Source organism: Hathewaya histolytica (assembly GCF_901482605.1).
GTDB lineage: Bacteria > Bacillota > Clostridia > Clostridiales > Clostridiaceae > Hathewaya > Hathewaya histolytica.
Genome location: NZ_LR590481.1, coordinates 1784213 through 1841883, shown reverse-complemented (window position 1 = coordinate 1841883; position 57671 = coordinate 1784213). Strand labels below are relative to the sequence as shown.

57 protein-coding genes, 2 pseudogenes and 1 other annotated feature (1 of these 60 cut by a window edge) are annotated in these 57671 nt (G+C 29.8%); of the genes and pseudogenes, 55 read left to right on the top strand and 4 right to left on the bottom strand.

Features of this window, described 5'->3' with window-relative positions; all coding sequences use genetic code 11:
• The 48 genes and pseudogenes from FGL08_RS08975 to FGL08_RS08745 form a co-directional block, all read left to right on the top strand.
• Positions 1-1878, top strand: the 3' portion of a protein-coding gene (locus FGL08_RS08975) for an LPXTG cell wall anchor domain-containing protein (protein WP_138210465.1). Its footprint begins 705 nt before the window's first position; the window shows 1878 of its 2583 coding nt (coding positions 706-2583); its start codon lies off the left edge, out of view; its stop codon occupies positions 1876-1878.
• A 69-nt stretch (positions 1879-1947) separates the two neighbouring features.
• Positions 1948-2910 carry a DUF4430 domain-containing protein gene (locus FGL08_RS08970; RefSeq protein WP_138210464.1) on the top strand — a complete coding sequence of 321 codons (963 nt, stop codon included), beginning with the start codon at positions 1948-1950 and terminating at the stop codon, positions 2908-2910.
• Between the two features lie 12 nt (positions 2911-2922).
• Entirely contained in the window at positions 2923-3810 is an 888-nt protein-coding gene (locus FGL08_RS08965; RefSeq protein ID WP_138210463.1) for an energy-coupling factor transporter transmembrane component T, read from the top strand.
• Positions 3783-5468 (top strand): ABC transporter ATP-binding protein, encoded by a 1686-nt coding sequence (locus FGL08_RS08960; protein WP_138210462.1) that lies wholly within the window; start codon positions 3783-3785, stop codon positions 5466-5468. The genes FGL08_RS08965 and FGL08_RS08960 overlap by 28 nt, the downstream gene beginning before the upstream one ends.
• Positions 5435-6163: an ECF transporter S component gene (locus FGL08_RS08955; RefSeq protein ID WP_138210461.1), complete on the top strand. Its 729-nt coding sequence runs from the start codon at positions 5435-5437 to the stop codon at positions 6161-6163. Before FGL08_RS08960 ends, FGL08_RS08955 begins: the two co-directional genes overlap by 34 nt.
• 270 nt (positions 6164-6433) lie before the next feature.
• On the top strand, positions 6434-7144 hold the full coding sequence (locus tag FGL08_RS08950) for a Crp/Fnr family transcriptional regulator (RefSeq protein WP_138210460.1): 711 nt from the start codon (positions 6434-6436) through the stop codon (positions 7142-7144).
• Positions 7145-7300: 156 nt separating this feature from the next.
• Positions 7301-8533, top strand: coding sequence for an FprA family A-type flavoprotein (locus FGL08_RS08945; protein ID WP_138210459.1), 1233 nt, complete (start codon positions 7301-7303; stop codon positions 8531-8533).
• A 67-nt stretch (positions 8534-8600) separates the two neighbouring features.
• Complete coding sequence (gene ric, locus FGL08_RS08940) at positions 8601-9299, top strand: iron-sulfur cluster repair di-iron protein (protein WP_138210458.1); 699 nt, start codon at positions 8601-8603, stop codon at positions 9297-9299.
• 56 nt (positions 9300-9355) lie between these two features.
• Positions 9356-10111 (top strand): DUF438 domain-containing protein, encoded by a 756-nt coding sequence (locus FGL08_RS08935; protein WP_138210457.1) that lies wholly within the window; start codon positions 9356-9358, stop codon positions 10109-10111.
• A 213-nt stretch (positions 10112-10324) separates the two neighbouring features.
• Complete coding sequence (locus tag FGL08_RS08930; protein ID WP_138210456.1) at positions 10325-11101, top strand: SDR family NAD(P)-dependent oxidoreductase; 777 nt, start codon at positions 10325-10327, stop codon at positions 11099-11101.
• Between the two features lie 225 nt (positions 11102-11326).
• Positions 11327-11491 (top strand): hypothetical protein, encoded by a 165-nt coding sequence (locus FGL08_RS13420; protein WP_171012031.1) that lies wholly within the window; start codon positions 11327-11329, stop codon positions 11489-11491.
• Between the two features lie 296 nt (positions 11492-11787).
• The gene (locus tag FGL08_RS08925; RefSeq protein ID WP_279232969.1) at positions 11788-12963 is read left to right on the top strand and encodes a class I SAM-dependent methyltransferase; all 1176 of its coding nucleotides are present in this window, start codon (positions 11788-11790) and stop codon (positions 12961-12963) included.
• A 302-nt stretch (positions 12964-13265) separates the two neighbouring features.
• Positions 13266-14417 carry a M50 family metallopeptidase gene (locus FGL08_RS08920; protein WP_138210454.1) on the top strand — a complete coding sequence of 384 codons (1152 nt, stop codon included), beginning with the start codon at positions 13266-13268 and terminating at the stop codon, positions 14415-14417.
• A gap of 210 nt (positions 14418-14627) precedes the next feature.
• Positions 14628-16004 (top strand): MATE family efflux transporter, encoded by a 1377-nt coding sequence (locus FGL08_RS08915; RefSeq protein WP_138210453.1) that lies wholly within the window; start codon positions 14628-14630, stop codon positions 16002-16004.
• Positions 16005-16197: 193 nt separating this feature from the next.
• Positions 16198-16896, top strand: a complete 699-nt coding sequence (locus tag FGL08_RS08910; RefSeq protein WP_138210452.1) for an ABC transporter ATP-binding protein — start codon at positions 16198-16200, stop codon at positions 16894-16896.
• 11 nt (positions 16897-16907) lie between these two features.
• On the top strand, positions 16908-19301 hold the full coding sequence (locus FGL08_RS08905) for an ABC transporter permease (protein ID WP_171012030.1): 2394 nt from the start codon (positions 16908-16910) through the stop codon (positions 19299-19301).
• Positions 19302-19407: 106 nt separating this feature from the next.
• Positions 19408-19902 (top strand): hypothetical protein, encoded by a 495-nt coding sequence (locus tag FGL08_RS08900; protein WP_138210450.1) that lies wholly within the window; start codon positions 19408-19410, stop codon positions 19900-19902.
• Between the two features lie 172 nt (positions 19903-20074).
• Positions 20075-21637 carry a thiol-activated cytolysin family protein gene (locus tag FGL08_RS08895; RefSeq protein WP_138210449.1) on the top strand — a complete coding sequence of 521 codons (1563 nt, stop codon included), beginning with the start codon at positions 20075-20077 and terminating at the stop codon, positions 21635-21637.
• Between the two features lie 211 nt (positions 21638-21848).
• Positions 21849-22286, top strand: a complete 438-nt coding sequence (locus tag FGL08_RS08890) for a GNAT family N-acetyltransferase (protein WP_171012029.1) — start codon at positions 21849-21851, stop codon at positions 22284-22286.
• Positions 22287-22347: 61 nt separating this feature from the next.
• Positions 22348-23682 carry a 23S rRNA (uracil(1939)-C(5))-methyltransferase RlmD gene (gene rlmD / locus FGL08_RS08885; RefSeq protein ID WP_243117970.1) on the top strand — a complete coding sequence of 445 codons (1335 nt, stop codon included), beginning with the start codon at positions 22348-22350 and terminating at the stop codon, positions 23680-23682.
• A gap of 266 nt (positions 23683-23948) precedes the next feature.
• Positions 23949-24707: a class I SAM-dependent methyltransferase gene (locus FGL08_RS08880; RefSeq protein ID WP_138210448.1), complete on the top strand. Its 759-nt coding sequence runs from the start codon at positions 23949-23951 to the stop codon at positions 24705-24707.
• 167 nt (positions 24708-24874) lie between these two features.
• The gene (gene trhO, locus FGL08_RS08875) at positions 24875-25813 is read left to right on the top strand and encodes an oxygen-dependent tRNA uridine(34) hydroxylase TrhO (RefSeq protein WP_138210447.1); all 939 of its coding nucleotides are present in this window, start codon (positions 24875-24877) and stop codon (positions 25811-25813) included.
• A gap of 256 nt (positions 25814-26069) precedes the next feature.
• Positions 26070-26423, top strand: a complete 354-nt coding sequence (locus tag FGL08_RS08870; RefSeq protein WP_138210446.1) for a zinc-ribbon domain-containing protein — start codon at positions 26070-26072, stop codon at positions 26421-26423.
• Between the two features lie 176 nt (positions 26424-26599).
• Positions 26600-27742, top strand: coding sequence for a 1-propanol dehydrogenase PduQ (locus FGL08_RS08865; protein WP_138210445.1), 1143 nt, complete (start codon positions 26600-26602; stop codon positions 27740-27742).
• 63 nt (positions 27743-27805) lie between these two features.
• Positions 27806-28513: pseudogene (pduB, locus tag FGL08_RS08860) on the top strand (propanediol utilization microcompartment protein PduB); the annotation flags it as partial.
• 152 nt (positions 28514-28665) lie between these two features.
• Entirely contained in the window at positions 28666-29496 is an 831-nt protein-coding gene (locus tag FGL08_RS08855; protein WP_138210443.1) for a MerR family transcriptional regulator, read from the top strand.
• Between the two features lie 582 nt (positions 29497-30078).
• Positions 30079-31173: a DMT family transporter gene (locus FGL08_RS08850; RefSeq protein WP_138210442.1), complete on the top strand. Its 1095-nt coding sequence runs from the start codon at positions 30079-30081 to the stop codon at positions 31171-31173.
• The gene (locus FGL08_RS08845) at positions 31174-31440 is read left to right on the top strand and encodes a hypothetical protein (protein ID WP_138210441.1); all 267 of its coding nucleotides are present in this window, start codon (positions 31174-31176) and stop codon (positions 31438-31440) included.
• Positions 31441-31612: 172 nt separating this feature from the next.
• Positions 31613-31909, top strand: a complete 297-nt coding sequence (locus FGL08_RS08840) for a BMC domain-containing protein (RefSeq protein WP_138210440.1) — start codon at positions 31613-31615, stop codon at positions 31907-31909.
• A gap of 23 nt (positions 31910-31932) precedes the next feature.
• Positions 31933-32241 (top strand): BMC domain-containing protein, encoded by a 309-nt coding sequence (locus FGL08_RS08835; RefSeq protein ID WP_138210439.1) that lies wholly within the window; start codon positions 31933-31935, stop codon positions 32239-32241.
• Positions 32242-32281: 40 nt separating this feature from the next.
• Positions 32282-33775 carry an aldehyde dehydrogenase family protein gene (locus FGL08_RS08830; RefSeq protein WP_138211311.1) on the top strand — a complete coding sequence of 498 codons (1494 nt, stop codon included), beginning with the start codon at positions 32282-32284 and terminating at the stop codon, positions 33773-33775.
• 51 nt (positions 33776-33826) lie between these two features.
• Complete coding sequence (gene cutC, locus FGL08_RS08825; protein WP_138210438.1) at positions 33827-36382, top strand: choline trimethylamine-lyase; 2556 nt, start codon at positions 33827-33829, stop codon at positions 36380-36382.
• A 147-nt stretch (positions 36383-36529) separates the two neighbouring features.
• Entirely contained in the window at positions 36530-37483 is a 954-nt protein-coding gene (gene cutD / locus FGL08_RS08820; protein ID WP_138210437.1) for a choline TMA-lyase-activating enzyme, read from the top strand.
• Between the two features lie 39 nt (positions 37484-37522).
• On the top strand, positions 37523-37876 hold the full coding sequence (locus FGL08_RS08815; protein WP_138210436.1) for a BMC domain-containing protein: 354 nt from the start codon (positions 37523-37525) through the stop codon (positions 37874-37876).
• Positions 37873-38319, top strand: coding sequence for a EutP/PduV family microcompartment system protein (locus FGL08_RS08810; RefSeq protein ID WP_138210435.1), 447 nt, complete (start codon positions 37873-37875; stop codon positions 38317-38319). Before FGL08_RS08815 ends, FGL08_RS08810 begins: the two co-directional genes overlap by 4 nt.
• A 6-nt stretch (positions 38320-38325) precedes the next feature.
• On the top strand, positions 38326-39018 hold the full coding sequence (locus FGL08_RS08805) for a cobalamin adenosyltransferase (RefSeq protein ID WP_138210434.1): 693 nt from the start codon (positions 38326-38328) through the stop codon (positions 39016-39018).
• Positions 39000-39845 (top strand): ethanolamine utilization protein EutJ, encoded by an 846-nt coding sequence (gene eutJ / locus FGL08_RS08800; protein WP_138210433.1) that lies wholly within the window; start codon positions 39000-39002, stop codon positions 39843-39845. Before FGL08_RS08805 ends, eutJ begins: the two co-directional genes overlap by 19 nt.
• A gap of 18 nt (positions 39846-39863) precedes the next feature.
• Positions 39864-40166 (top strand): BMC domain-containing protein, encoded by a 303-nt coding sequence (locus FGL08_RS08795; protein WP_138210432.1) that lies wholly within the window; start codon positions 39864-39866, stop codon positions 40164-40166.
• Entirely contained in the window at positions 40163-40426 is a 264-nt protein-coding gene (locus FGL08_RS08790; protein ID WP_138210431.1) for a EutN/CcmL family microcompartment protein, read from the top strand. The genes FGL08_RS08795 and FGL08_RS08790 overlap by 4 nt, the downstream gene beginning before the upstream one ends.
• Positions 40427-40618: 192 nt before the next feature.
• Positions 40619-41281 (top strand): EutQ-related cupin domain-containing protein, encoded by a 663-nt coding sequence (locus FGL08_RS08785; RefSeq protein ID WP_138210430.1) that lies wholly within the window; start codon positions 40619-40621, stop codon positions 41279-41281.
• A 20-nt stretch (positions 41282-41301) separates the two neighbouring features.
• Positions 41302-42012, top strand: a complete 711-nt coding sequence (locus FGL08_RS08780; RefSeq protein ID WP_138210429.1) for a BMC domain-containing protein — start codon at positions 41302-41304, stop codon at positions 42010-42012.
• 33 nt (positions 42013-42045) lie between these two features.
• The gene (locus FGL08_RS08775; protein ID WP_138210428.1) at positions 42046-43644 is read left to right on the top strand and encodes an acetaldehyde dehydrogenase (acetylating); all 1599 of its coding nucleotides are present in this window, start codon (positions 42046-42048) and stop codon (positions 43642-43644) included.
• Complete coding sequence (locus tag FGL08_RS08770; protein WP_138210427.1) at positions 43644-44294, top strand: phosphate propanoyltransferase; 651 nt, start codon at positions 43644-43646, stop codon at positions 44292-44294. The genes FGL08_RS08775 and FGL08_RS08770 overlap by 1 nt, the downstream gene beginning before the upstream one ends.
• A gap of 69 nt (positions 44295-44363) precedes the next feature.
• Positions 44364-44654 (top strand): ethanolamine utilization microcompartment protein EutM, encoded by a 291-nt coding sequence (gene eutM / locus FGL08_RS08765; protein ID WP_138210426.1) that lies wholly within the window; start codon positions 44364-44366, stop codon positions 44652-44654.
• A 364-nt stretch (positions 44655-45018) separates the two neighbouring features.
• On the top strand, positions 45019-45492 hold the full coding sequence (gene tnpA / locus FGL08_RS08760) for an IS200/IS605 family transposase (RefSeq protein ID WP_138209354.1): 474 nt from the start codon (positions 45019-45021) through the stop codon (positions 45490-45492).
• 177 nt (positions 45493-45669) lie between these two features.
• Complete coding sequence (locus FGL08_RS08755; protein WP_138210425.1) at positions 45670-45945, top strand: autorepressor SdpR family transcription factor; 276 nt, start codon at positions 45670-45672, stop codon at positions 45943-45945.
• Positions 45935-46615: an SdpI family protein gene (locus FGL08_RS08750; RefSeq protein WP_171012028.1), complete on the top strand. Its 681-nt coding sequence runs from the start codon at positions 45935-45937 to the stop codon at positions 46613-46615. Before FGL08_RS08755 ends, FGL08_RS08750 begins: the two co-directional genes overlap by 11 nt.
• A 94-nt stretch (positions 46616-46709) precedes the next feature.
• The gene (locus FGL08_RS08745) at positions 46710-47111 is read left to right on the top strand and encodes a GNAT family N-acetyltransferase (protein WP_138210423.1); all 402 of its coding nucleotides are present in this window, start codon (positions 46710-46712) and stop codon (positions 47109-47111) included.
• Between the two features lie 169 nt (positions 47112-47280).
• Here the strand turns inward: FGL08_RS08745 and FGL08_RS08740 are convergent, their stop codons facing one another.
• Positions 47281-48513, bottom strand: coding sequence for a DUF6688 domain-containing protein (locus tag FGL08_RS08740; protein ID WP_138210422.1), 1233 nt, complete (start codon positions 48511-48513; stop codon positions 47281-47283).
• Between the two features lie 504 nt (positions 48514-49017).
• Positions 49018-49563 carry an HD domain-containing protein gene (locus FGL08_RS08735; RefSeq protein WP_243117969.1) on the bottom strand — a complete coding sequence of 182 codons (546 nt, stop codon included), beginning with the start codon at positions 49561-49563 and terminating at the stop codon, positions 49018-49020.
• Positions 49564-50203: 640 nt separating this feature from the next.
• On the opposite strand from FGL08_RS08735, the gene FGL08_RS08730 reads away from it, so the two are divergent.
• The 3 genes from FGL08_RS08730 (at position 50204) to FGL08_RS08725 (ending at position 51440) form a co-directional block, all read left to right on the top strand.
• On the top strand, positions 50204-50347 hold the full coding sequence (locus tag FGL08_RS08730; RefSeq protein ID WP_179951327.1) for a hypothetical protein: 144 nt from the start codon (positions 50204-50206) through the stop codon (positions 50345-50347).
• 360 nt (positions 50348-50707) lie between these two features.
• Positions 50708-50872 (top strand): hypothetical protein, encoded by a 165-nt coding sequence (locus tag FGL08_RS13415; protein WP_171012027.1) that lies wholly within the window; start codon positions 50708-50710, stop codon positions 50870-50872.
• Position 50873: 1 nt separating this feature from the next.
• Entirely contained in the window at positions 50874-51440 is a 567-nt protein-coding gene (locus FGL08_RS08725) for an ATPase (RefSeq protein WP_138210421.1), read from the top strand.
• Between the two features lie 223 nt (positions 51441-51663).
• Here the strand turns inward: FGL08_RS08725 and FGL08_RS08720 are convergent, their stop codons facing one another.
• Positions 51664-52356: a YjjG family noncanonical pyrimidine nucleotidase gene (locus FGL08_RS08720; protein WP_138210420.1), complete on the bottom strand. Its 693-nt coding sequence runs from the start codon at positions 52354-52356 to the stop codon at positions 51664-51666.
• Between the two features lie 30 nt (positions 52357-52386).
• Positions 52387-52752: a DMT family transporter gene (locus FGL08_RS08715; RefSeq protein WP_243117968.1), complete on the bottom strand. Its 366-nt coding sequence runs from the start codon at positions 52750-52752 to the stop codon at positions 52387-52389.
• An 87-nt stretch (positions 52753-52839) separates the two neighbouring features.
• Between FGL08_RS08715 and FGL08_RS08710 the strand changes: the two are divergent.
• The 4 genes and pseudogenes from FGL08_RS08710 to FGL08_RS08695 all read left to right on the top strand — a co-directional run.
• A pseudogene (locus FGL08_RS08710) lies at positions 52840-53349 on the top strand (cyclic nucleotide-binding domain-containing protein); the annotation flags it as partial.
• Positions 53350-53454: 105 nt separating this feature from the next.
• Positions 53455-53731, top strand: a binding site (T-box leader).
• A gap of 64 nt (positions 53732-53795) precedes the next feature.
• Positions 53796-55781 carry a class I tRNA ligase family protein gene (locus FGL08_RS08705; protein WP_138210419.1) on the top strand — a complete coding sequence of 662 codons (1986 nt, stop codon included), beginning with the start codon at positions 53796-53798 and terminating at the stop codon, positions 55779-55781.
• A gap of 163 nt (positions 55782-55944) precedes the next feature.
• On the top strand, positions 55945-56472 hold the full coding sequence (locus tag FGL08_RS08700; RefSeq protein ID WP_138210418.1) for a putative immunity protein: 528 nt from the start codon (positions 55945-55947) through the stop codon (positions 56470-56472).
• Positions 56473-56612: 140 nt separating this feature from the next.
• Positions 56613-57146, top strand: coding sequence for a histidine phosphatase family protein (locus FGL08_RS08695; protein WP_138210417.1), 534 nt, complete (start codon positions 56613-56615; stop codon positions 57144-57146).
• The last annotated feature ends 525 nt before the right edge of the window (positions 57147-57671 follow it).

The following is a 57671-nucleotide window of genomic DNA, read 5'->3' as shown; positions in this document are numbered from 1 at the left end:
TATAAATCAAAGAAACTTAAGGATCAACAAGGTAATTATATAGAGTGTAGTAAAACTATAAAAGAAGTTCTAGATCAGTGTATTGATTTGATGGGGAAAATGCAACATGCTGATGGAGATTATTTTAGTTGGGGAACTCAAAATGTAGAAAGTACAGTTCAAATCCTTACTGCATTAAGTTCTCTTGGTATTGATTGTGAGAAAGATTCTAGATTCATAAAAAATGGTAAAACCTTAATTGATGGAATAATGAAGTATAGAAATGAGAGGGATGGAGGGTTTTTACATTCATATACATATGACCCTGCAAATCCGTCTTCTAAACCTGATGCATCAAACAATATGGCAAGTGAACAAACACTGTATGGATTGATATCCTATTGGCGTTTAAGAAACAATATGAGAAATGTGTATGATTTTCGACCTGAAACAAATCAAGGGGAATTTGTTATTAGGGCTAATGGGAATAATTATAATATAGCTGTTAATAAAGATAAGCAAGTATATTCACTTGAGCTTCCATCTAATGTTAAAAGCTTTAGCTTTGTAAATATACCAATGGGGCCTTATGATACAAGCAATATATCATTGAATTCTGAAATAAATGTTGTGGACAAGAATAAGATACAAATTGAAATAAAGAATAGAAAAAATGAAACAAAAAAATATGAAGTTAATATTAAGGTAACAGATGAGGCAAGAGTAAATGATGTAATAAATGTTATTAACAATCTTTCAGAAACAATTACATTAGCCGATGAGAAAAAGATTACAGAAATAAGTGAGAAATTTAATAATTTAAGTGATAGTGATAAGGAAAAAGTAACAAACATTGAAAAGTTAAATAGTGCGAAGCAAAAACTTCAGAAGCTTAAGGATGAACTGGAAAAGGAGAATATTATTAAACAGAAAGCAATCTTAGATAAAATTGAGAAATTACCAAAGGCAATTTCTATCGATGACAAGGCTAAAGTGTCTGAATTATTAAATTCTTTAAATGCCTTAGCGGATTTTCCAAAGAAGAAGGATATGCGTGAAAAATTAGTATCCATAATGGAACAAATAGAAGAAATAGAATCAAAGGTAAAATCACTTGATGATAAAATTTTTGGTGATATAGATCCTATGAACATAACTTTAAAGGATAAAAGTGCTGTTTTAGATATAATAGCTAAATATGAAAAGCTTAACGATAAGGATAGAAAGCATGTTGGAAATTATAATGATGTCTTAGTTGCTAAAAGAGTAATTGAGGAACTTGAAAATAACAAGGTTATAATAAGCGATGTATTTAAAAACATCATGGGTTCTGATAAAGTTTATGTATTTGAGGATAAGACTGTAGAAGGAAAAAAATACACAATAACTTTTCATGGATCTAAAATTATAGATCCAACAATTGATTTTAATACAAAAGTTTCATTTACATCTAAAAATGCCGATAAAATTAAAGAAATTTCTAAAGATGCTACTATTATAAGTTTTGCTCATGAAGGTAAGCTACCTGGTAAAGCAAAAGTTACTATTGATGTGGACTTAAAGGATGGAAAATACTATTTATACTATTTTAATGAGAAAACAAACAATGGAGAGTTAGTTAGTGAAATAGTTGTACAAGATGGTAAAACAACTTTTGAAATTAGTCATTGCTCTGATTATTTTATTAGTGAAAATTCAAAGCTTCAAGTAATTAACAATCAAAAGCCAACAAATAGTGAAAAAGAGGATATGGAAACAGAAGATACAGAAATAGATAATTTGGATGAGAGCGTTCCTAAAACAGGGGATAACTCAAATATTACCCTTTTAATTATCTTATGTATTTTTAGTGGTGGGATAATGTTATTTTTAAAAGGAAGATCAAAGTATAAGGTATAAATCTAAAGATAAAAGGGATGTTTTCAGATTTTGAGAACATCCCTAATATATAAAAGGGGGGTATGTAATATGAGAAGAAGAATAAAGTCATTAGTTCTGATTCTTTTAATGATTTCAGTTATATTTACAGGATGTAAGATAGAAAAACCTGATGATGTTGCAAAAGGTGGAAAATATGCTACTAATATAGAAAATACTTCAAAAGATAATTCAGAAGCAAAAGACTCAACGGATACAAAAGATTCAAAGGACAAAAAGGATGAAAAAAAGGACTCTTCTAAAGACAGTAATAAAGATAAAAAGGAAAGTAATAACCAAGATAAAAAAGAAGATAATAAGCAGGAGAAAAAAGATTCATCTAAAGACGGTAAAACAAAGAATTTAAATACATCAGGAAAAAATGTACAAAAGGGAGAAACAAGTACGAATAAAGGTAAGGGCAAAAATAGTGGTAAAGGAACTACTAGCAAAAAAACAAGGGCAGAATTAGTTGCAGAAGCCAATAAACATAGGGAAAGTGGAACGAAGGATCAATATTTAACTGACCCAACTCCTGAGGGAATGCCAAAACCAGTAGAGTGGCAAGGTAAAAAAATAGATAAATCTAAGGTTAGATATTGTACTCTTTCAGTGGATTGTTTAACGATTTTGAATAATATGAAGGATTTTAATAAAGATAAAATGTCTGTTCTACCTAGGAGTGGTATTATATACAAGGCGCGTAAAGTTGCATTTTATGAGGGTGAATCTGTATTTGATATGCTTAATAGAGAAATGAAGAAAAATAGAATACACATGGAATTTTCTATGACACCAATTTACAATAGCAACTATATAGAGGGAATTCATAATTTGTATGAATTTGATTGTGGAAGATATAGTGGATGGATGTATAAGGTTAATGGGTGGTATCCTAATTATGGATGCAGTAGATATGTACTAAAAGATGGTGATGTTGTAAATTGGAGATATACCTGTGACTTAGGCAGAGACCTTGGCTGTACTTGGCTTGGTAAAACCAAAGATGATTAAGGAGGAAGATTTATGAAAGATTCATTTTCAACTTATCATCCTATAATAAATTTTATGTATTTTATAGTAGTTATTGGATTTAGTATGTTTTTCATGCATCCAATATTCTTAGTGATATCTCTTATATGTAGCATGATATATTCAATATATTTAAATAGAAGAAAGGCTTTAAAATTTAACTTTGTGTACATGCTTCCTTTATTAATAATATTGATGTTGATAAATCCAGCATTTAATCATTATGGAGTTACTATTTTACTTTATGTAAATGATAATCCAATTACCTTAGAATCTATTGTTTATGGGGTAGCATCCGCCACAATGTATATATCTGTTATTATGTGGTTCTCCTGCTATAATTCTATAATGACATCAGATAAGTTTATGTATGTTTTTGGGAAAATAATACCTGCCTTATCATTAATAATATCCATGGCTCTTAGATTCGTTCCAAAGTTTAAAGCGCAGATAAAAGTAATTTCTAATGCACAGAAATGTATTGGTAGAGATGCTTCACAAGGAAATATAATTAAAAGAGCCAAAAATGGTATGAAAATATTATCTATTATGGTAACTTGGGCTTTGGAAAATTCTATAGAGACGGCAGATTCTATGAAATCTCGTGGTTATGGATTAAAGGGAAGAACAAGTTTTTCTAACTTTCGTTTTGATAACAGAGATAAAGTTGCTTTTAGCATATTATCAGGCTTAACATTGATTGTATTAATTGGAGCCTGGCTTGGAGAGAATAATATTAAATATAATCCAGCAATTGTATATAAGAAAATTTCGATTATAAGTATAGTTGTATATGTAGCTTATTTTTTACTTTTAATTACGCCAGTTATATTGAATATAATGGAGGATATAAAATGGTATTATATAAAATTAGAGGCCTAACATTTTCATATCCAGAATGTGAAAAACATGCCCTGAAAAATATTAATTTAGAAATAAATGAAGGTGAATTTATTACAGTTTGTGGGAAATCTGGTTGTGGTAAAAGTACACTACTTAGGCATTTAAAAAGTGTATTAACTCCACATGGTAAACGCAGTGGAGAAATTTTATTTCAAGATACTATTCTTAATGAGGTTGATTTAAGAACACAATCATCTAAAATAGGGTATGTATTGCAGAGTCCTGATAATCAAATTGTTACGGATAAAGTTTGGCATGAACTTGCTTTTGGACTTGAAAGTTTAGGTTTTGACAATAAGACTATTCGCTTAAGAGTTGCTGAAATGGCAAGTTTTTTTGGAATTCAAGGTTGGTTTATGAAGAATGTTACTGAATTATCTGGAGGGCAAAAACAACTTCTTAATCTTGCAGCTATTATGGCAATGCAACCATCAGTACTTATTTTGGATGAGCCAACTTCACAGCTTGATCCTATAGCGGCAACTGAATTTTTAGAGACGGTTAGAAAAATTAATCAAGAAATAGGAACTACTATTATAATAACTGAACATAGGCTAGAGGAAGTATTTCCAATGTCTGATAGAGTTGTAGTCTTAGATAATGGTGAAATAATAGAAAATAACACGCCTAGAAATGTTGGAGAAAAGTTGAAGAAAAGTAATCATGATATGTTTGTCTCAATGCCAAGTCCAATGCAAATATATGCAGGTATAGAGTGTGATTTATCATGCCCCCTAACTGTTAGAGAGGGAAGAAGTTTTTTGAATGAATTATTAACCAATAAAGAAATCCATGAGATAGCCTACGAGGAAAGTTTTCAATATAAAAATTCTGAGGTGGTTGTTAGCCTTAAAGATATATGGTTTAAATATGAAAAAAATTCAAAAGATGTTGTTAAGGATTTATCTCTTGAAGTTAAAAGAGGTACAATTCATGCAATTGTAGGGGGAAATGGTACAGGCAAAACTACAACATTAAATCTTATAAGTGGTATAAATAAGCCATATAGAGGCAAGGTTGTTATAAATAATAAAGAAATTAGTAAGTATTCAAATAAAGAATTATTTAATTGTAATTTAGGGGTTTTACCACAAAATCCTCAAGCACTATTTGTAAAGAAGACAGTGGAGAGTGACCTTCTTGAAATATTAGGAGGAAGAAAAATTTCAAAAGATGAAAAAGTGGAAAAAGTTAAGGAGATAGCAGAGTTATTAGAAATAGATGATTTCTTACAAATGCACCCGTACGATTTAAGTGGTGGAGAACAGCAAAGAGCTGCTATAGCAAAGGTACTTTTATTAAATCCTCAAATTTTATTGCTAGATGAGCCAACTAAAGGAATGGATAGTTGTTTTAAAAATAAGCTTGCAAAAATATTAAAAAAACTTACTTCTAAGGGAGTAACTATTTTGATGGTTTCACATGATATAGAATTTTGTGCTAAATATGCAGATATGTGTTCCTTATTCTTTGATGGTAATATTGTTACAACTAACACACCACGTAAGTTTTTTAGTGGAAATAGCTTTTATACTACATCAGCAAATAGAATGTGTAGACATATATTTAAAAATGCAATAGTAAATGAGGATGTGATAGAATTATGCAAACAAAGCCTGAAAAAAGTAACTCTTTAAGCAAACGCACCATTGTAGCTTCATTTATGATTTTAATTATAATACCATTAACTATAGCATTTGGTGTTATAGTTTTAAATGATAGAAAAGAGTATTTTATTAGTTTACTCATAATTTTTTATACTATGATTCCTTTTTTTATGATATTTGAAAAAAGAAGACCTCAGGCTAGAGAATTGGTGATAATTTCTGTGTTATGTGCAATAGGAGTGGCAGGAAGAGCTGCATTCTTCATGTTACCACAGTTTAAGCCTGTAGTTGCTATTGTAATAATTTCTGGAGTTTGCTTTGGTGGAGAAAGTGGGTTTTTAGTTGGTGCAGTTACAGGTTTTGTATCAAACTTTTTCTTTGGACAAGGGCCTTGGACACCATGGCAAATGTTTTGCTTTGGAATAATAGGTTTTTTGGCAGGAATTCTGTTCAAGAAAGGAATGTTACCCAAAAAGAGAATTTCCTTATGCATATACGGTGGTATTGCAACTTTTATAATATATGGAGGAATAATAAATATTGGAGCTTTAGTTATGTTTACTGGAAAGCTAAATTGGAAAGCTCTTAAGGCTACATATATCTCAGGAATTCCTTTTGATTTAGTCCACGCAATAGCAACTGTTTTTTTCCTCTTCATTATGGCTAATCCCATGATCGAAAAATTAGATAGAATAAAAAAGAAGTATGGGCTTGTGGAACCTTAATATAGAAATTAGTATTTAATTTCAAAATTAATAGTTATTTAAATATATAAATTTCCATAGGTTTATTCTAGATAACATAACTAAAAACAATATATTTATTTTAGAGTAACTGAAATATTCTAATTTAAACAATATAAAAAATCTCCATTTAAAGTGGAGATTTTTTCAAATGACAGATAATTTTTGTAATTAAATATATATATTGATATAATTATGGTGTAAATTGCATAAGGAAGTTATGGTAGTTTTAAATAAGGAGGTTGGTTTTTTATGAAAGAATGCACCTGTGGTAAATGCAATCATAGTATTTGTGCAAGTAAAGTTCCTATATTTTCTTCTTTATCAGAAGAAGATTTAATAAAAATTGTAAACATGACAGGACATGAGGTTTATAGAAAGGGAGAACCTATTTGCAATGAAGGAGATAAATCAGAAACTTTAATTATTATAAATGAAGGAAAAGTAAAACTTTGCAAACTTACTAAAGAAGGAAAAGAACAAATAATACATATACTTTCCAATGGCGATTTTTTTGGAGAGTTAAATCTTTTTAATGATAATGAAAGTTATAATTTCTCCGCTTATGCCATATCTGATGTAAAAATATGTACCCTTACAAAAAAGAAGATGGACGAGATATTAAAACAAAATCCAGATATATCTTTAAAGATTTTAAAAGAAGTGACTAAAAAACTTGCAGAAACGGAAACTTTAGCTCAAACTTTAGCTACTAATGATGTAGACACTAGAATAGCTAATATGATATTAGACTTTAGTAAAAGATATGGAATAAATAAAGAAAAAGGTATGGAGATAAAGCTTCCTATAAATAGAGAGGAAATGGCAAATTATGTAGGGGTTACGAGGGAAACTATAAGTAGAAAGTTATCTAAATTCGAGGATTTAGGTATTATAAAACTTGTTGGTAATAAGAGAATTATAATTAAAAATGAAGATGAATTAAAAAAGTTTATAGAATAGATTATTTTAAAGAAAAGTGCCTTGCACTTTTCTTATTTTTTTAAATTTGATTTAAATCATATTTTTAACCTCTAATAGTTTATATACTAAAGCCATAACAAACAAGAAAATAAAGCAAACAAAATAGATATTAATAACAAATTGGGGGTAATTAATATGATGAAAAATATAAATATTAAAGAAAAAATTTATTTAGTAGGAAAAGTTGATGATAGAGATGTACCGTTTCATAGATTAACTTTAACAAAAGGAACAACTTATAATAGTTATCTTTTACTTACAGAGAAACCTACAATTATTGATACCGTGGATATAAGTTTTGGAAGAGAATATATTCAAAGTTTAAGAGCATTAATAGATCTAGAAAAAATTCAGTATATAATAATAAACCATACAGAACCAGATCATTCAGGAGCATTAGGAAGTTTAGCATATAATGCTAAAAATGCAATTATTGTTTGTACTGAAAAGGCAGTTGATCAATTGAAAGCTATGTATAAACTTCATAATAGAAACTTTTTAGCAGTTAAAGATGGAGATACTTTAGATATAGGTGGAAAAATTCTGGAGTTTATGGAAACACCTTATCTCCATACAGAAGAGACTATGTTGACTTTTGTTAAAGAGGATAAGATATTATTTCCATGCGATATATTTAGTACGCATATGGCGAATTATGAATATTTCAATGATAAGGCTAAAGAGGACATATTAGAAGATTTTAAAACATACTACAGTTTAATAATGCATCCTCACAGAAGATATGTACAAAATATGATAAATAAAATAAGAAATTTGGATATAGAAATTATAGCACCATCTCATGGGTTTATATTAAGAGACAATACTCAAAAGTTTATAGAGATTTATGATGATATGAGCAAAAATACAAATATAGATAAAAAAGTTTTAATTTTATATTCTACAATTACAAATAATACCAAAAAGGTTTCAGAATTAATCAAAGGATATTTTGAAAAAGATAATATAAATGTAGAATTAGTTGATGTAAATAAAACATCAGATAAAGATACTTTAGATAAGGTTAAAGAGGCAGATGCAATACTTGTTGGGACATCTACAAAATATGCAGATATGATTGGAAGATTAGAAAACATTCTAAAAAGTTTAAAGAATATAGACTTACAAAATAAAATAGCAGCGGCCTTTGGGTCTTATGGATGGAGTGGAGAAGGTATTGAAGTTGTACAAGATTATTTAAACGAAACAAACATGAAAGTTTTAAGCACTTCATACATTATAAAATCTACAGGAATGACAGATGTTAAATTCCCAATAAGAATTAAATTTTCACCAGAACAAAATGACAAAGAAGAAATAAAGAGAGCGACTATATTTATAGCAGATTTATTATTAAATTCAATATAAGAATTATGTTAAGTAAGAGTTACACTAATTAATTCTAAAAAATAGTTTTGAAATTGGAGGAATTATTATGAAAAATATTATTAATGCAAATCAAAAACTTGGAGAGGTTGTTTCCATATTCCCAGGATCAAGTAGAATATTTAATAACGTTAAAATAGATTATTGCTGTGGAGGACATGATACTTTAGGAGAAGCTTTAAAGGAAAAGGGAATAAATTCATATGAATTCATAGAGAAACTTAATGAAGAATATGAAAAATTTATAAGTTCTAATGAAGAGTATATAGATTGGAGAAAAGAAAAACCAATAGATCTTATAAAAAACATAGTAGATACTCATCATAATTATACAAAAAGAGAGCTTAAAGAAATAGATGCATTACTATCAAAAATATTAAAAGTTCACTTTAAACATCATGGAGAAGAATTATTAAAGGTTCATAGGTTATTTGGACTCTTGAAAATAGAACTAGAGGAACATTTAATAAAAGAAGAAGAAAATTTATTTCCATTAATAGAGGAATATGAATTGACTGAGGATGAAAATGTAAAAAGGGAAATAGATAAATTTATAAAACAAACAGAAAATGAGCATGATGAGGCTGGAGATATATTAAAAGAATTAGAAGAAATAACAAGGGATTTTAAAGCACCACAAGGGGTTTGCACTACGTTTAAGTTAACTTATGATAAAATTCATAACCTAGAAAAAGATTTATTTATCCATATATATAAAGAAAATAGTGTGTTATTTGAAATACTTTAAAGCTTAAAATATCTATTATTTGGAACACTTTTAGATTTAGGAAGGAGAGAATTTAAATGAACAACAAAAAAATTAAGGAATTAAAAGAAGTTTTAAGAAATTTAAATAACGTTGGAATTAATGAAAAAACAAGAAAAGAAGCCTTAGACCTAGTAAAAGATATTGACGCAATAGATTTATCCATAGCAGAGCAACAACTTATAGAAGAAGGAATGGAACCACAAGATTTAAGACATTTATGTGATGTGCACATGGAAGTTTTAAAGGGTGAACTAAGTAAAGTGAAGGCTAATATAAGTAAAGGACATGTAGTTTACACTTTAATAGATGAACATGATAAGCTTTTGAAATTTTTAGAGGGGCTAGAAAAAGTAAACTCAGATATTCAAAAGACTAAAAGTTATGATGAAGCTAAAGATGAAATTAATACTCTTCATAGACTAGCAGAAAGTATATTAGACGCAGAAAATCATCATCAAAGGGAAGAAAAAGTTTTATTTGTGGAAATGGAAAAAAGAGAAATAACAGGACCTACAAGAATAATGAAAATGGAACATGACGACCTAAGAATTAGAAAAAAAGAATTAAAAAGACTTTCTGAAAATGCTGGTAAAATGGAATTTAATGAATTTAAAAGTAAAGTAGATAAAGTTTCTAAATATATAATTTTTAATTTAAGAGATCATATTTTTAAAGAAAATTATATTTTATATCCATCATCCTTAGAAGCAATAAAGGGAAAAGATATATGGGATGATATGAAAAAAAGATGTGATGAAATAGGATATTGTAGCTTTACATTTGAAAACTAAAATTAGTTCAATGGATATCATATGAGTGGTAAGTTTATTTGGCATACTGCCTACGACCGTTATAATATGTGCTTTTAAAGCAATTTATATACTATAGACATTTTATAAGAAAAATATTATATTCATATAATATCTATGGTAATTATGAGGATATATTATATAATAGAGTTAGTATTAATAAATTTATATTATTATACAAAGGTGGGGTTATAAATGAACTTATTTGACTTTAAAAATAGAGTGGTAATAATAGCAGGTGCATCAAGTGGATTAGGGGCCGATGCAGCAAGAGCATTTGCAGAACATGGAGCAGATGTAGTAATTATGGCTCGTAGAAAAGAAAAATTAGATACATTAGCAGAGGAGATAAATGCAAAAGGAGTAGGGGAAGCATTTGCTGTGCAGTGTGATGTGTCTAATGAAGAAAGTGTAAAAAATGCAGTTAATATGGTAAAAGAACGTTATGGAAAGATAGATGTTTTATTTAATAATGCAGGAGTTGCAATGTTGGGTACTGTAGAAACATTAAGTGATGAAGATTGGGATAAGGCAATTAATGTAAACCTTAAAGGAATTATATATATGAGTAAACACGTTGTGCCTATTATGAAAGAAAAGAATTATGGAAGAATCATCAACACAGCATCTGTTAATGCATTTCTTGCAGATAAACCAATGTCATTATGGAGACATTCTTACAATATGACAAAAGCTGGTGTAATTGGTCTTACAAAAGGTATGGCAGCATCTTATACACAATTTGGAATTACCACAAATGCAGTATGCCCGGGATTATTTGAATCTGAAATGACAGTAGACACACTATTTAAGGCAGAACAATTTATGCAGATGTATAACGGATTATGCCCAGCTTCTAGACCAGGAGCTAGAGGAGAATTAAATTCAGCAATTCTATTTTTCGCTTCAGAAGGTTCAGGATATGTAAGTGGACAGCATCTATTAGTTGATGGAGGCTTTTCAATAGTATAATAAAAGTAAAGATAACATCGTCACAATAATTATGCATGTGATGGTGTTTTTCTATATCTATTATATATATTTTCAATAGATAAATTGAAATTATATATACAATAACGGTTATAGATATAGTTAATGAATAAAGAAAAGCTATAAGTATTATATAGAATCTATATTACGTATTTTTGTAAATAATATTTAAGTAAAAAATTAGGAAAGTTAGGAGAAGAATTAATAATGACTGAACATGATAAAGGCTTATTCCAAGAAGATAGTGAAAAGGTAATAAAAAAAGGAAGGAAGCAAGGATTCATAGGAGGATTTAAACGAGGGCTTAAAGATACACTAGAAGGATCAGATGACACGTTTATTCAGAAGTTAATAAAGAAGCTTAATATTTAAGGGATAATTACAGGGTTCTAATATTTAGACAAATAGAGTAATTAAAGTCTTGGAGGAGGTCCAAGGCTTTTTATTTATTAATATATAAAATAATTTTATATATTTTTATGTATTGAAATATTACATAAAGGATTATGTAATACTAATACATGTCTTATAACTTCAAATTTCCCTCTTAATCTATGTAGGATAAAATATAAAAACTTGGCAATAATTTAAAATAAAGATTTTTTATTATAGAAAGTTAAAAAATAATTTTATTTATATCCAAGATTAAAAGAAAGGGGATGTTTGAGATAGAAAAATTTTTTATAAAGAAATTTCTTAATGGAATTTCAACGGAGACTTTTAAAATTAAATTTTGGGATGGTACAGAAGAAATTATAGGTGACGGAGAAGTTGCTTTTACCATTATTTTTAATAAGCCTATAAATAAGGGAAAGATTTTAGAAGATGCCTCTTTAGCTTTTGGTGAAGCTTATATGGATGGAGATATAGACTTTGAAGGAGATTTACAGTTTATATTAGAATCCATATATAAAAATAAAGACAGTTTTTTACATAGTCATAAGTTACTTTCTAAGGTTATGAAACTAAAAGGGACTTCTCTAAAAAAACAAAAAGAAGATATATCTTATCATTATGATTTGGGGAATGACTTCTATAGTTTGTGGCTTGATAAGACTATGAGTTATTCCTGTGGGTATTTTAAAAATGAAGATGATACTTTATATGATGCTGAAATGAATAAAATACATTATATATTAAAGAAACTGAATTTAAAAGAGAATCAAACCCTTTTAGATATAGGCTGTGGCTGGGGATATTTAATTATAGAGGCCGCTAAGTTATATAAAGTAAAAGCTTTAGGAATAACCTTAAGTGAAGAGCAGTACGAAGAAGTTAAAGAAAGAATAAAGAGGGAACACTTAGAAGAATATGTAGACGTTAAACTTATGGATTATAGAGAACTTGAAAAATCCAAACTTAAATTTGATAGGATAGTAAGTGTAGGAATGTTAGAGCATGTAGGAAGTTCTAATATACCATTGTATTTTAAGAATATAGATAAAGTTTTAAATGATCATGGGATTTTTCTACTACATTTTATAACCGGTATGTTTGAAACAGAAGGAAATAGGTGGATTAAGAAATATATATTCCCTGGAGGATATATACCTACTATAAGGCAAGTAGCAGATGTGTTTACAGATTATGATTTTCACATAGTAGATATTGAAAGTCTAAGGCTTCATTATATGAAAACGCTAATGTGTTGGGAGAAGAATTTTGAAGATAATATAGATAAAATACGTGAAAAATTTGATGAAAGATTTATAAGAATGTGGAGAATGTATTTATGTTCTTGTGCAGCATCTTTCCATTATGGAGTGGTGGATGTACATCAGTTTTTACTTACAAAAGGATTAAATAATGAAATTCCAATAACTCGTGATTATTTATATAAGTAGGTTATTAAGTCAATTATATAAAGTTTTTAGATACAAAATAGTTAGGTAGTTGAAATAAGATTTTTAATAAGTGAATTTAACTATACATTATAAGAAAATATAAAAAGTACTAGGTATATATATCTAGTACTTTTTTATATAAAGAAAATTATATAAGCCTGCTTTTAAATATATAATTGGGCTATTTAAGTATATATAAAATACAATATATCTATAGCTTTTGTATGGAGAAATTTTCTTGAATTTGTTATTATATTCATAGTATATTGATATAATTATATGAATAAGATTGGGGATGTATTATGAAGAAACAATTAGAAGAAAATCAAACTAAAGATTTATTGTCAAGAATAGGCATAGTTGTAGTTGCTTCAATTATTGGGGGGATAATAGGATTAGGTAGTGCTATATTAATGGATAAAAGTGGGTATAACGTTTATAGCTTAGTTCAATTTGTACTGTATTTCATCCTTTTTATAGCAGCATTTATGTTACAGATAATTTTACATGAATTGGGACATTTGATTTTTGGATTATACTCTGGATATAGATTTACATCCTTTAGAATTGGTACCCTAACGTTTATAAAGGAAGATGAGAAAATAGTACTTAAAAAGTTTAATATCCCAGGGACTGCTGGGCAATGTCTTATGATGCCACTGGATGGAAATAGCTGTGATTGTCCATATGTTCTTTATAATTTAGGTGGCATACTTATGAATACTCTAGTATCGTGTTTATGTTTAGTTATTTATACATTATTCCCCATGCCTGAAATAATACGAGCTTTTTTATATTTTGTTGCTATTAGTGGATTATATGATTTAATTATGAATGGTGTACCCATGAAAATAGGTGGTATTTCAAATGATGGATATAATATTATTTCTATTAAAAAAGATAAAGTAGTAAGAAATTCATATTATACTCAGCTTATGGTAAATGGACTTCTTTATCAAGGAGTAAGGATGAAGGATATCCCCTTTAAATACTTTGAAATCCCCCAGGGGGCTAATTTAAATAATCCAATGATTGGTGTTATAAAATGTTTTGAAGGTAGCTATTATCATGATAGGAAAGAGTTTGATAAGGCAAAAGAATGCTTTGAGAATTTATTAAATGATGCACCTAAGTTAATAGGCTTATTAAAAAATGAAATCAAATGTGAGCTTTTATTTTATGAAATTATAGGTGAGTGTAGGAAAGAAGTAATTGATGAATTGTACACTAAAAAATTAAAAAAGTACATAAAAGCAACTAATTGTTTTATAGGGAGAAAAAGACTGATGTATGCCTATGCCCTTATAATTGAAGAGGATAAAGCAAAAGCAGATAAGATTTTAAAGGAAATGGATAAAGTTAAAAAAACCTATCCAGTTAAATCTGAAATTGAAAGTGAACTGGAGATAATAGAATTTATAAATGAAAAATATGTTCTTGATATGGAAAATTAAAGACTAATATATAGAACCATAGGTAATAGCAATTATTATCTATGGCTTTTTCTTTTTTGGAGCATAAATAATACTTTTTGGAGTTGATAATAATTATCATTAAAGGTAAGCTTTATATAAAGTTAAACTTAATTTAGGATAAATTCTTAAGATTGAACCTTAATTGGATATACTTAAGAGCTATAAAATAAAAAATAAGGAGGAGTTAATTTGAGTGAAACTATAATTAATGAAAAAGAAAAACAAAAACAATTTATTTTATCCAATAATATGTGGAAAGTTATGTTTGAATTATCATGGCCAGCTATTATTGCTATGGTTTTATATGGCTTAAATTCTGTAATCGATGCTATATTTGTTGGGAAGTTTATAGGTGAAACTGCCTTAGCGGGAGTTTCAGTAGCATATCCTCTTTCCCAAATTAGCGTAGGCATAGGTTCTTTAATTGGAGTTGGGGCTGGCTCGGTATTGAGCATTGCATTAGGTAGTAAAGATAAGAGAACACAAGAACGTTTGTTAGGGAATGTTAACTATATTTCTCTTATTACAACGGTTGTTTACATGGCATTGGGACTAATTTTTTCAACACAGTTAGTAAAAGTTATGGGGGGAGAAGGAGCAGCTTTAGTTTTAGGAGATAACTACTTTAGAATTACAATTTTAGGTTCACTTTTTTGGATATATGGATTAGCAGGAAATATGATTGTAAGGGCAGAGGGAAAAATGAAATCAGCAGCAATAATGATGGGCTTAGGTTTAATTGTTAACATTATTGCTAACTACATTTTTATTGTAAAATTTAACATGAGAGTAGAAGGGGCGGCATGGGGAACAAACATTGGGATGTTTGTTTATACACTTATTGGTTGGATTTATTTCGGAAAAGGATATTCTTCATTTAAATCAAAGGTTTTTTCATTACATCGAGATAAAGATATTATAAAATCAATTATAAATTTAGGTATTTCTTCTTTCATTATGAGTTTTATGAACTTAGTACAAGCAGTTGTTGTTTTTAATGCATTATCTAAATATGGCACAACGGCAGATGTGGCCTTTTATGGTGCAGTATACCGTGTGTTTACATTTTTGCTTACACCGATTTTTGGATTAATGCGTGCACTTCAGCCAGTAGCAGGTATTAATTATGGTGCAAAACAGTATGAACGTGTTATTAGTTCTTTTAAGGTGTTTATATTTACATCTACTATATTAACATTACCATTTTGGATTGTGTCCATGGCATCTCCGAATCTTATTTTAGGATTAATATTGCCAAATAAAACATTTATAGGTACTGAATTAACATATTTCCGAATTTATATGGGTATATTGCCATTGTTATCAACGATTTTTATGGCTATGACATTTTTTCCTGCTATTGATAAAGGTAAACCAGCAGCTATAATCGGAATTGTAAGGCAGTTAATTTTTTATATACCAGTAATGCTGATTTTGCCCAAGGTAGTTGGGGTTTCTGGTATTTATTATGGAACTTTTGCAATCGATTCAATTATTGTGTTATGGACTATTATACTGATTAAAAAAGAATTCAATATATTAAGATCAAAATTAAATAGTTTATAAAAGTAAGACAAAATATAATTTTATATGGACGTTAGAAATAATCTAGCGTCTTTTTCATAATTAATTTTCATTTTTAAAGTATAAATGTTGATGATTATACTTATAGTTAAGTATTTACTTTTATGGTTGCTAGTGATATAATTGAAATTGATTATCAGTGATAGAAAATAATATAAGTACGGGGGTATATGAAATGTTTTTAGATATATTGGATATTAAAAAAAGTTATGGATCTGGGGCAAGCCATGTACAGGTTTTGAAAGGAATTAGTTCTGGAATTGACAAAGGTCAAATGTGTACCATCTTAGGACCTAGTGGCTCAGGGAAATCCACTTTTTTGAATGCTATAGGTGGATTAGATAGTGTGGATGCTGGTCATATAATTGTAGATGGTTTAGAAATTACAAACTTTAAAAGTAAAGAATTGGCATTATATCGTAGAAAATATCTAGGATTTATATTTCAGTTCTATAACTTAGTTCCAAATCTTACGGTAAAGGAAAATATTCAGGTTTGTGAATATCTTTCTAAGGAACCATTAGATATAAACGAATTATTGGAAGTATTAAATATGAAAGAACATGAGAATAAGTTTCCATCTCAACTATCAGGTGGTCAACAGCAACGTTGTGCAATAGCTAGAGCTTTGGTTAAAAATCCTAAATTATTATTGTGTGATGAACCAACAGGTGCATTGGATTATAAGTCTTCTAAAGAAATACTTATGCTTTTAGAGATGATTAATAAGAAGTATGGCACAACGATTCTTATAGTTACGCATAATACGGCAATTAAAGATATGGTGCATAAAGTAATTAAGATTAAAGATGGACAAATTGTCAATGAATATATTAATCAGCAGAGAAAATCTGCAAAAGCTTTAGAATGGTAGGGAGAGTTACAATGATAGTTAATAAACGAATTAAGCGAGAATTAAAGACCAATTTCTTTAGATATAGTGCACTATTTCTTATGATGGTATTAGGTATGTCACTTGTTGTTGGCACAGCAGCAGGTGTTGATTCTACAATGTATACTGTTAAACAATCTAATGAAAAGCATAATATAGAAGATGGAGAATTCTCTGTTTTTGTTCCTTTATCCACCATTAACAAATCTGAGTTAGAGAAGAAGGGGGTACATCTTGAAGAAACATTTTATATGGATTTTGACTTAGAGGATAATTCCACACTTCGAATTTTTCAGAATAGAAAAGATATAAATAAAATTGTTATAAAAACTGGTGAACTTGCTAAAAAGAGCAATGAAATCGTACTTGAGCAGCATTATGCTAGAAAGCATAGCTATAAAATTAATGATACCATTAAAATTGGAGGAAGAAATTATATTGTAACAGGAATATGTACAGTTCCCGATTATAATTTCATTTCTGAAAATGCATATGACGTGGCTTCAAATACAGAAAAGTTTAGTATTTCTTTCGTAAATGAAAATGAGTATAAAGCTCTTAGAGATGGTAGAAAGGCAAAATCTAGCGAAGAATATGTTTATAGTTATATCTTAAAAGGAAAAGTAACCCATGAGGAATTAAAAAAGTATTTGAAGGATATGGATTTTGATAAGTCTAAGATCACAAACAAATACATGAAAGAGATTATTGATGACATAGAGAAAAACAAGAAAGCTCTTAAAGATGGAACAAATAAATTGATCGATGGTAGTAAAAAAACAGCACATGGAAGTTCAGATTTTAAAAATGGTATTAAAAACTTAGAGAATCTAACCTATCTATTGAAGGCAGATGATAATGCAAGGATTAATAATTATGAAGATGATGTAAAAATAAATAAAACTACAGCCATGTTTGCAGGGTTTATATTTATGATTCTTTTTGCTTATATAATTTCTGTATTTATTATTCACAATATTGAAAGAGAAAGTTCAATCATAGGGGCTTTATATTCCATGGGATACCTAAAACACGAATTACTATGTCATTTTTTAATTTTACCTACTGTTGTAGTATCTTTAGGTGGAGTGGTTGGAACCTGTATTGGTTTCGCCATTATTCCAATAATGGCTAATGATAGTGCTAGCTATTTTTCTTTTATAGATGTGGTAAGCATATATCCGACTTACCTAATAATATATGGAGTTTTATTACCAATCATTATAACCATTATAGTTAATATTACAATTCTTAGGAAGAAACTTTCTCAGGAACCTCTTAAGTTGCTTAGAAAAGAGAAAAAACAACATATGGTTAATCATATTGATTTAGGAAATATGAGTTTTATTAATAAATATAGAATTCGAGAACAATTAAGAGAAATCCGTGGCAATATTACTTTATTTGCAGGTATGTTTTTAGCAATTTTGCTTATGACCTTTGCATTTAGTATGCATGGTAGCATTACTCATCTTGTTAAGCATACAACTGATGATGTAAAATTTAAATATATGTATATGCTTAAATTTCCACCAAAAGAGATACCAAAAGGGGGGACAGCTTGTTATACAAAATCCTTAGAGACATATTTTGATTTAATAGATGCTGACATGAAAGTTTCACTACAGGGAATTGATAAAAATAATCCATACTATGACTTTAATGTTGAATGTGATAAAAATGAGATTTATATATCTGATTCTGCCGCTTTGAAATTTAATTATAAAGTGGGGGATAAGATTACACTTAGAGATGGTGTGGAGGATAAAAATTATACTTTTACTGTTAAAAAAATAGTGAACTATTGTAATGGACTTTATTTTTTTGCTGATATTAATCATATGCGAGAACTTTTTTCAAAACCTAAAGACTACTATAATACATTATTATCAGATAGTGAACTTAATATTGATAATGAAAGAGTTCTTACAGCTGTAACTGATAAGGAACTTGTGGAAGGTGTGTCTCTATTTATGGACAACATGAGGGATACCATTTTAATGTTATTAGTTGTTTCTGTAATTATATTTATTCTCGTTATGTATTTGTTAATTAAAATGATGATTGATAAGGCAACCTTTAGTATATCTCTTATTAAAATGTTTGGGTTTAATGATAGGGAAGTAAGAAAATTATATCTTGGTAGTTCTTTTTATACAGTACTATTTTCAACTATTGTATCCATTCCCTTAAGTAAATTTATGATTGATAAAGCTTATCCTCATATGGTATCAAATGTTTCAGTAGGAATGGGTGCATACTTGTCACCATACTCTTATGGTCTCATTACATGCATCATATTTGTTTCTTATGTAGTAGTTAGTGTTTTATTGAGCCGTCACCTGAAAAAAGTTTCTTTTGTAGAAATACTTAAGAATAGAGAATAAAATTTAATAAAACCACTTTATTTTAATATAAATAGCACTTTAATTTTTATTTTAATATTCGATAAAATATTTGTATTGAAATTTAAATAAGAAGGAGAGTTGCAGAATGAGAATACAAGGAAATACGAATTTTTGGCATATTTTTAATTTACACAATAAGAAAAATAAAAGTATGGAAGAACAAGAAGAAGTATATAAAGCTAGGAAAGAAAACCAACAACTGGATCAAGCACTTTATCAACACGATATAGCTAAGGTATATGAAGAGCAGGCGAAAATTGAAAATATAGCTAAAAAGATTGCAAGAGGAGAGAGTTTAACAAAAGAAGAAATGGAATTAATAAACCGTGTAGATCCTGAAATGTATAGAAAAGCAGAAATGGCAAAACAAGAGGGGGAAGAATTAAAAAATAATATAAAACGTGCTAAAAGTAAGCAAGAAGCACGTAATATGTTAGCACAAGCTTGTATGAAATCCCAACAAATGACGCAAGTTGATCCACAATACGGAAGTCTAGTTATGGAAGCGATTAAAAACTCTGCTGAAGATATATTAGATTCAAATAAAATTACACAATATGAAAAAAATCGAATAGATTAATTTATTATTTTGTATTTATAAGAATATTCAGAAAATTATATTGTTAAATAATAGAATATGTTGTATAATAATATAAAGTAATAAACTTCTTTAAAGAACTTATTATTTAAAAAAGTGTAATTTGAAATTTGTATCAATAAACTAATTAAGTACTAAGGGAGGACGACATAATATGAAGATTACAAAGAAAGGCTTAAGATCATTATCACGCTTAATGTTAATTACTATGATAACAGGATTAACATACAATTATCACCTAGGTAGTAGCGTTAATGGGAATCGAGTAGTACTTGCAAATCCAAATACAAAAACAGATAATTTAATTAAGAATAATAGTGATGAAATAGACGAAAAGATTTATGGATTGTCTTATGATCCATATAAAATATTATCTTATAATGGAGAAAAGGTTGAAAACTTTGTTCCAGCTGAATGTTCCGAGAATTCCGGAAAATTTACTGTAATAAAACGTGAAAAGAAAAATATTTCAGATTCAACTACAGATATCTCAATAATGGATTCAATAAATGATAGAACTTATCCTGGTGCTATACAACTAGCAAATAGGGATCTTATAGAAAATAAGCCTAATTTAATTTCATGCGAGAGAAAACCTATTACTATAAGTGTTGATTTACCTGGTATGGGTGAGGATGGGAAAAAGGTTGTTAATTCTCCAACATACTCTTCAGTTAATTCAGCAATAAATTCTTTGCTAGATACATGGAATTCAAAATATTCATCTAAATATACTATACCTACAAGGATGAATTATTCTGATACTATGGTGTATAGTAAATCACAGTTATCTACAATGTTTGGATGTAACTTTAAAACTTTAAGTAAATCCTTAAATATAGATTTTGATTCTATATTTAAAGGCGAAAAAAAGGCTATGATTCTATCATATAAACAAATTTTCTACACAGTGAGTGTAGATGGACCTAATCGCCCATCAGATTTATTTGGTGATAGTGTAACTTCTAAGAGCTTAGCTTTAAAAGGAGTAAATAATGATAATCCTCCAGCATACGTTTCCAATGTTGCATATGGTAGAACTGTTTATGTAAAACTAGAGACAACATCTAAGAGTTCAAAGGTTAAAGCAGCATTTAAGGCATTAGTAGAGAATCAAGATATAAGTAGTAATGCAGAATATAAAGACATAATAAATCAAAGTTCATTTACAGCTACTGTTCTAGGTGGAGGAGCACAAAAACACAATAAAGTAGTTACTAAAGATTTCGATGTAATAAGAAATATTATTAAAAATAATTCAGTATATAGCCCACAAAATCCTGGATATCCTATTTCATATACAAGTACATTTTTAAAAGACAATAAAATAGCAACTGTAAACAATAGAACAGAATATATAGAAACAACTGCAACAGAATACGATAGCGGCAAAATAATGCTTGACCATAGTGGAGCTTATGTTGCTCAATTTGAAGTAACCTGGGATGAAGTTAGTTATGACAAACAAGGAAATGAAATAATTGAGCATAAATCTTGGTCTGGAAACAATAGTGATAGAACAGCTCACTTTAATACAGAACTATATTTAAAAGGAAATGCAAGAAACATTTCTATAAAAGCAAAAGAATGTACAGGCCTTGCTTGGGAATGGTGGAGAACTGTTGTAGATGCTAAAAATTTACCACTTGTAAAAGAAAGAAAGTTATCAATATGGGGTACAACACTATATCCTAGATATTCTATGGAAGAGAAATAAGGCAAATAAAAAATTATAAAATTAGATAAATTGAAGTAATTATAAATATCAAGTAACAGCCCTAAGAGTTAAAACTTTTAGGGTTGTTTTAATTTTTAAATTAATGTTAAACCTATGGATGTGGTATAATTAAAAATATTATTATGAAATGACATTAGGGGAAGGGGATGAGCTACCAGATTCCCAGAACTTATATTAGGAGGATTTTCTAATGAATATAGAAATAGCACATACTACACCATCAGCTAAAGAATATATTTCTTTGAGAAGGAAAACTGGAATGGGAACAAAGGACTTATTAAAATCCGAGATTGCTTTAAAGAATTCATTGTTTATTGTGTCATTATGGGATCATAATAAATTAATTGGTTTTGGCAGAGTTGTTGGTGATGAAGGTATAACCTATGTTGTTTCTGATATTATGGTGGATCCTGATTACAAAAGAAAAGGCCTAGGAAAAGTGATTATGAGAGAGATTGATTCTTATTTAGATAAAAACACAGATGAGTATGCGTATGTATGTCTCATTGCTAATAAACCTGCTGACAGATTATATTGTCAATTTGAATTTGAAGATGTTTATCCAAAATCTTGTGGAATGAAGAGAAAGCAAACTAAAACTACAGATAATATATTAAGACAAAAATAAATAGTATAGAATTATTATAGAGAGAGAAAGTAAATTTAACTACTTAAGTAAAGGTGAGAATATGAGCAAAGAACAAGTAAAAGTAAAATGTATATCTATGGATGAAGATGGTAAAGGAATTGTAAAAATAAGAGGTCAAGAAATTCGCATACCCTATTTAATTAAGGGAGAAACAGCTATTGTTGAAGTAACTCAAAAAAGAAATTTTATAAGTGCAAAGCTTGTTAGAATTGAGGAGAAATCAAAAGACAGAGTTGTGCCAAAATGTAAATATTTTAATCAATGTGGGGGTTGTCAATTACAGCACTTGTCTTATGAAGCACAGTCAAAATTCAAATGGGATAGCGTTGTAAAATTAATGAAAAGATATCATAAGGTTAATGAAATATTGACTATGAAAGAACCTTATTTTTATCGTAATAAAGTTCACTCCACATTAGCATATGATAAGAAAAGGAGAATTATATCAGGAATTTATGAGGAAAATACCCATAATGTAATTCCAATAGAACACTGTATAATACAAGATAGGCCTGCAGATAAAATAACTGCATCCATTCGTGAAATTATGAAGACTTTTAAAATGAAACCGTACAATGAAGACACGGGGCAAGGTTTTCTTAGACATATTTTAGTTAAAACAGGATTCGTAAGTAAAGAAGTGATGGTGGTACTTGTAGTATCATCTCAAGTATTTCCAGGGAAAAAGAATTTTGTAAGTGAACTATTAAAAAGACATCCTGAGATTACCACTATTGTTATGAATGTTAATAATCGTAAAACAAGTGCTGTGCTAGGGAATACAGAAAAAGTGCTATTTGGAAAAGGATATATTGAAGATACCTTATGTGGCTGTGTATTTCAAATTTCACCGAAATCCTTTTATCAAATAAACCCAATACAAACTGAAGTTTTATATAACAAAGCAATTGATATGGCAAACTTAAAAGGAAATGAAACAGTTATCGATGCATACTGTGGTATTGGCACTATCTCACTTATTGTCAGCCATAAAGTGAAAAATGTCATAGGTGTTGAGTTAAATAAAGATGCAGTAAAAGATGCAATAAAAAATGCAAAACGAAATAAAATAACTAATACTCATTTTTACAATGATGATGCTGGTAAGTTTATGGTTGATTTAGCGAGTAATAAACAAAATATTGACGTTGTATTTATGGATCCACCTCGTAGCGGAAGTGACGAAAAATTCCTATCTTCTATAATTAGTTTAGCACCAAAACAAGTAATCTATATATCCTGTAATCCAGTAACACAGGAACGCGATCTTAGATATTTAACAAAACACGATTATAAAGTAGAGGAAATACAACCTGTAGATATGTTCCCGCAGACTAAACACGTGGAGTGTATTGTGAAGATAGTAAATAAATAGAAATTGAATATTTAGTGATATGTTTTATTCTCTCTCAAGCTTAGGTTTGGGAGATTTTTATTTTTGGGAATTCAGCGTAAGTAGATATAAAATTACTAGCAATGTGATTCTCTGTAAGGTATTAATTGTAGTAGTATTTTCTAAGTACGGTTTTCTATGCACCGAGTTAATCACCATTTAGCAAAATAGGAACAGCTCCTTTTCAAAGTTGTTGTTATAATAAATCTATCATACGAATAAATATCAAAGGGGAAAGGTGATAAAATATGTTAAGTTATTATGGTAGATTATCTTCAGAAGTATATGATATGGATAAGCCTATAGGTCATTCTTTTGGGGATGTGGAATTTTACATGAGTAGATTAGAATCATGCAAGGGACCTATTCTTGAACCTGGCACGGGTACTGGCCGTATATTAATACCTCTTTTAGAAAAAGGATTAAATGTTGAAGGATTTGATAGTTCAAAGGATATGCTAAATATATGTAGGAATAATTGCAAGAAAAGAAATTTGAATCCTAAACTCTTTGAAACTAAGATGGAGTCCTTTTCACAAGATACCAAATACGATGCTATTATAGTGCCAACAGGAACATTTCTCCTACTAGATAAAAGAGAAAATTCAATAAAAGCATTACAAAACTTTTATAAGAATTTAACTAATGGTGGTAGATTAATCATTGATATATTTTTGCAAACGGATATTTCAATAGGCACAGTTTCTACAAAGACTTGGGAATGTTCTAATGGGGATATAATTACATTAGAAAATAAAGTTGTAGAGGTTGACTATATCAATCAATATACTATTTCCCATGGGCGATACGAAAAGTGGCGTGAAGGGGTACTTCTGCAAACTGAATTAGAGTATTTTCCATTACGATGGTATGGAGTAGAAGAGTTTAAATTAATACTTGAAAGTATAGGATTTAAAAATATTGTGATTTCTTCAGGTTATAAGTTTGGACAGTATCCATCAAACCCTGAAGAGATAATTACCTTTGAGGCTGTTGCTATTAAATAGAGATAAATTATTACTTCACTTGTTATAAGTCATCATATTTATGTATATATTTACAATAAACATACCTTAGATAGTTGATAAACATTAACAGTTAATAATTGTTATTGATTAACAAGAAAAATTATTATATAATCCTTAGTAGAATAATATTAAAGAGGTAGTTTAATATGATGGATAAAAAATACAGAGTATTATTATATTATCAATTTGTAAATATAGATGATCCAGAAGAATTTTCAAAGGAGCACTTAGCTCTTTGTAAAAGTTTGAATTTAAGGGGGAGAATCTTAGTTGCTAAAGAAGGGTTAAATGGAACAGTTTCTGGTAGCATTGAAGAAACTGAAAAATATATGGAAATACTTCAGAGTGATGAGAGATTTAAAGATATGGTATTTAAAATGGATTATGAGGATGAACATTCATTCAAGAAGATCTTTGTAAGGCCTAGAAAGAGCATAATAACTCTTCTAGAAGATGATGATGTAAATCCATTATCCCTTACAGGAACTCATCTTAAACCAGAAGATTTTCATGAAATGCTTAAAAGAGATGATGTTATTGTAGTTGATGGAAGAAATGATTATGAATATGAAATTGGACATTTTAGAAATGCTATAAGACCAGATGTTAAGAATTTTAAGCAGTTCCCAGAATGGATAGATAGGGAACTTAGTGAACATAAGGACAAGAAAATTTTAACCTACTGCACTGGTGGTATAAGATGTGAAAAGCTTACAGGAGTTCTTATGAATAAGGGATTTAATGATGTTTACCAGTTAGATGGTGGAATTGTAACCTATGGAAAAGATCCAAAAGTTAAAGGGAAACTATTCGATGGTAAGTGTTATGTATTTGATGAAAGAATCGCAGTAAGAGTTAATAATACAGAAGAAGATATTGTGATTTCTAAATGTCACCATTGTGGAAATCCAAGTGACAGATATATAAACTGTTACAATGATGATTGTCACAGTCATTATATATGTTGTGAGGAATGCGAAAGGGAACATGAAGGTTTCTGCAGTGAAAAGTGCAAGGAATATGTAATTAAAAGACCAGAAAGAAATGCTCATTTAAGACTTAAAAGAAAAGCTCAAGAAGCATAGTTTAAATTTATAGAAATTCTAAAGGAAATTATTATTAAAATTTAATAATAATATAGAAATAAAAGCGTAGATGTATTGTACTCAAATTTATGAGTACGTATATCTACGTTTTTTATGTGTGTAAATATATTAAGTTATTAGAGATGTGTTTATCTTGGGTAAATATATTTCTTAAATAAATCTCTTCTTAATAATATTGTAATGAATATGTCTAAATGGTATAATTGTGAAGGAAAAAATCGTATGAGGTGATTAAATGATAATTTGGGGATGGGGAAAAGTAACAAAAAAGATTATTGGATCAGTTTTTCAGAGTTCATGTAACTATTGTAATACTACTGAGGTTTGGAATCTATGTATTGTAAGAACATGGTTTACATTGTTTTTTATTCCTGTAATACCATATAAAAAACGATATTGCGTTGCTTGTCCAAAATGTTGGAGTTACATAGAACTTACACAGGAAGAATTTGAAAAAATGAAAGCTGAAATAAATTCTCAATCCAATAATATTAATGGAAATATTGTTAGTGATAATATTAAATATGCTGGGAAGACAGAAACTCAAATTAATTATTTGAAACAGATGGAGGAGTATGCCGATAAGTAAGTTATTAAAATCCTATTGTGATATTATTGTATTCTTAACGTAATATTGGTATAATACATTAAGAATAGATTGTTATAATTTTTTGATTGTTATAATTGAGGATAATTTCATATTTAAGCTAAAGAATACCTAATTCATTCATATCTTTATATTTTTTCAAAGGAGAGAAAATGTATATGAAAGAATTTAGTATTAGCACAAATGTTTATTTTGGAGAAGGATCTTTAGATAGACTAAAAGAAATTAAAAGTAAAAGAGTACTTATTGTATGTGATAAGTTTATGGAAACTTCAGGTGTAGCTGCAAAGGTGCAACAAAAACTTGTTGACTGTGAGGTAGCTATATACAGTGATATTGTGCCTGACCCATCCGTAGAAATTATTGCATCTGGAATTCAAATGTTACAAAGTTATAATGCACAGGTTATTATAGCTCTTGGTGGAGGTTCATCAATTGATGGAGCGAAGGCCATTAGGGAATATGCAAAGAAAATTACTGGAGGAGTTTCCACCATAGAAGAATTTTATGCTATACCTACTACAAGTGGTACAGGTTCTGAGGTAACAGAGTATGCAGTAATTACAAATAAACAAGAAGGATTAAAATATGCTCTTGCAGATAAATCTCTTCTTCCTACAGTTGCTATTCTTGATCCTGAACTAGTAAAATCCGTGCCTAAGGCTATAACTGCCGATACAGGAATGGATGTAATTACACATGCTATGGAAGCTTATGTTTCAAAGAATGCTACTGATTTTTCAGATGCTCTTGCAGAAAAAGCTTTTACTTTAGCTTTTAGATTTTTACCACAGGCTTATGCTGATGGAAATGATGTAATAGCAAGAGAAAAACTTCACAATGCATCATGTCTTGCTGGTATGGCTTTTAATGCAGCTGGACTTGGAATTACACATAGTTTAGCCCATGCAATGGGAGGCAAATTACATATACCACATGGAAGAAGTAATGCAATGATACTTCCCCATGTAGTTGAATATAATGCTAATTTAAATAAAGAGGCTTTTAATGTTGAATATAGAGTAGCAGCTAAGAAATATCAAAGGCTTGCTAAATTATTAAAGTTACATGCACCAAATGTACATATTGGTGTTAATAATCTAATTAAAAGCATTGTAGAGCTTCAAAATACATTAATGATTCCAAAGACATTAAAAGAGCAGGGTGCTGATATGGAATTAGCTAAATCATCAAGAGAAGAAATTGTTGATGCAGCTCTTAAAGATATTTGTACAACAGCAAACCCTAGGGAAACTACAAGGGATGAATTATTAAAAATTTTAGATAGAATTTTAGAGTAAAATAATATTGGATTTCATGCCACTCATTAATGGGTGGCTTTTTAAAATCAAAAGGAGAATGATGTAATGAGTATGATATCGCCAATATCTGAATTTGTAGGAACAGTAAAATGCGGAGATACAATAGGTCTTGTAATCCCAAATGTGAGTAGTGTTTTGAGGGATGAAATGGGATTAGATAAAAATCATCGAGCGATAGGTATTATAAGTAATAGAACCGGTGCGGGCTCCCAAGTTATGGCTGCTGATGATGCGGTAAAGGCTACTGATGCTAAAGTAGTAAGTGTTGAGCTTCCAAGAGATACAAAAGGTGGCGCAGGACATGGATGTTTAATCATACTTGCATCAGAAGATGTATCTGATGTAAGAAATGCAGTAGAAATTACTCTTAAAAATACAGAAAGAAATTTTGGAGAGGTTTATGGATTTGATACAGGGCATGTGGAATTGCATTATACTGCAAGGGCAAGTTTTGCACTAAATAAAGGTTTTAATGCTCCTATAGGAAAAGCTTTTGGAATAATTGTAGGGGCACCAGCAGGCATTGGAGCTGTAATGGCAGATACTGCACTTAAAACTGCAAATGTTGAACTTATTAGTTATTCAAGTCCAAGTAAGGGAACTTCGTATTCAAATGAAGTTATCATAACTATAACAGGAGACTCAGAGGCAGTAAGACAATCGGTGATTGCTGCTAGAGAAGTAGGATTATCTATTGCTAAATCAATGGGGGAAAATCCTGTATCCACTACAGGCAAACCTTATATCTAATATAGTGTTTATATTGAATTTTATACCACTCATTAATGGGTGGTTTTTTTGCGTATTTTGTTTTATTAAAGTTGAAAAATTATATAATTTAAAATATAATTTAAATTATATTTTAAACTCTAACTAAAAATATAAAAATAGGAGGGGCTAATATGGAAGATGAGCTATATTCAATAGGTAAAGTTGGCGAAATATGCAAAATAACCAAAAAAGCATTGAGATACTATGACAAAATGGATATATTGTCGCCTGATAAAGTAGACGATGAAAGTGGTTATAGGTATTATAGCAAGAAGACTTTATTATCTGTTCCAATGATAAAATATTATAAACAGAGTGGATTTAAGCTTGAAGAAATGAAGACCTTTTTAGAAGGAAAAACTTATGACTTTTTTCATAATAGCTTTAGAAAAAAAATTGATGAATTAAAAGAACTTGAAAGGGAAATAAATTTAAAAATAAGATCCGTTAAAGATTGGGATGACCTTATAGTTGAGGCACAGAATGTAATTGAGAACAATGTTTGTGATGTGTCTATTAAATATGTGGATAATCGTACTTTAACCTTTTTAGATCAAGATTTTAAGTATGATTATATGGATTCTATAATTAATATAGAATTTACTAAATACATAGATAATATAAATAATGCAATAACAGGACCTGTAATTATATGTTTTCCATCCTTTGAAGATAAGATTAGTGGAAAATGCAATAAAATGAGGATAATGCAAGAGGCAATTTTAAAATGTAAAGAGGATGCAATTACTGATTTTGGAGGATGGATGGCAGCGGCTTGTTATCATATAGGATCTCATGAAACAATTAATGAAACATATAAAAAAATAAAAGAATGGACAGAAAAACATAACTACATATGTGCTGAAGAGTCTTATGAAAGATATGTAACAGATTATTGGACAACTAAAAATACTGATAAATTTGTAACAGAAGTTTTAATTAAAATAAGTAGAAAAAAATAGCTTTATAGATTAAAAACATTAACTTTAGGGTAAAGTAAAAAGGCTAATAATGTTTAAAATATGAATAATTAATATTAATAAATAAAGTATATCCGCTTATATCAGTAGAAAAAGATAGTTTTATAATATTTAAAACATTAACCTTAGGGTAAAGTATAAAAGGGTTAAAGTACTATAATTACGGATAATGAATATTATGAAAGAAAATATATTCATTTATTTCAGAAAATTTAATCTTATTAATTGATACTGGGGCATTTTCATGTTTGTTATTTAAATAACATGAGAATGCCCCAATTTTCATGTTTAATAAGTTGTTTATTAAATTTGAATTGTAGTTATGATTATAAGATTATAAATTATTTAAATATTCTTGTGAAATATATGTTGACCTTGCCCTATGGGGAAAGGAATATAATTTACTTAAATAAAATACCTACAAGATGGAAAATGAAAAGGTGTTAAGTAGCTCTAAAATGAAATGTCCAAATTATAACAATCTAAAGCATATTTATTGCAAATTTTTATTTAATAATATAAATTTAAAAAATTATTTTACATATGAGAAGGGAGTTTTATTTTATGAGTGGAAATTCAAAAGCAGTAAGTTTAGAAGCAATTGCTGCAAAGAAGAAATTATCAAGTGATTTCTTCAAAAAAGGTATATCACTAGCTTTATTTTCAGGACTTGCCTATGGACTATATACGGCATTTCTAACTATGGGTATGACTAAAGGTGTTTGGGGTGACTGGTATGGTAATAATACCGCTGGTTTATCAGCTTTTGTTGTAGCATATTTGCTTGCAGCACTTGGTAATGCCATAAATGACACATGTAGTGCAGTTTGGTCACTTTTATATGCAGGAGTTAAAGGTAAATTTGGAGACTTTTTAAGATGTATCAACACAAAGCCAGGACGCATTATGATATTAGCAGCGCTTATTGGAGGTCCTATAGCTGGTACTGCTTATGTTATAGCTCTTCAAATGGCTGGTTCAATAGTTGTTCCAATATCAGCTCTTTGTCCCGCTATTGCTGCTATATTAGGTAAAGTATTATATAAGCAAGAATTAAATAAACGTATGGCATTTGGTATTTTAATATGTGTATGTGCTAGCTTTTTAATTGGTAGTACAGGTTTTGCTGGAGAAGTTTCATCAAAAACTCTACTTGGTATTTTAATTGCTGTTATTGCAGCTCTTGGTTGGGGATTTGAAGGCTGTGTAGCTGGATATGGTTCAGCAATGATTGATCCAGAAATCGGTATTTGTATTCGTCAAGTAACATCAGGTATATCAAACTTATTTATATTAGTTCCTGTATTTGGAATAATGGCTGGCGGAGTTAATATTTCAGTTGATCTTGCTGTACAAGCATTTACAAGTGGTCCAGCAATGGCTTGGTTTGCTGTAAGTGGTCTTCTATCATTTGTTACATTTATGACATGGTACGCTGCAAACAGCATGTGTGGAGCAGGACTTGGTACTGCATGTAATGGTACATATTCTTTCTTTGGTCCATTATTCTGTCTACTAGTATTAGGTGTATATGGTGGAATGGATGGATGGTCATTACCAGTTGTTGCTTGGATTGGGGCAATAATAATGATGATTGGTATTCTTACAATTTCTATGAATCCACTTGATTTATTTAGAAAAAAGAAGGAGGAAGTATAAATGAAACCTCTTAATTATGCGATTTTAAAGTATTTTACTAAAGTAGATGAAGCTTGTGCTGATGATGTTATAGAAGCATTAAAAGGTGAATATGGAAATTTTAAAGCACTTAAAAAGAAGGCTGTAATTAACGCTTTATTAACAGCAGAAGCAAATGGTCTTATAGAAGAAACAAGATTTGATTTAGACGGAAATAAACAGTTAAGAGTTTATTATCATGCACACGCAGAGGGAGCAGCTACAATTAATAAATATATAGAAGATTAATTTTATAATAAATTGTCTAAAGATTGCTACTATAGAAAACATATTGATTTTCATAAAAAGGAAAGAAATATAATCAGTAGTAAGTAAAATGTATGAAAATTCTAACAAGTAATAAACACTAATAGTTAAGAAAAAGTATATTTATTTTAAAAATAGGGAGGGGAACTTTAAAATGAGATACTATGGAGACGAAGCTTTAGGTCTTGTAGAAACAGTAGGATTAGTTCCTGCACTTCAAGCTGCAGATAAAATGCTTAAGGCAGCTAATGTTGAGTTGATATCATATGAAAATATTGGTTCAACCCTTGTGACTATTATGGTAAAAGGTGATGTTGGGGCAGTAAGATCCGCTGTAGAAGCAGGTGCTGAGGCTGCAGCAGCTATTGGTACATTAACAGCGAAGAATGTTATGCCACGTCCTATTAGGGAAGTTGGAAATATTGTTTCAGTACACGATATCGATTCATAAAAAAGGGAGGGAATGATGTACATATGGCAAGATATGAAGCTTTAGGATTAGTTGAAACTTTTGGTCTGGTTTTTGCTCTAGAAGCAGCAGACGCTATGTGCAAATCATCAAATGTTGAGCTTGTAGGATATGAAAATGTTGCATCAGGTTATATATCTGTATTGGTTCGTGGTGATGTTGGTGCTTGTAAAACAGCAGTTGACGCAGGTGTTGCAGCAGTTGAGGCAATGGAAGGTGGAAATCTCTATAGTTCAGTAGTTATTCCAAGACCACACGAAGATCTTGAAAAAATAATACAACGTTATGCTATTGAGAATCTTGTAACAGAATAAGAAAATGAATTTCTAAAGAAAAGGAGAGAGAAAAATGAATATTAATATTATTGATAATGATTTGCTCTCCATGCAGGAAGCTAGAATTCTTGTTGAAAATGCCCGTGAGGCACAAAGAAAATTAGCAACCTTCCCACAGGAAAAACTTGATGAGATAGTTGAGTCTATGACTGAAGAAGTTGAAAAACATTTAAAGGAACTTGCACAAACATCTAATGAAGAGACAGAATGTGGAAAGTGGGAAGACAAATATCTAAAAAATAACTTTATATGCGAATATTTAAAAAATAGACTTAAAGGTATGAGATGTGTAGGTATTATCAATGAAGATAAAGTTAGTAGGACAAAGGATGTTGGAGTGCCAATGGGGGTTATTATAGCGTTTTGTCCCTTAACTAGCCCTGTATCTACAACCATATATAATGCACTGATTGCAATTAAATCAGGAAATGCAATTATATTTTCACCTCATCCAAGGGCTAAAAATACAATTTTTAAAACAATTGACATTTTAATTAGTGCAGCAGAAAATGCAGGACTTCCAGAAGGTGCCCTTGCATATTTGCATACAGTAACTAAAAATGGTTCCTTAGAGCTTATGAATCATAGGGATACTTCTCTTATAATGAATACTGGAGTTCCAGAAATGCTTGATACAGCTTATAACTCAGGTAAACCAGTGATCTATGGAGGTAATGGAAATGGTCCAGCTTTCATAGAACGTACAGCTGATATAGTACAGGCTGTTAAAGATATTGTTTGTAGCAAGAGTTTTGATTATGGAGTTGTATCTAGTGCTGAACAATCAATTGTGGTTGATAGTTGTATTGCATCTATGGTAAAACAGGAGTTTATTAAAAACGGTGGATACTTTATGACAGAAGAGGAAGCTGAAAAGCTGGGTTCAATTCTTTTTAACAAAGATGGAAGCTTTGAATCAGAAATGATTGGTAAGTCACCACAATTTTTAGCTAAACGTGCTGGTTTTAGTGTTCGCGAAGATATAAAGTTACTTATTTCACAGCAAAAGTTTGTTTCTAAGAATAACCCTTACTCGAGGGAAAAACTGTGTCCTGTTTTAGCTTTTTATATAGAAGATGATTGGATGCATGCTTGTGAAAAGTGTATAGAATTGTTACTTACGGAGCGATATGGACATACACTTGTTATACATTCAAAGGATGAAGAAGTTATTCGTCAGTTTGTGCTTAAAAAACCTGTTGGAAGAGTACTTGTTAACACTCCAGGAACTTTAGGAAGTATGGGAGCAACCACAAACTTATTTCCTTCAATGACTTTAGGTAGTGGTTCTGCAGGTCAAGGAATGACTTCAGATAATGTTTCACCTATGAACTTAGTATATGTTCGTAAAGTTGGCTATGGAGTTCGTACAGTAGATGAAATTGTTAAAACAGTAGAAAACAAAGAGTATTCTACCACTGTAGTTTCAAGTGATAAGTTAAATGCACAGGAAATAGATAATTATAAGTTATTAGAGAATATTTTAAAAAAGGTTCTACAAGAATTAAAATAAAAAAATCATATTTAATATATGAAATATACTAAAGAATGCGAGGTAATTAATTTGGATATTAATGAATTTTCAAATAAATTTTCAGCTAAGTTTATGGAAGCTACTAAGAATATGTCTAGTGAAGAACGTGCTAGTTTAATGAAGATGTTTGCTAGTGTTTCTAAAGATATAGTAAATGAAGAACCAGCTACTTGCAATGTTGTATGTGGTGACAATAATGGTGAAATTCCCGATGGAATAACAGAACGTCTAATTAAGTTAAAAGAAAATTATATGAAACACGTTCCAACAATAACAACTCATAGAGCAAGAGCAATTACTAAAATAGCTAAAGAAAACCCTGGTATTCCTAAATCAGTTTTACGTGGAAAATGCTTTAAGCATTGCTGTGAAACTGCACCATTAGTAATTCAAGACAATGAGCTTATAGTTGGAGCGCCAAACGGACAGCCTCGTGCTGGAGCATTTTCTCCTGATATAGCTTGGAGATGGATGGTTGATGAAATTGATACAATAGGAACTCGTCCACAAGACCCATTCTATATTTCAGAAGAAGATAAGAAAATTATGCGTGAGGAGTTATTCCCATATTGGCAAGGTAAATCAGTTGATGAATACTGCGAAGATCAGTATCGTGAAGCAGGAGTATGGGAACTTTCAGGAGAATCTTTTGTTTCTGATTGTTCATACCACGCAGTAAATGGTGGAGGAGACTCTAACCCAGGATATGACGTTATCTTAATGAAAAAAGGTATGCTTGACATAAAGAGAGAATCAGAAGAAAAATTAGCAAATCTTAGCTATGAAAAACCAGAAGATATAGATAAAATCTACTTCTATAAATCATTAATTGATACTGCTGAAGGAGTTATGATATATGCTAAGCGTATGTCAGACTATGCTGCAGAACTTGCTGCAAAAGAAACTAACCCTAAGCGTAAAGCTGAATTATTAAAGATTTCTGAAGTAAATGCTAGAGTTCCAGCACATAAACCAAGTAATTTCTGGGAAGCAATTCAAGCAGTTTGGACTATAGAATCATTACTTGTAGTTGAAGAAAATCAAACAGGTATGTCTATAGGACGTGTTGACCAATATATGTACCCATTCTATAAAGCTGATATTGAATCAGGACGTATGACTGATTTTGAAGCATTTGAATTAGCAGGTTGTATGCTTATAAAAATGTCTGAAATGATGTGGATAACAAGTGAAGGTGGTTCTAAATTCTTCGCAGGTTACCAACCATTCGTTAACATGTGTTTAGGTGGTGTTACTAGAGAGGGACGTGATGCTACAAACGAATTAACATACCTATTAATGGATGCAGTTCGTCATGTTAAGATATACCAACCATCTTTAGCTTGTCGTATACACAAAGCATCACCACAGAAATATCTTAAGAAGATAGTTGACGTTATTCGTGCAGGTATGGGATTCCCAGCATGTCACTTTGATGATGTTCATATAAAAATGATGTTAGCTAAAGGTGTTTCTATAGAAGATGCAAGAGATTACTGCCTAATGGGATGCGTTGAGCCTCAAAAATCAGGAAGATTATATCAATGGACTTCTACAGGATACACTCAATGGCCTATATGTATAGAACTTGTTTTAAATCATGGTGTGCCATTATGGTATGGTAAGCAAGTATGCCCAGATATGGGAGACTTAAATCAATTTAAAACTTATGAACAATTTGAAGCGGCTGTTAAAGAGCAAATTAAATTCATTACTAAATGGACAAGTGTTGCTACAGTAATTTCTCAACGTGTTCATAGAGATCTTGCACCAAAGCCACTTATGTCTATGATGTATGAAGGCTGTATGGAAAATGGTAGAGGAGTAGAGGCAGGCGGAGCTATGTATAACTTCGGACCTGGAGTAGTATGGAGTGGTCTTGCAACTTATACAGATTCTATGGCAGCTATAAAGAAATTAGTATTTGAAGAGAAGAAATATACACTACAAGAAATGAACGAAGCTTTAAAAGCGGACTTCGTTGGATATGAAAAATTAAGAAAAGATTGCTTAGAAGCACCTAAGTATGGTAACGATGATGATTATGCAGATTACATTGCTGCTGATTTAATTAACTTTACTGAACAAGAACACCGTAAGTATAAGACATTATATTCAGTACTTAGCCATGGTACTTTATCAATTTCAAATAACACTCCATTTGGACAGCTAACTGGAGCTACAGCAAATGGACGTAAAGCATGGTTACCTTTATCAGATGGTATAAGTCCATCACAAGGATCTGACTACAAGGGACCTACTGCTATAATAAAATCTGTTTCTAAAATGTCTTGTGAAGATATGAATATTGGTATGGTTCATAACTTTAAGTTAATATCTGGTCTTCTTGATACACCAGAAGGTGAACAAGGAATCATTACATTATTACGTAGTGCATGTGCCCTTCAACTTGGAGAAGTACAGTTTAACTACTTAGATAACAATACCTTAATAGAAGCACAGAAACATCCAGAGCAATATCGTGACTTAATCGTTCGTGTTGCTGGATACAGTGCATTCTTCGTTGAATTATGTAAAGACGTTCAAGATGAAATTATTAGTAGAACTATGCTTAACCATTTTTAATTATAAAAATTTAAAGAAATATATAACTTAAACTTTTTACAATAAATTTTTATAAGGTCTGCAATCTACAGTATTATCTGTAGATTGCGGATTACAATTAAGATATATATTAAAAATCAAAGTAAATTAAACGGGAGAATGAAGAATATGAGTAATGGAAATTTAGGTATAATCGAACGAAAAGCGACGATTTTTAATATACAAAAATATAATATGTATGATGGAGATGGAGTAAGAACTATAGTGTTTTTCCAAGGTTGTCCACTTCGTTGTAAATGGTGTGCAAATCCAGAAGGGTTAATTAAGAAGCATAGAGTTATGTTTAAAAGTAATATGTGTGTTAATTGTGGTGCTTGTGTTTCTGCTTGTCCTGTAGGAATACATACTATATCTAATGAAACTTTAAAGCATGAAGTTAACCGTGATATTGATTGTATTGGATGTGGTAAGTGTGAGAAAGCTTGTCTTAAATCTGCTATATCAATAGTTGGAGAAACAAAAACTATCTCTGAACTTTTGGAAATTGTAGAAGAAGATAGGACTTTTTATGAAATGTCCGGTGGTGGAGTTACATTAGGTGGTGGAGAAGTTTTAATGCAACCTGAAGCTGCTAGAAGTTTATTAATGGCATGTAAGCAAGAAGGTATAAACACTGCAATTGAAACTTGTGGTTATACAAAGATGGAAACAATACTTAAGGTTGCAGAGTTTGTAGATTTATTCTTATTTGATATTAAAAATATTAATTCTGAAAAACATTATGAATTAACAGGAGTAAGAAATGAACAGATTTTAGAAAATCTTCAGGAATTACTTAAAAACAAATATAATGTAAAGATTCGTATGCCTTTACTTAAAGATATAAATGATTCAAAAGAAGAAATAGATGCAACTATGGAGTTTTTATTGCCATACAAAGATTATAAAAACTTTAAGGGTATTGACTTACTTCCATATCATAAGATGGGGGTAAATAAGTATAATCAATTAGGAATGGAGTATCCTATCCAAGGTGATCCAAGTTTGAAAAATGAAGATTTAGATAGAATAGAAGGATGGATTAAAAAATATGATTTACCTGTAAAAGTAATCCGTCATTAAATAAATTTTAAATAGATTATAAGATGGAAGGTAAGGTTTATGGGAGATTTTTCTGATAGAGGTATACAGCGTGTTATACAAGAGACAGTGCCAGGGAAGCAAGTTACTTTAGCTCATGTTATTGCATCACCAATGAATGATATATATGACCGTCTTGGAATTGATGAGACAGGGGCAATTGGTATTTTAACTCTGTCACCTTTTGAAACTGCTATTATTGCAGCAGATATTGCAACTAAGGCTTCTGATGTTAGAGTTGGATTTCTTGATCGTTTTACAGGCTCTGTTTTAATAAGCGGTGATGTTCAAAGTGTTGAAACAGCACTTAATGCAGTAAATGATACTCTACAAAATATGCTTGGATTTACTCCAGCTCCCATTACAAGAACATGAGAAAAAAGCGCATAATGGTAATTGGTCCTTCAAAGTCAGGTAAAACTACAATAGTTAATGCATTGAATGATTATGATGGTCCAGTAAGACCAACACCAGATTTAAGGTATGGTAAAAATACCATTGATGTTCCAGGTGCTTATATAGAAAATGCATGGATGTATAGTCATATAATTGCTACAGCTCAGAATGCATCTCATGTACTTATAGTGGTTGACCAGTCTAATTGTACTGAAGTATACTCCCATGGATTTGCAAAGTCTTTTAAATGCCCAGTATTTGGGGTTATAACAAAATGTGACTTAATGCCTGAAAATGAAGAGAAATGTTTAAGGCAGTTAAGGAACATAGGGGTACCAGAGCCATATTTTCATATTAGTCTTGAAATGGGAACAGGAATTGATGCTTTAAAAAAGTATTTACTTGAAAAAGGTGAGGAGTAAAGGTCAATGAGAAAATTTATTACGGAATCGTATTTGAGGGATTTATATAGAAAAAAACCTTTTGATACCTATAAATTAGAGCAAGAACAGCGCCTTACCCCTGGAGCAGCTCAGTATTTATCTGATAAAAAAATAAAAATTAATAGTGATATCAGTGATACTTTAAAAACGAATAAGAAGGCTTCTGAAAAAAAGCAGTTAGAAGAAATAGAAGAAATGAGAAACAATGATTTAAATTTGAATAAGAGGCTTTGCTTAAAGTTAAAATCTATAGAGGCAGCATTTCTTGTTACTAGTAGTGAAATATTAAAAGAAGACATCATTTTAGCACAAAATATTATAAGTTTAAATAGAAAAATATATAACATTAGAAATGTTATAAGTGGGAAAGCTAGTTTAGAATCTATTTGTTGTAAAGATTGCACAGGAATGAATTCATCAAACTTTACAACCGAGCTTGATGATTGTTTTGAAATAACAGAATTTCATATGCAACTAGAAAAAAGTAAGTCGATTTTAAAGATGCACGCACTTCGTTGTGAATTAAGAGAATTACAATTTGAGATAATTGATACATATAAAAGTGATGATGAGAGTTTAAAAAATAGAATTGAGAGGAATGTTAATTCAATAATCAATTCACTATCCCAATTAATTTGTTTAGCAGTAGGAGGGAAAGAATGTCAAAGAAAAGTGTAACTTTTGAATATTGTGATAAGATGGTTCAAAAGTTTGAAGAAGTTATAAAAAAACCAATTCTTAAGAAATCTTCTGTTTATTATACAGGTGTGGATTTAGGTACTGCCTGCGTAGTATTAGCTGTTTTAGATGAAAATTACAAGCCAGTTGCAGGTGCATATAGGTATGCCGATGTAGTTCGTGACGGTATGGTTGTTGATTATATCGGAGCAGTAAATATTGTTAGAGAACTTAAAGAGGAAATCGAGAAAAAATTAAATACGGAGCTTATTTATGCCGCTGCTGCAATTCCACCTGGAACAGATTCTTTAGATTCTGGAGCAATTAAAAATGTGATTCAGTCAGCAGGATTTGAACTTACATGCCTTTTAGATGAACCTACAGCTGCAAATGCTTTACTTAAAATTGAAAATGGAGCAGTTGTGGATATTGGTGGCGGAACAACTGGAATATCAGTTTTAAAGGATGGAAAAGTTGTTTCTGTTATTGATGAACCTACAGGTGGTACTCACTTTTCTCTAGTTATTTCAGGTGCATACAAAATGCCTTTTAAAGAAGCAGATAAATTTAAAAGAGATAATAAAAACCATAAAGAAATATTACCAGTATTAAAGCCAGTAGTTGAAAAAGTTTCATCAATTATTAATAATCATATCAAAGGTTACGATGTTAAGGAAATTTCTTTAGTAGGTGGTACCTGTTGTTTAAAGGGAATTGAAAAAATTATTGAAAAGCAGACAGGGATATATACTCATAAACCTAAAAATCCTATGTTTGTTACTCCGCTTGGAATAGCATTAAGTTGTACACAAGATATTATAGAATAATAAGGGGAATGGTTAGAATTGGATTTTAGAATTATAAAGTCACCTTCTGATAGTACTAAGGATATTCTTAAAAGACGAATGGGTGGAAATTGCAAATGCGATTTAGAAAATGTAGATGCAATAGGGCTTGTTCAAGGTAAACTTATAGATATGATTTATGCTGCAGATATTGCTGAAAAAGCATTTGGAGTTACCGTTGAAGATATTAGAGGAACATGTCCTCAGCATATGGTTTTGCTTGGGATTTTTGGTGACACATCATCAGTTGAATCAGCATTAGATGAGATTAAACTAAAAATGAAAGAGGTAAAAGCAATATGATAGCTGCAAAACTTGTTGATAATATATGGGCAACTAAAAAGGTAGAATCCCTTAATGGACTTAAATTTATGCTTGCTGAGGAAATTGGTCAAGAATATGTAGGCCGTAAATTTGTTGTTGTTGACATTATCGGTGCAGGTATTGGTGATAGGGTTATTGTTAGTACTGGATCATCTGCTCGTAGGATGTTAGGAAGTACGGATATTCCTGTAGACGCAGTTGTAGTTGGAATAATTGATGATGATTGTAATTTTGCTTAGAATATAATACTTCTTAAAATAATTAGAATGTTTTAAGCAAACATACAAAATTTTAAATAGGCATCTAAAATCTATAACTTTGAGATAATAACTTAAATAGAGTGTTAATTTTGATATGCTACTTATTCATTGGGAAATTGGAGAATGAGTTTCATATATGGATTTTAATATTATTTGAAAGGATGTGAAAAGGTGAAAAAGTTAATTTGTGCAAAAGACATAGAGGCATTAATATTAAATGAACAAAAAGTACTTTATATAGATGGTAGTGAAATAATTACACCATCAGCGAAGGATCTTGCAATAAATAATGGAATAGTGTTTACGACAGAAGCTACTACACAGGAAGTAGATCATTTAATAGATAAAAAAGTTCCAAACATAGACGGTATCGATAGTGAAATGATGCTTAATTTCATTAGAGCAATAATGGACAAGGGTATTCTACAAGAAATGATTGAATGTTTAAAGCCAAATAACCTTCCCTTTGAAGCTGAATGTGATGCTAGTGGACTTAAAGTTGTCAGAGGAAATACAGTAAAGATGGATGTATTTGATACTGGTAATCCAAATGCAAAAGTTCAATTTCAAGAACTGGTAAGTAAAAAAGAATCAAAGATGAGTGCTGGTTTTTTAATTATAGAAAAATCAAAATTTGATTGGGAGTTAACTTACGAAGAGATAGATTACGTTATAGAAGGAATTTTAACAATAGAAATCAATGGAAAGACATATACAGCTCATGCTGGAGATGTATTATTTGTACCATCAGGATCTAAAGTGGTTTGGGGTTCACCAGACAAAGCAAGGGTATTTTATACAACATATCCAGCAAACTGGGCGGATCTTTTATAGAATATTAGGAGGATTAAGCTATGCAAGCGCTTGGTTTAATAGAAACAAAAGGATTACTTGCATCTATTGAGGCAGCTGATGCTATGGTAAAATCTGCAGATGTAAGTATTATTGAAAAAACTTATGTAGGAGGCGGCCTTGTTACAATTTTAGTTACAGGTGATGTAGGTGCAGTAAAAGCCTCTATAGAAGCTGGAGTAGCAGCAGTTAAAATGCTAGATGATGAATTTTTAGTTTCAGAACATATAATTCCGCGTCCTCATGATGAGCTTAAAGGAATAATAGGACCTAAAAATCCGCCAGAAGGTTCATCATCTAATAAAAATGCAGTGTGTGAAGATAATGTAGAAAATATAGGGAGTCTAGAAGCTGTAGAAACTATAGAAAATACAGAAGATATAGAGACTGAAGAAAACCTAAGAGATATACAAAAGGCTGAAACTGTAGAAGAAGTTAAGAATAAGATTGAAGAAAATCAAGATTCAATAGATGAAGACTTAGATAAATTAGATAAGTTAGATTTAGAAAACTTGCACAAAGAAGATGTAGATAATTTAGTAAGCAAAAATGGTATAGAAAAAACCATTTTAGTATTATCTGAGTTAAAGGTTGCTAAGCTTAGAAATTTAGCTCGTGAGTATGAAGATTTTGTAATTAAAGGTAGAACAATTTCAAAGGCAGATAAAAATTTATTAATTACAAAATTTAAATTATATTACGATAAAAATTAGCTATTTTAAGGCTTGTGAAAGGAAGTAAGGATAATGGAAAACTTTGATAAGGATTTATGTTCAATACAACAAGCAAGAGATCTTGCTAGACTTGGAAAAGTAGCTGCCGATAAAATCGCTGACTACACTGAAGAACAAATTGACAAAATTTTACGTAATATGGTTAAGGTTGCAGAAGAGAATGCTGTTTGTTTAGCACAAATGGCAGTTGAAGAAACAGGATTTGGTAAGGTTGAAGATAAAACTTACAAAAATCATTTAGCATCTACTATATTATATAATTCAGTTAAGGACATGAAAACTATAGGGGTAATTAATGAAGATAAGGAAAATAAACTTATAGAACTTGCTGAACCAGTTGGTTTAGTTATGGGTATAGTACCTTCAACAAATCCAACATCTACTGCAATTTTTAAAGCTATGATATCAATTAAATCTCGTAATGCTATAGTTTTCTCACCACATCCATCTGCTGCAAAATGTACAATTAAAGCAGTTGAATTAATGAGGGATGCAGCTATTGAGGCTGGTGCACCAGAGAATATCATAAGCACTATAACTATGCCAACAATTGCAGCTACAAATGAGTTAATGAAAAGCAAAGAAGTTTCTATAATAATAGCTACAGGTGGTCCAGGAATGGTTAAAGCAGCTTACAGCTCAGGAAAACCAGCTCTTGGTGTTGGTGCAGGAAACTCACCAGCATATATTGAAAGAACTGCTAATGTAGAGCAAGCTGTTAGAAATATTATTGCAAGTAAAACTTTTGATTACGGTACAATTTGCGCATCAGAACAATCAATAATCTGTGAAGAATGCAATTACGATATAGTTGTAGAGGAATTCAAAAAGCAAGGTGGATATTTCATGACAGAAGAAGAAACTGATAAAGTTTGTAAGCTGTTATTTAAAAATGGACATGCTATGAATGCTAAATTTGTTGGAAGAAGTCCTCAAGTTATTGCACATGCCGCAGGGTTTACAGTTCCATCAGATGTTAAAGTTCTTATAGGAAAGCAAAATGGAGTAGGAGAAGGCAATCCACTATCTTTCGAAAAACTTACAACAGTTCTTGGATTCTATACAGTAAAAGATTGTCATGAAGCATGTGAATTAAGTATTGAATTACTTCAAAATGGAATTGGCCACACAATGAGCATACATACTGAAGATCATGATATGGTTATGAAGTTTGCTAGAAAGCCAGCTTCTCGTATTCTTGTTAATACTGGGGGAGCACAAGGTGGAACAGGTGCAAGCACAGGTCTTAACCCTTCATTTACTTTAGGTTGTGGTACATGGGGCGGAAGTTCAGTATCTGAAAATGTTACTCCTAAGCACCTTATAAACATTAAAAGAGTTGCTTATGGTATAAAAGATTGTGCAGCATTAGCATCTAATGATCCAACTTTTAACCGCATAAAAACTGCTGAAAATTGCCATGCAGTTCAAAATCAATTTATGAATATGAGTCCAGCTCAAATTGCTGCAGCTGCAGATGTTTTAAATAAATCTAAGAATTCTACAGAAAAGGATAATACTTGTACTGGATGTAGTACTGAAGGTATAAATAATGAAGAACTTTTAAACCTAGTTAACCAAATAGTTGCCTCTATGAAGGGAGCTAACTAATGGAGAATTACGAAGAGTTATTAAAACTTCTAGTAGAAGCTGTTAAAGATAAAGAGTTAATTGACGCATGTAAGAAAAATACAAATGAGATTCCAGTAGGAATTTCTAATAGACATATACATCTTTCACAAGAGCATTTAGAAATTTTATTTGGTAAGGGTTATGAGCTTACAAAAATTAAAGATTTATCTCAACCAGGACAATATGCTTGTAATGAAACTTTAACAATTTGTGGACCTAAAGGTGCAATTGAAAAAGTTAGGGTTTTAGGACCTACAAGAAGTAAAACTCAGGTGGAGGTATTAGTTGGAGATTGTATTAAGCTTGGAACAGTGCCACATGTAAAATTGTCTGGAGATTTAAGCAGAACATCTGGTGTTACAATAGTTGGACCAAAAGGATCTGTACAAATTGAAGAAGGACTAATAGTTGCACAAAGACATATTCACATGACACCTGTAGATGCTAAAAGTTTAGGAGTGCACAATGGGGAAATAGTATCAATAAAATTTGAGGATTTAAGAGGCGGAATATACAATAATGTAGCTATTAGAGCTAATGACGCTTCAAAACTTGAATGCCATCTTGATATTGAAGAAGCTAATGCTATGGGTATTAACCCAAAATCAAAAATAACAATAGTAAAATAAAAAATTATAAAAATCAATGTTTACAATTAAAATTAAAATAAATAAAAATATACTTAGGAGGATTTTAAAATGAAATATGATGCATTAGGAATGATAGAAACTAAAGGATTAGTAGCAGCAATAGAGGCATCAGATGCTATGGTTAAGGCAGCAAATGTATATTTAATAGGTAAAGAGCAAGTTGGAGGCGGTCTTGTAACTGTTATGGTTAGAGGAGATGTTGGAGCTGTTAAAGCTGCTACAGATGCTGGTGCTGCAGCTGCACAACGTGTTGGAGAATTAATATCAGTTCACGTTATACCACGTCCACACTCTGAGGTTGAAGTAATTCTTCCAGCAGCTAAAGAAACTGAAAAATAAGATTTTAATTAAAGTGTAATATATGAAAGTGTCGCTAAATTTAATTTAGCGACACTTTTATTTTGTTATTAGAAAATGAAAATGATATATGAAGTTAATAATAAAAAAATTTAAATAAACATAAGCTGATTGGTGATAAAACTAACTTATAGGAATTGGAATATAGTTATTTATGTTATCTTTAATCAACATCTATTTAAAAAATATTTTAAATAGATGTTGATTTTTTTGTATTATGAATACCACAGGTTATACCTGTGGTTCTAAAAAGCTTTTAGCTATGAGTAGAAAAAATAAAACCTCCAATGTAAAATGAAAGTAGGTTTGCCGACCACAATCATTAAACAAAGGAGGTATATCCAATATGGATAATAGTAGTTTAGCACATAGCAAGTGGAATTGTAAATATCATATAGTTTTCGCACCTAAGTATAGGAGACAAGTAATATATGGGAAGATAAAAGCAGATATAGGACAAATATTAAGAAAGCTATGTGAACATAAAGGAGTAGAAATAATTGAAGCAAATGCGTGCAAAGATCACATACATATGCTTGTAAGTATACCACCAAAACTAAGTGTATCTCAATTTATGGGATATCTAAAAGGAAAAAGTTCGTTGATGATATTTGATAGACATGCAAATTTAAAATATAAATATGGAAATAGACAATTTTGGTGTAAGGGTTATTATGTTGATACAGTTGGTAGAAATAAAAAAGTTATAGAGGAATATATAAAGAATCAGATACAAGAAGATATAGCATATGAACAGATGAGTTTAAAAGAATATATAGACCCGTTTACGGGTAAGCCAGTAAAACAAGGCAAAAAATAATACCCCTTTTAGGGGTAGCCTGTAAAAATTTTGCGGTTGGCAAGCCGTTCAATGTGCGAGTAGCACAGCCAGTAATATGCCCTTATAGGGCTAAAGCAAGCCACCCGTTTTACGGGTGGTCCTGACTCATGGTATTCTATATAATCTATTTAAATAAAATTTGAAATAGGTGATTGAATGGGAATAGCAGAGACCTTCAAAGTGTTGTCAGACCCTTTACGACGAAATATTATGGTTTCTCTAAAAAGTGGTAGATTAACAGCAGGAGAAATATCAGAAAAATTCAATATTAAACCAGCAGCTTTATCATATCATTTAAAATTATTAAAAAATGCTGATTTAGTAATGGAATACAAGCATAAAAACTTTATATATTATGAACTTAACACTACTGTTTTTAATGAATTGATAATTTGGATAAAACAATTTGGGGGGAATGAATATGAAAAATAAGATTTTATGGGCAGTGACTTTATTACCAATTTGTATGATTCTTGTAGCTATACAGTTTATGGAAGATAAAATTCCTGTACACTATGACTTCATGGGGAATATTGATAGATGGGGTTCTAAGTATGAGAAGCTTATATTTCCAATAATTATAATTATAGTGACATTATTTTGGTCTTTATTTTTAAGATATTTCAGAAAAAGACAGGTGATGACATCCGATGAAAAGTCAATTAAAGAAGCTCAGCAAAATGAAAAAGTAATTTATTATGTAGCTATTGGTATGGCTGTTTTATTTGGAATAATGAATTGTAGCTCTATGTATTCTTCTATGGTTGAAGTTAAAAATAATATGCAAACAATGGCAATAGATATAAATGTAATCACAAATGTTGTCATAGGTATTTTTTTAATTATAATTGGTAATGTCATACCCAAAAGCAAATTAAATTCAGTTGTAGGAGTTCGAACAAAGTGGAGTATGAAAAACGATATAACTTGGGCGAAAAGCAACAGATTTGGTGGAATTTTTTTTATGGTATCCGGATTGATAATTATTATTGAATCAGTTTTTATTGGAGGAATAGCATCAACAATTGTAATGCTTGGAGTAATAATAATAGATGGGATTATTTCATCTATATATTCTTATACTATTTATAAAAAACACTGAAGATTATGAGCGTAATAATGAGAAGAACAAACTGTAATTTAGGGCCGAGCTTTAATTTCATATTATTTATATTTCAAAAAGGAGAATAAGTGTAATGATAAACAAAATTGTTTATAGTTCTGAAGAAGATAATGAGTATATTCATTCAAGACTTCGTGAATACAACAAAAAATATATGAGAGGCTTTGATGATTATAATTTTCATATTAAAAAAGATGGTAAAATAATTGCAGGAATTGTTGCTGTCAGTACTTTTGATACATTAGAGGTGGAGTTCCTTTTTGTAGATGAAAATCACCGTGGAAAAAATCTTGGTACTGAACTGCTGCAATATGCTGAAAATGCTGCCCGAATAAACGGATTAAAAAGAATCCTGTTAAACACATATAGTTTTCAGGCTCCTGAATTTTATAAAAAGCTTGGTTATTCTGAGCTTTTTAAAATTGAACCTTGCTTCGAAAAATTCAGCCAATCATATTTCATTAAAAACCTGTAAATTAAATTGAGATTATGGAAACCATCAAATTTCTAATTTATTTAAGAGATTATGATGAATAACATTAATTAATATATTGTTAGAAAAATAATTATAGAAACATGAGATAACATTATATAAATAACTTTCTTTTAGGAGGTAATTTATATAGAAAATGGTGTAAAAATGTTTAAAATTTAGGAATATCAGTATGTGGATATTGTATTGCAATTCGATTTTCTGGTTTTGTATCCACTAAATAGAGAACAATTAAAAATATCCATTCTAATGGTTTCATTAAAAAATAAATCATATCTGCTATATAAGGTGATTTTATTTTAGTTGCAATAGGGTATCCATATTTATCATATATACCTCTTATAAATGCATGAAGCTTAGGTGCCCTTTCCTCAAGAATTTGTTCAAAGGCATTTGCAATACATAATTGACGATTTACCAATACCTTATGTCCATGACGTTTTCCCTCTCTTATTGGCTTTACAACTTCTTTATGTCCACCAGCTGCAACTGTACATAAATAATGTTGATCATAATATATATTTTGTGGAGCTATTTTTTGAGAAAAGGTCCAATCAGCTGTTTCTGTCCAAGCTTTTATAATACTGTCTGGTTTTTGACCAAAAAGAATTAAAATAATTATAATTACGCCTAATAAAGGTAACATTACAACAACACCTAGCCATGGCCAATTAGAGGAGTTGCTTATTATTTTATCAAGCTTAGAAAATTCACCATTACAGTCAAACTTCATTTCATTCTCTATAATTTTAGATTTTTGATAAATTAAACATCGTACTGTTTTTAAAATGATAATTATATAGTTAACAGGTAAGAGAATTAATAGAATCGAATGACTCCATATTTGAATACACCAAGTTGTGGATAGAATTATACCAAGATACATAGCGGCAATTCCAAGAACTGTAGCTAAAGGAGGTTGATTTTTTAAATCTATGAATCTACAATAAATATATCCAATAGAAGAAATTAGTAACATTGTTATTATAGTTGGCATTGTTTTCAGAAATATTGGTGAATGAATTTGCTGATTACTTAACTGAATATTCCAATCTGCAAATTTAACTTCTAAAAAGTTAAATAAAAAAGTAGAATAAAGTATTCCAAGACATAATCCAAAAACTTCTATTTTTTTCTGTGCAGAACTATTATTATCATGTTTAGGATTAAGTATAAAGAATATCAGATTTTCAAGAGTTAATGTTATAGGTAATGCAAAAAGGGTACCTAATAGGCTAGATTTAATTAAGCCAGATATTGAAGTTTGTCCTATAATGGTTAAAATAGTGTAACATAATAGGGATATACAAAAACTTATTCCAAAGGTAAATAAAATAGGTATTTTATAAAAATTGTCTACGAGTTTTTTTACTATTTTTATCATAGATAACTCTCCTTTTTGGTTATATATTTATTATAAACTATACTTTTTAAATTGCAAATTATTAACATTCTAATGTGGTTAATGAATTATTACTTAAAAGTTTTAGCAGTACATTAATATAAATAAAATTCTATTTAATTTTGATTTTTTAACTTCTAAAATAGTTTATTGCTGAGTTGAATAATATAGATAGCATTGGTTCTTGGCAAGATAATAACATTCAAATAAAATGTGCCAGAAAAGCTGTGAAATTAATAATTGAAATTCAAATATTATTAATTATATTGTATATAGGAAAGTCTAAAATTTTTTACTTATGATAAGGAGAAACCTATCTGTGGAGAACCAAAATTATTACAAAGTTATAAAATATTAAAATCAAGCCATTGATATAAAGAATAGTATTGGTTTGTGTTATAATTATTTTATTGAATTTTTGGAAAATGTAGAAAGATAAATAGGAATTTACAAAGAAATAGAAAATTGATATTTTACCATAGAGTTTTACTTTGCTTCATCAATCTTTTTGATGGTATCTTCACGAATAGCTTGTCTTAAAGATTTCAAATAATAGGAGAACGCAACTTTATCATCTGCGTAGGTTAAATTGAGTTCAAATTCTTTCGGAATCCAAGTAGACAAGTCAGACATATTGTGCTGAATCAATGCTTCAAGGCCATCAATGGCTTTATAAATCTGAGCTTCAACTGTTTTACGCTCTTCCATTTCCTCATAAAGTTCTCGCATTTCTACTGCATAGTCCTCTGGTAAGGAATGAACCCAGCTATACAGCAGATTTTCTTCAATCAGCTCGTGGTCTAGGTTCTTTTCAAAAGTAGGAATATCTCCAGTAAAACATTCTCCCAGGTCGTGAATAATGCACATTCTTATAACCTTATCCATATCAGCTTGGGGGAACTCATCCCTCATAAAGAAAGCCATCAAGGCCATCATCCAACTATGTTCTGCAACACTCTCGTGTCTGCCTTTGGAAGTATAGCAATGGCGAGTTGTATCTTTCAGCTTTTCGGTGACCAATAATGCATCCAATAATTTTCTTGCTTACATATTCATTCCTCCTATAAATTCAAGATGGTGTGAAGTATGACATCCATATTTCTTCTTTAAAATCTTATATTTTCAATGGTTACATCATTTTCAAAACAAAAAACAATGCTCTCCTATTTTCGTGTATAATTGAATAACAAAAACAAATATCTATGAAAGAAGGTCATTTTAAGTAATGGGTTTTTGTTAATTCCCATTCTCCGACAATGTCAAGATCAAAGTAATCGGAGACTTTATCTCGTGCTGAACGCGGAATCATTACAAATAGGTTTGGATGTTTAAGTTTCATAAATTACATCTTGAATTTTCCTTATACCATTATTTCATTATTTACGTTAGGAGTCAAGTATTACATACACTGGTAATATATTGAAATTAATTCATAATAGTAATTAACTGCGAAGTAAAGATTATTCATATAATCTTTAAGCAAATAGTAATTTATTTGTTAGCTAATAAGTTTCAATGCGAAGAATTAAATTACTACGTTTAAAGGTAAAATGGGGAGGTATTAAGAGCCATGAAAAAAGTATTGAGAAAATATGAGAATGTAATTAGAATATACTATTAAGAGTTCTACTTTTCATGGGTTAAATTAATAAATTTGTAGAGAAAGGAACAAATGTATAGTAGTGATATTTCAGTATGGGAATTACTGCAAAAGCAAATAACATGGAATCAGTTAAATTTTATACAGGATAAAAAATTATTGGATTTTGGTAGTGGAAGAGGCATTGCAGCACCATATTTTGGAAGTAGAAATTAAGTTATTGTATATGATAAATTTCAATTTAATGTTGGGTAATACAAATTCCAATTTGTTTAGATGAATATATTAAAAGTGGTAAAATAGAAGTGATGATTATATAGAAAAGTATTATATGTATAGGGAATTAAGAAATGCAAACAACTGGATAAGTTTAAAAGCCTATCTTATTTTTTTAGAAAAACATAATCAAAATTTGAATGAAAATTAAAATGGTTATATTGTAAGAGGAGAAGTGTTTGCCTTACGGTGCGGTGAAGCGTACCTGTGGAGAACCATAATTAAAAGAAGTTAGGTTTATAAACTAGAGGATTTGGTATATAATATTTGTATAAATAATTTTTGAAGGAGGTAATTTAATTGAAAAATAATGATATTAATTTATATGATATTTTTATAAATTATTCATATAGTCAATTAAAGGAATTGTTTAAAAATGCAAAAACAAAAGAAGAGCAGGACTTTTATATGACTTTGTCAAATTTAGTCTTACAAAAAGAACAGGCGAAAGTTATAGGTGAATAGTATGCCTACATATACAATTTTTGCTGGTGTTAATGGTGCAGGAAAGACTTTAATATATAAATCTATATACTATCATGAAAATAAAGATGAGAAAAGAATAAATACCGATGAAATGGTTGCAAGAATTGGATCTTGGAAAGATAGTAATCTTCAGATTAAATGTGCTAGAGAAGCTGTTAAGTTAATAAAGCATTATATTTTAAAAGGTATATCTTTTAATCAAGAAACAACATTATCTGGCAGAAGTATAATAAAGAATATAAACTTTGCAAAAGAAAAAGGTTTTTATATTGTTATGAATTATATAGGATTAGAAAATACAGAACTTGCTAAGGAAAGAGTTAAAATTAGGGTAAATAAAGGTGGACATGGAATACCTGATAAAGATATAGAAAGAAGATATTATGATTCGTTAAAAAATCTAAATGATGTAATTGAAATCTGTGATGAAGTAAATATATATGATAATACAGAAGTATTAAGAGAAATTATGTATTTAAAAAAAGGTAAGATAATATGGGTTGACAAAAAGATACCTAATTGGATAAAGGATATATTGCAAAGTTAGCTAGTAAAATTATAAAAGTTTTACTAGCTATTTTCACATAAAAATATAATGGAAACTTGAATTAGAAATACTATTAATTATATTGTATATGGGGAAGTAGAACTTTTTTAGTTAGGGTGAGGTGAGCTGTATCACAAGTAAAGGGGTGCGGTTTATCAAATATTTAAAAAGATATAGAATTAGATTTAATTCTATATCTTTTTACTATTATTTATAAATATTTTTATGAATTAAGTAGCAAAGACTTAAGCTCGTCAAAATTAGAAATCTCATAAGTAGGTTTTATTGAAGTTTTATTTATAGTTTTGTTAGGGTTATACCAACAGGTGTCTATACCAAAGTTTATCCCACCTTGTATATCAGAACTTAAACTATCCCCTACTATTAAAACTTTATTTTTATCAAAGAAATTTATATTTTTTAAAGTATGTTGAAAAATTTCAGGATTTGGTTTTGATATTAATATTTCTTCAGATATTACTATAGTCTCAAAAAATTTTGCTATAGTAGATTTTCTGATTCTTTTATCTTGAACTAAGGTAAGACCATTAGTTACTATAGCAAGTCTGTAAGACTTGTTTAGAGTTTCTATAAGCCCCATACTATTATCATATAAAAATGATGCATCGGCTAAATACTCCATATATAATTTTGCAAAGGTAGTTTCATCAAAAATTACCTCTAGTCTATCTGATAATCTTTTAAATCTTTCTACTTTTAAATTTTCTTGTGTAATAAGTCCTTGTTCAAACTCTTTCCATAGAGCTGTATTTATTTCTTTATAAATTTTCAAATGATAACTTTCATCATAGTTTATGTTAAACTTAAGCATTGTATTTTTAAATGCTTCTCTTTCAGATCTTTTAAAATCATATAATGTTTCATCTGCATCAAATAATATAACTTCATATTTCATAATATGTCCTCCCAAATTTATATAAATAATTTAATTACTAAGTAATTTAAGTTGTTTTTGCTTATAGTTTTCATCATATTTTGCATTAAGTATAATACCTATTAAAAATAGTATGCATCCTACTACCTTTCCTATAGAAAAAATATTGAAGTATAAATAATCTATAATTGCACTTGTAAGCATTTGATCTATAAAACGTAGTATAATTGTATACACTGTTGGTATTTTATGAACTATTACATTGAATATATAAGTAGTTAAAACACCTATAACTCCACCTAGAAAATGAGCTAAAGAAGTATTAGCTATAGTAGGAGTATTTGATGTGAATTTTAACATAATAAAGCAAAAAATAATAGAAGCTAATGTAGCAGCTAAATTTCTATACTTATTCAAATTTATTCACTCCTTTACAAGTCGTTATAAATAAAATAATATATTTATAAAAATTAGAACATGACATTAGTCATGTTAGGAGGTTTTATGAGAAGAATTTCAGATGCCAGACTTATAAAGCAGTATATCAAAAAACATAATATAGAACAGAAGTTTGGTTGTGAAATATTAAAATATGCACAACTTCATTTCTATGAAAAACAAGAGTATATATTAGAATCAGGGGAAAATCTTGAATATTATTATTTACTTGTAGATGGTAAAATTAAAATTTATTATCCTTTTGAAAATGGAAAATCAATGCTTTTAAAATTCTATAAAGATTTTAATACTATAGGAGATGTAGAACTTTTAAAAGATATGCCTATACTTTGCAATATTGATGCAGTAGAAGATACTTATTTGATAGCAATACCTGCATCTATACTTAGAGAAAAGAATTTTAATAATATAAAGCTTTTGCATCATTTAGTAGATTCTTTGAGAGAGAAGCTCTATGGAACTATTAATAACAGCTCATATAATTTTGTATATCCACTTAGTAATAGATTAGCTAGTTATTTAGTTGAACAACTTACAGACGAAGATTATATAATTTCAAAATACATGGTATTTCCTAAAAGTTGTGTCACATACAATTTATGCAATCAGAGTTAATATTACAATTGACACTTAATCTTATAATGTATATAATTATAGAAAATAAAAGCTATGAAAAGAGCAGTAGTTATAAAGTAGTATACAGGGAGCTTCTATTTGGTGAGAGGAAGTTATGAATTTATAATGAAACAAGTCTTGGAGCTGCATACGGATCTTATAAGAGTTTATTATAAGTGATACTATGACGTCGGTTCACGTTACAGAACTAGAGTATGATTTTTCTTAGGAATTTTAGGAGATGGTGTACTTGAGGAGTCTAAAATGATGACATTTTAGAGAATAAAGGGTGGTACCGCAAAATAGAATTTTTGCCCCTGTAGCTATAGTTCTACAGGGGCTTTTTGACGTAAAAAATTATAGTGAAATTTCAAGGAGTGATAAATATGATAAATAAAAGATTAGGAAGAAATGAAAGACCAGTATTTCCAAAGAGGGCTGTAATAACAGCTGGAATGCCTTATGGAAACAAAAACCTTCATTTTGGGCATGTTGGCGGAATGTTTATACATGCAGATATATTTGCAAGATTTTTAAGAGATAGAATAGGGAAAGATAATGTAATTTTTATATCAGGTACAGATTGTTATGGCTCACCTATTCTTGAAAGCTATAGAAAGCTTAAGGAAGATGGCTATGAAAAAACTATAGAGGACTATGTTAAGGCTAATCATTTAAGTCAAAAGAAAACCTTAGAGGATTACAATGTTAGTTTGAATCTTTTTGGTGCTTCAGCTATTGGAAGAACCGGGCAAATTCATAATAAAACTTCAGAAGAAATATTTAATACCTTATTAAAAAATGGCTATATAAAAAAGATGTCGGCACTACAATTTTATGATGAAGAGAAAAAAATGTTTCTTAATGGGAGACAAGTAACTGGAAAGTGCCCAATTGCTGGATGTAATTCTGACAAGGCATATGCAGAAGAATGTTCATTAGGACATCAATATATGTCATCAGAATTAATCAATCCTATTAGTGCATTATCAGGGAAAAGGCCACAGTTAAAGAGTGCAGATAACTGGTATTTTACATTAGATGATTCTATGGATATCATCAATGAGCTTAATGAGTTTTTAAAGAAAAACACTAACAGAAGAAAATATGAGCTTAAAGTTATAGATGAATTTTTAAAGAAGCCATTAATATATGTCCCAAGAAAATATATTGATGATCTTAGTGAGTTAGAAGCTAAATTTCCAAAGCATGAGACAATAGATGAAGAAAAGAAATCTTTTGTAACTTTTATTTTTGAAAACTTAGAAGATAGAGATAAAGCTAAAGAAATGTTAGATAATTTGAGTATTAACTATACAAGTGGTAAGACCTTGGTTCCTTTTAGATTATCAGGAAATATCTCTTGGGGAGTAAAAGTGCCAGATAGAGATGAATTAAAGGATTTAACATTCTGGGTGTGGCCAGAATCATTATGGGCACCAATATCTTTTACCAAGGCATATCTAGAGTCAATAGGGGAAAATTCTGAAAACTGGCATAGTTGGTGGTGTGATGAAGATTCCATGGTATATCAATTTATAGGTGAAGATAATATTTATTTCTATTCAATTGTTGCAATGGCAATGTTTATTGGACTAAAAATAGCTAAAGGTGAAGCTGTAGATGTTTCTAAAGTTAAGCTTCCGCATATTATTCCTAATAAACACGTTTTATTTATGGATAAAAAAGCTAGTAGTAGTTCAGAGGTTAAGCCTCCAATGGCAGATGAATTATTAAAACATTATTCAAAAGACCAATTACGCATGCACTTTATGAGCTTAGGATTATCCTCAAAGAGTGTTGGATTCAAACCGCAAGTTTATATGAATGAAGAAGAAAAAGTAGGTGTAGATCCAGTGCTAAAGGAAGGGAATCTTCTAACTAATGTGTTTAATAGGCTTCTTCGTTCATGTTTCTATACCTTGCAAAGCATGAATGAAAGTATTCCCAAGGAAGAAGTAAGCGAAAAAATAAAAGAATCAACAGAAAGAACGGTATTAGAATATGAAACCCATATGTATAATCAAGATTTTCATAGGATATCATATGTTCTTGATGCTTATATAAGAGAAATAAACAAGTATTGGTCTAACAATATTAAAAAGGAAGAACTAAAAAGACAAGTAATAGCTGATTGCTTCTATGCTTGCAAAGTAATAGCAGTACTAGTTCATCCAATAGCACCAGGAGGCTGTGAAAAGTTTAAAGATTACTTAAATATAGGTGATGAATTATGGAATTGGGATAAAATACTGGACACTCTTAATTCTTATTTTGAAGATGGTGAGAATTATAAGTTTAAGTTCCTTGAACCCAAAGTTGATTTTTTTGAGAAAATGGAGTATCAATATTATGGAAACTCATATAAATAAGATTGTTTATACAAAGAAATTAGAAAGGTTGGGTTAATTGGATTCACAGCACAGATTATTCATCATGAAGTGGGCCATTTTGAAGGTATAATAATCTAAGATATAGAATTGTTTATGATGAGATTATTAATTTCAAAAATATATTCAAGAAAAAGGAGTTATTATGGTTAAATTACGCAAAATGCTTGGAAAAGCAGATTCACCATATATCGTTTCTCTTATGAGGTTAATAGAAACACAAAGCAAAAGTACTATTGTAAAATGGTGTAATGAATATGCAAGTGAGCATATTCTACCTATTTATGAAAAGAATTATCCTGAGGATTTCCGTTTAAAAAATGCACTAAATGCATCTAATGAATGGCTAGAAGGAAAAAAAAAATTAACAGATGCAAAGAAAATTATTAAGGAAGCTCAAATAGTTGCAAGAGAAGTAGAAGGAAATCCAACTGCACAAGCTGCAGCTAGAGCAATTGGAGCAACTACTACAACTATTAATACTATTACAAGTTCTTTAGGCCTTGCATTTTACGGTGCTGCAGCCATAGCATATTCATCTGTTGGTGTTAATGAGAAGAGTGAGGTTTATGATGAGATTGCAGCAAGAGAGTGCAAGAATATGGAGGAAGCTTTACGCAAAGTGGCTATAATAGATGAGCCTAATCCAGCAAAAATAAATTGGAATTGTTAAATATAGAAATTTGTCTAAGAATACTCAACATTGAATTTGCGTATTTTTTATTGTAGTATTACATTATTATAGTTTAAATAGTATTATATTGAATAGGAGGATTTCATTAGTGGTGTTTTAATAAAGTGAAGGGGGATAAAATGAGAATTGGGATAGTACGACATTTCAAAGTTGATTATAAGGTTAATGGAATGATGAGTTCTAGTGATTTTGAAGAGTATGTTACTAGTTATGATAATGCGTTAGTTATAGAAAATAAAATTGATTTAGGTCATAGTCAATGGAGTAAATGTTATTGTAGTGATTTAAAAAGAGCTATAATAACAGCAAAGAGTATTTATGATAAAGAATTAGAAATAACGGATTTATTAAGAGAAGTAAAAATGTACCCAGTTAAAAAATCACAATTAAAGATACCTAGTTTTTTATGGAGCATTTCTTCAAGAATTGCATGGAAGTTAAATCATCATTCACAATTAGAAACAATAACTTATACAAGAAAAAGGGCAAAGGAATTTCTAAGTAAACTTGATTTGAATAGCGATGAAAATATATTAATAGTATCTCATGGCTTTTTCTTAATAACATTAATTAATGAATTGAAACTATTGGGTTTTAATGGTGGTGTACCTAGTGAAATGAAAAATGGATATTTATATATACTTGAAAAATAATGTTAGAAAGTTAATTTAGAGTAAAATGTGTAAATTTGACGGTTGAAAGCACTATTCTTTTCAAGATGGGTGCTTTTTTTCTTTTTCATTAAGTTCTATGCGAATACCAAGAAGTGTAAAAGAGATGCTTAAAGGTTAAAAGTAAGCCAGTGATATCCATAAGTATCATTGGCTTATGTTATAACTGCTATGTAAGTGTTGGGAAAATAGGTATATAAATAATAATTTGAGATTGAGTAATATAAATTAGAATTTTACGCTTGAAAATATCACCCTTCGTTTGACGGAGGGGTTTATCATGCGGCTGATCGGCCCCAACAGTTCAGGCAAAACAGATTGATGTTTCTGTCAACAGCTATATAATAGCGGCATTTTTACAGGTTGACAGTAAGCTTGTACTTGACTTACCAACAACTTATAGCGGCTGTAAAATTGAAAAGATGATTTTTGTTCCCCCTGCGATTTCTTATGCTCATAATATTATTACTGTTTTGCCTGTTAATGGGAAAATGGCTCTTACATATC

Excerpts from the sequence above, each read along its gene's own strand:
- FGL08_RS08970 (WP_138210464.1), top strand. The coding sequence starts at position 1,948 with ATGAGAAGAAGAATAAAGTCATTAGTTCTGATTCTTTTAATGATTTCA.
- FGL08_RS08965 (WP_138210463.1), top strand. The coding sequence starts at position 2,923 with ATGAAAGATTCATTTTCAACTTATCATCCTATAATAAATTTTATGTAT.
- FGL08_RS08960 (WP_138210462.1), top strand. The coding sequence starts at position 3,783 with ATGGTATTATATAAAATTAGAGGCCTAACATTTTCATATCCAGAATGT.
- FGL08_RS08955 (WP_138210461.1), top strand. The coding sequence starts at position 5,435 with ATGCAAACAAAGCCTGAAAAAAGTAACTCTTTAAGCAAACGCACCATT.
- FGL08_RS08950 (WP_138210460.1), top strand. The coding sequence starts at position 6,434 with ATGAAAGAATGCACCTGTGGTAAATGCAATCATAGTATTTGTGCAAGT.
- FGL08_RS08945 (WP_138210459.1), top strand. The coding sequence starts at position 7,301 with ATGATGAAAAATATAAATATTAAAGAAAAAATTTATTTAGTAGGAAAA.
- ric (WP_138210458.1), top strand. The coding sequence starts at position 8,601 with ATGAAAAATATTATTAATGCAAATCAAAAACTTGGAGAGGTTGTTTCC.
- FGL08_RS08935 (WP_138210457.1), top strand. The coding sequence starts at position 9,356 with ATGAACAACAAAAAAATTAAGGAATTAAAAGAAGTTTTAAGAAATTTA.
- FGL08_RS08930 (WP_138210456.1), top strand. The coding sequence starts at position 10,325 with ATGAACTTATTTGACTTTAAAAATAGAGTGGTAATAATAGCAGGTGCA.
- FGL08_RS13420 (WP_171012031.1), top strand. The coding sequence starts at position 11,327 with ATGACTGAACATGATAAAGGCTTATTCCAAGAAGATAGTGAAAAGGTA.
- FGL08_RS08920 (WP_138210454.1), top strand. The coding sequence starts at position 13,266 with ATGAAGAAACAATTAGAAGAAAATCAAACTAAAGATTTATTGTCAAGA.
- FGL08_RS08910 (WP_138210452.1), top strand. The coding sequence starts at position 16,198 with ATGTTTTTAGATATATTGGATATTAAAAAAAGTTATGGATCTGGGGCA.
- FGL08_RS08905 (WP_171012030.1), top strand. The coding sequence starts at position 16,908 with ATGATAGTTAATAAACGAATTAAGCGAGAATTAAAGACCAATTTCTTT.
- FGL08_RS08900 (WP_138210450.1), top strand. The coding sequence starts at position 19,408 with ATGAGAATACAAGGAAATACGAATTTTTGGCATATTTTTAATTTACAC.
- FGL08_RS08895 (WP_138210449.1), top strand. The coding sequence starts at position 20,075 with ATGAAGATTACAAAGAAAGGCTTAAGATCATTATCACGCTTAATGTTA.
- FGL08_RS08890 (WP_171012029.1), top strand. The coding sequence starts at position 21,849 with ATGAATATAGAAATAGCACATACTACACCATCAGCTAAAGAATATATT.
- rlmD (WP_243117970.1), top strand. The coding sequence starts at position 22,348 with ATGAGCAAAGAACAAGTAAAAGTAAAATGTATATCTATGGATGAAGAT.
- FGL08_RS08880 (WP_138210448.1), top strand. The coding sequence starts at position 23,949 with ATGTTAAGTTATTATGGTAGATTATCTTCAGAAGTATATGATATGGAT.
- trhO (WP_138210447.1), top strand. The coding sequence starts at position 24,875 with ATGATGGATAAAAAATACAGAGTATTATTATATTATCAATTTGTAAAT.
- FGL08_RS08870 (WP_138210446.1), top strand. The coding sequence starts at position 26,070 with ATGATAATTTGGGGATGGGGAAAAGTAACAAAAAAGATTATTGGATCA.
- FGL08_RS08865 (WP_138210445.1), top strand. The coding sequence starts at position 26,600 with ATGAAAGAATTTAGTATTAGCACAAATGTTTATTTTGGAGAAGGATCT.
- FGL08_RS08855 (WP_138210443.1), top strand. The coding sequence starts at position 28,666 with ATGGAAGATGAGCTATATTCAATAGGTAAAGTTGGCGAAATATGCAAA.
- FGL08_RS08850 (WP_138210442.1), top strand. The coding sequence starts at position 30,079 with ATGAGTGGAAATTCAAAAGCAGTAAGTTTAGAAGCAATTGCTGCAAAG.
- FGL08_RS08845 (WP_138210441.1), top strand. The coding sequence starts at position 31,174 with ATGAAACCTCTTAATTATGCGATTTTAAAGTATTTTACTAAAGTAGAT.
- FGL08_RS08840 (WP_138210440.1), top strand. The coding sequence starts at position 31,613 with ATGAGATACTATGGAGACGAAGCTTTAGGTCTTGTAGAAACAGTAGGA.
- FGL08_RS08835 (WP_138210439.1), top strand. The coding sequence starts at position 31,933 with ATGGCAAGATATGAAGCTTTAGGATTAGTTGAAACTTTTGGTCTGGTT.
- cutD (WP_138210437.1), top strand. The coding sequence starts at position 36,530 with ATGAGTAATGGAAATTTAGGTATAATCGAACGAAAAGCGACGATTTTT.
- FGL08_RS08815 (WP_138210436.1), top strand. The coding sequence starts at position 37,523 with ATGGGAGATTTTTCTGATAGAGGTATACAGCGTGTTATACAAGAGACA.
- FGL08_RS08810 (WP_138210435.1), top strand. The coding sequence starts at position 37,873 with ATGAGAAAAAAGCGCATAATGGTAATTGGTCCTTCAAAGTCAGGTAAA.
- FGL08_RS08805 (WP_138210434.1), top strand. The coding sequence starts at position 38,326 with ATGAGAAAATTTATTACGGAATCGTATTTGAGGGATTTATATAGAAAA.
- eutJ (WP_138210433.1), top strand. The coding sequence starts at position 39,000 with ATGTCAAAGAAAAGTGTAACTTTTGAATATTGTGATAAGATGGTTCAA.
- FGL08_RS08790 (WP_138210431.1), top strand. The coding sequence starts at position 40,163 with ATGATAGCTGCAAAACTTGTTGATAATATATGGGCAACTAAAAAGGTA.
- FGL08_RS08780 (WP_138210429.1), top strand. The coding sequence starts at position 41,302 with ATGCAAGCGCTTGGTTTAATAGAAACAAAAGGATTACTTGCATCTATT.
- FGL08_RS08775 (WP_138210428.1), top strand. The coding sequence starts at position 42,046 with ATGGAAAACTTTGATAAGGATTTATGTTCAATACAACAAGCAAGAGAT.
- FGL08_RS08770 (WP_138210427.1), top strand. The coding sequence starts at position 43,644 with ATGGAGAATTACGAAGAGTTATTAAAACTTCTAGTAGAAGCTGTTAAA.
- eutM (WP_138210426.1), top strand. The coding sequence starts at position 44,364 with ATGAAATATGATGCATTAGGAATGATAGAAACTAAAGGATTAGTAGCA.
- tnpA (WP_138209354.1), top strand. The coding sequence starts at position 45,019 with ATGGATAATAGTAGTTTAGCACATAGCAAGTGGAATTGTAAATATCAT.
- FGL08_RS08755 (WP_138210425.1), top strand. The coding sequence starts at position 45,670 with ATGGGAATAGCAGAGACCTTCAAAGTGTTGTCAGACCCTTTACGACGA.
- FGL08_RS08750 (WP_171012028.1), top strand. The coding sequence starts at position 45,935 with ATGAAAAATAAGATTTTATGGGCAGTGACTTTATTACCAATTTGTATG.
- FGL08_RS08745 (WP_138210423.1), top strand. The coding sequence starts at position 46,710 with ATGATAAACAAAATTGTTTATAGTTCTGAAGAAGATAATGAGTATATT.
- FGL08_RS08740 (WP_138210422.1), bottom strand. The coding sequence starts at position 48,513 with ATGATAAAAATAGTAAAAAAACTCGTAGACAATTTTTATAAAATACCT.
- FGL08_RS08730 (WP_179951327.1), top strand. The coding sequence starts at position 50,204 with ATGTATAGTAGTGATATTTCAGTATGGGAATTACTGCAAAAGCAAATA.
- FGL08_RS08725 (WP_138210421.1), top strand. The coding sequence starts at position 50,874 with ATGCCTACATATACAATTTTTGCTGGTGTTAATGGTGCAGGAAAGACT.
- FGL08_RS08720 (WP_138210420.1), bottom strand. The coding sequence starts at position 52,356 with ATGAAATATGAAGTTATATTATTTGATGCAGATGAAACATTATATGAT.
- FGL08_RS08705 (WP_138210419.1), top strand. The coding sequence starts at position 53,796 with ATGATAAATAAAAGATTAGGAAGAAATGAAAGACCAGTATTTCCAAAG.
- FGL08_RS08700 (WP_138210418.1), top strand. The coding sequence starts at position 55,945 with ATGGTTAAATTACGCAAAATGCTTGGAAAAGCAGATTCACCATATATC.
- FGL08_RS08695 (WP_138210417.1), top strand. The coding sequence starts at position 56,613 with ATGAGAATTGGGATAGTACGACATTTCAAAGTTGATTATAAGGTTAAT.